General features: G+C 62.1%; 48 protein-coding genes (1 of these 48 running past the window's edge). 35 read left to right on the top strand and 13 right to left on the bottom strand.

The window, feature by feature from the left end; translation table 11 throughout:
- From mexE to HX824_RS00990, 3 genes are all read right to left on the bottom strand, one after another.
- Positions 1 to 1056, bottom strand: partial view of a multidrug efflux RND transporter periplasmic adaptor subunit MexE gene (mexE, locus tag HX824_RS01000; protein WP_003210867.1) — the 5' portion only. The gene continues 186 nt to the left of window position 1, outside the view; only the first 1056 of its 1242 coding nucleotides appear in the window; the start codon lies at positions 1054 to 1056; its stop codon lies beyond the left edge, outside the window.
- Positions 1057 to 1281: 225 nt separating this feature from the next.
- Complete coding sequence (locus tag HX824_RS00995) at positions 1282 to 1692, bottom strand: DUF3757 domain-containing protein (RefSeq protein ID WP_177054036.1); 411 nt, start codon at positions 1690 to 1692, stop codon at positions 1282 to 1284.
- Between the two features lie 68 nt (positions 1693 to 1760).
- Positions 1761 to 2147, bottom strand: coding sequence for a cupin domain-containing protein (locus HX824_RS00990; protein ID WP_134326679.1), 387 nt, complete (start codon positions 2145 to 2147; stop codon positions 1761 to 1763).
- A 265-nt stretch (positions 2148 to 2412) separates the two neighbouring features.
- Here HX824_RS00990 and HX824_RS00985 point away from each other — a divergent pair, with 265 nt between their 5' ends.
- From HX824_RS00985 to HX824_RS00970, 4 genes are read left to right on the top strand one after another with little or no spacing between them, the layout of a single operon-like run.
- Positions 2413 to 3399, top strand: a complete 987-nt coding sequence (locus HX824_RS00985) for a sugar ABC transporter substrate-binding protein (protein WP_102369140.1) — start codon at positions 2413 to 2415, stop codon at positions 3397 to 3399.
- Complete coding sequence (locus HX824_RS00980) at positions 3399 to 4934, top strand: sugar ABC transporter ATP-binding protein (protein WP_177054035.1); 1536 nt, start codon at positions 3399 to 3401, stop codon at positions 4932 to 4934. The genes HX824_RS00985 and HX824_RS00980 overlap by 1 nt, the downstream gene beginning before the upstream one ends.
- Positions 4921 to 5913, top strand: a complete 993-nt coding sequence (locus HX824_RS00975) for an ABC transporter permease (RefSeq protein ID WP_177054034.1) — start codon at positions 4921 to 4923, stop codon at positions 5911 to 5913. Before HX824_RS00980 ends, HX824_RS00975 begins: the two co-directional genes overlap by 14 nt.
- Entirely contained in the window at positions 5910 to 6884 is a 975-nt protein-coding gene (locus HX824_RS00970) for an ABC transporter permease (protein WP_177054033.1), read from the top strand. The genes HX824_RS00975 and HX824_RS00970 overlap by 4 nt, the downstream gene beginning before the upstream one ends.
- Positions 6885 to 6914: 30 nt before the next feature.
- Here the strand turns inward: HX824_RS00970 and HX824_RS00965 are convergent, their stop codons facing one another.
- Genes HX824_RS00965 through HX824_RS00950 form a run of 4 tightly spaced genes read right to left on the bottom strand, consistent with a single transcriptional unit; the run spans position 6915 to position 10834 of the window.
- Complete coding sequence (locus tag HX824_RS00965; RefSeq protein ID WP_102604621.1) at positions 6915 to 7766, bottom strand: DUF1989 domain-containing protein; 852 nt, start codon at positions 7764 to 7766, stop codon at positions 6915 to 6917.
- A 14-nt stretch (positions 7767 to 7780) separates the two neighbouring features.
- On the bottom strand, positions 7781 to 8446 hold the full coding sequence (locus tag HX824_RS00960) for a GntR family transcriptional regulator (protein WP_003210850.1): 666 nt from the start codon (positions 8444 to 8446) through the stop codon (positions 7781 to 7783).
- A gap of 17 nt (positions 8447 to 8463) precedes the next feature.
- Positions 8464 to 9972: an amino acid ABC transporter permease/ATP-binding protein gene (locus tag HX824_RS00955; RefSeq protein WP_177029214.1), complete on the bottom strand. Its 1509-nt coding sequence runs from the start codon at positions 9970 to 9972 to the stop codon at positions 8464 to 8466.
- A 16-nt stretch (positions 9973 to 9988) separates the two neighbouring features.
- Positions 9989 to 10834 carry an ABC transporter substrate-binding protein gene (locus HX824_RS00950; RefSeq protein ID WP_087694529.1) on the bottom strand — a complete coding sequence of 282 codons (846 nt, stop codon included), beginning with the start codon at positions 10832 to 10834 and terminating at the stop codon, positions 9989 to 9991.
- 263 nt (positions 10835 to 11097) lie between these two features.
- On the opposite strand from HX824_RS00950, the gene HX824_RS00945 reads away from it, so the two are divergent.
- The 8 genes from HX824_RS00945 (at position 11098) to HX824_RS00910 (ending at position 19996) form a co-directional block, all read left to right on the top strand.
- Complete coding sequence (locus tag HX824_RS00945; RefSeq protein WP_177054032.1) at positions 11098 to 12498, top strand: DHA2 family efflux MFS transporter permease subunit; 1401 nt, start codon at positions 11098 to 11100, stop codon at positions 12496 to 12498.
- Positions 12499 to 12616: 118 nt separating this feature from the next.
- Positions 12617 to 13576 carry an AraC family transcriptional regulator gene (locus HX824_RS00940; RefSeq protein ID WP_008433834.1) on the top strand — a complete coding sequence of 320 codons (960 nt, stop codon included), beginning with the start codon at positions 12617 to 12619 and terminating at the stop codon, positions 13574 to 13576.
- A gap of 85 nt (positions 13577 to 13661) precedes the next feature.
- Complete coding sequence (locus HX824_RS00935; RefSeq protein ID WP_003210841.1) at positions 13662 to 15038, top strand: Rieske 2Fe-2S domain-containing protein; 1377 nt, start codon at positions 13662 to 13664, stop codon at positions 15036 to 15038.
- Positions 15035 to 15523, top strand: a complete 489-nt coding sequence (gene benB / locus HX824_RS00930; protein ID WP_102604627.1) for a benzoate 1,2-dioxygenase small subunit — start codon at positions 15035 to 15037, stop codon at positions 15521 to 15523. Before HX824_RS00935 ends, benB begins: the two co-directional genes overlap by 4 nt.
- 10 nt (positions 15524 to 15533) lie before the next feature.
- Positions 15534 to 16556, top strand: coding sequence for a benzoate 1,2-dioxygenase electron transfer component BenC (benC, locus tag HX824_RS00925; RefSeq protein WP_177054031.1), 1023 nt, complete (start codon positions 15534 to 15536; stop codon positions 16554 to 16556).
- 10 nt (positions 16557 to 16566) lie between these two features.
- Complete coding sequence (locus tag HX824_RS00920; protein WP_177054030.1) at positions 16567 to 17328, top strand: 1,6-dihydroxycyclohexa-2,4-diene-1-carboxylate dehydrogenase; 762 nt, start codon at positions 16567 to 16569, stop codon at positions 17326 to 17328.
- Positions 17329 to 17383: 55 nt separating this feature from the next.
- Positions 17384 to 18718, top strand: a complete 1335-nt coding sequence (locus tag HX824_RS00915; protein WP_102369133.1) for an MFS transporter — start codon at positions 17384 to 17386, stop codon at positions 18716 to 18718.
- A gap of 30 nt (positions 18719 to 18748) precedes the next feature.
- Positions 18749 to 19996: an OprD family porin gene (locus HX824_RS00910; RefSeq protein ID WP_008433829.1), complete on the top strand. Its 1248-nt coding sequence runs from the start codon at positions 18749 to 18751 to the stop codon at positions 19994 to 19996.
- Here the strand turns inward: HX824_RS00910 and HX824_RS00905 are convergent.
- Positions 19993 to 20211: a DUF2790 domain-containing protein gene (locus HX824_RS00905; RefSeq protein WP_008433828.1), complete on the bottom strand. Its 219-nt coding sequence runs from the start codon at positions 20209 to 20211 to the stop codon at positions 19993 to 19995. The genes HX824_RS00910 and HX824_RS00905 overlap by 4 nt on opposite strands.
- A 110-nt stretch (positions 20212 to 20321) precedes the next feature.
- Here HX824_RS00905 and HX824_RS00900 point away from each other — a divergent pair, with 110 nt between their 5' ends.
- A complete protein-coding gene (locus HX824_RS00900) occupies positions 20322 to 21245 on the top strand; it encodes a LysR family transcriptional regulator (protein ID WP_177021724.1) in 924 nt (307 codons plus the stop codon).
- Here the strand turns inward: HX824_RS00900 and HX824_RS00895 are convergent.
- Positions 21242 to 22036, bottom strand: coding sequence for a helix-turn-helix domain-containing protein (locus HX824_RS00895; RefSeq protein WP_003217152.1), 795 nt, complete (start codon positions 22034 to 22036; stop codon positions 21242 to 21244). The genes HX824_RS00900 and HX824_RS00895 overlap by 4 nt on opposite strands.
- A gap of 127 nt (positions 22037 to 22163) precedes the next feature.
- Here HX824_RS00895 and HX824_RS32845 point away from each other — a divergent pair, with 127 nt between their 5' ends.
- From HX824_RS32845 to HX824_RS00875, 4 genes are read left to right on the top strand one after another with little or no spacing between them, the layout of a single operon-like run.
- A complete protein-coding gene (locus tag HX824_RS32845) occupies positions 22164 to 22352 on the top strand; it encodes a DUF1656 domain-containing protein (protein WP_371319406.1) in 189 nt (62 codons plus the stop codon).
- A gap of 10 nt (positions 22353 to 22362) precedes the next feature.
- Positions 22363 to 23271 (top strand): HlyD family secretion protein, encoded by a 909-nt coding sequence (locus tag HX824_RS00885; protein WP_177020820.1) that lies wholly within the window; start codon positions 22363 to 22365, stop codon positions 23269 to 23271.
- Positions 23271 to 25139: an FUSC family protein gene (locus tag HX824_RS00880; RefSeq protein ID WP_177054028.1), complete on the top strand. Its 1869-nt coding sequence runs from the start codon at positions 23271 to 23273 to the stop codon at positions 25137 to 25139. Before HX824_RS00885 ends, HX824_RS00880 begins: the two co-directional genes overlap by 1 nt.
- 20 nt (positions 25140 to 25159) lie before the next feature.
- Positions 25160 to 25345: a hypothetical protein gene (locus HX824_RS00875; RefSeq protein ID WP_134326668.1), complete on the top strand. Its 186-nt coding sequence runs from the start codon at positions 25160 to 25162 to the stop codon at positions 25343 to 25345.
- 75 nt (positions 25346 to 25420) lie between these two features.
- Here HX824_RS00875 and HX824_RS00870 read toward each other — a convergent pair whose 3' ends face one another.
- Entirely contained in the window at positions 25421 to 26335 is a 915-nt protein-coding gene (locus HX824_RS00870; RefSeq protein ID WP_003217142.1) for a LysR family transcriptional regulator, read from the bottom strand.
- 248 nt (positions 26336 to 26583) lie between these two features.
- Between HX824_RS00870 and HX824_RS00865 the strand changes: the two genes are divergently transcribed.
- The 4 genes from HX824_RS00865 (at position 26584) to pgm (ending at position 32862) form a co-directional block, all read left to right on the top strand.
- On the top strand, positions 26584 to 27606 hold the full coding sequence (locus tag HX824_RS00865; RefSeq protein ID WP_003217140.1) for a zinc-dependent alcohol dehydrogenase family protein: 1023 nt from the start codon (positions 26584 to 26586) through the stop codon (positions 27604 to 27606).
- A 651-nt stretch (positions 27607 to 28257) separates the two neighbouring features.
- Positions 28258 to 29679: a hypothetical protein gene (locus HX824_RS00860; protein ID WP_177054027.1), complete on the top strand. Its 1422-nt coding sequence runs from the start codon at positions 28258 to 28260 to the stop codon at positions 29677 to 29679.
- A gap of 24 nt (positions 29680 to 29703) precedes the next feature.
- Positions 29704 to 31116: a PLP-dependent aminotransferase family protein gene (locus tag HX824_RS00855; protein WP_177054026.1), complete on the top strand. Its 1413-nt coding sequence runs from the start codon at positions 29704 to 29706 to the stop codon at positions 31114 to 31116.
- Positions 31117 to 31215: 99 nt separating this feature from the next.
- Entirely contained in the window at positions 31216 to 32862 is a 1647-nt protein-coding gene (pgm, locus tag HX824_RS00850; protein ID WP_177020824.1) for a phosphoglucomutase (alpha-D-glucose-1,6-bisphosphate-dependent), read from the top strand.
- A 124-nt stretch (positions 32863 to 32986) separates the two neighbouring features.
- Here the strand turns inward: pgm and HX824_RS00845 are convergent, their stop codons facing one another.
- Complete coding sequence (locus HX824_RS00845) at positions 32987 to 33682, bottom strand: pirin family protein (protein ID WP_003217133.1); 696 nt, start codon at positions 33680 to 33682, stop codon at positions 32987 to 32989.
- A 218-nt stretch (positions 33683 to 33900) separates the two neighbouring features.
- On the opposite strand from HX824_RS00845, the gene HX824_RS00840 reads away from it, so the two are divergent.
- Positions 33901 to 36369 (top strand): UvrD-helicase domain-containing protein, encoded by a 2469-nt coding sequence (locus tag HX824_RS00840; protein ID WP_177054025.1) that lies wholly within the window; start codon positions 33901 to 33903, stop codon positions 36367 to 36369.
- 148 nt (positions 36370 to 36517) lie between these two features.
- Here the strand turns inward: HX824_RS00840 and HX824_RS00835 are convergent, their stop codons facing one another.
- Positions 36518 to 36790 (bottom strand): DUF1652 domain-containing protein, encoded by a 273-nt coding sequence (locus HX824_RS00835; protein WP_003217129.1) that lies wholly within the window; start codon positions 36788 to 36790, stop codon positions 36518 to 36520.
- Between the two features lie 261 nt (positions 36791 to 37051).
- Between HX824_RS00835 and HX824_RS00830 the strand changes: the two genes are divergently transcribed.
- From HX824_RS00830 to HX824_RS00815, 4 genes are read left to right on the top strand one after another with little or no spacing between them, the layout of a single operon-like run.
- Positions 37052 to 37867, top strand: coding sequence for an AraC family transcriptional regulator (locus HX824_RS00830; protein WP_003217127.1), 816 nt, complete (start codon positions 37052 to 37054; stop codon positions 37865 to 37867).
- A gap of 49 nt (positions 37868 to 37916) precedes the next feature.
- Positions 37917 to 39323 (top strand): FAD-binding oxidoreductase, encoded by a 1407-nt coding sequence (locus tag HX824_RS00825; protein ID WP_087694414.1) that lies wholly within the window; start codon positions 37917 to 37919, stop codon positions 39321 to 39323.
- Between the two features lie 27 nt (positions 39324 to 39350).
- Positions 39351 to 39692, top strand: coding sequence for a cupin domain-containing protein (locus HX824_RS00820; protein ID WP_177054024.1), 342 nt, complete (start codon positions 39351 to 39353; stop codon positions 39690 to 39692).
- 60 nt (positions 39693 to 39752) lie between these two features.
- Positions 39753 to 40832 carry a polyamine ABC transporter substrate-binding protein gene (locus tag HX824_RS00815; RefSeq protein ID WP_177020827.1) on the top strand — a complete coding sequence of 360 codons (1080 nt, stop codon included), beginning with the start codon at positions 39753 to 39755 and terminating at the stop codon, positions 40830 to 40832.
- 104 nt (positions 40833 to 40936) lie between these two features.
- Here HX824_RS00815 and HX824_RS00810 read toward each other — a convergent pair whose 3' ends face one another.
- Positions 40937 to 41731 carry a helix-turn-helix transcriptional regulator gene (locus HX824_RS00810; RefSeq protein ID WP_008433783.1) on the bottom strand — a complete coding sequence of 265 codons (795 nt, stop codon included), beginning with the start codon at positions 41729 to 41731 and terminating at the stop codon, positions 40937 to 40939.
- 197 nt (positions 41732 to 41928) lie between these two features.
- Here HX824_RS00810 and HX824_RS00805 point away from each other — a divergent pair, with 197 nt between their 5' ends.
- The 9 genes from HX824_RS00805 (at position 41929) to HX824_RS00765 (ending at position 57636) form a co-directional block, all read left to right on the top strand.
- A complete protein-coding gene (locus HX824_RS00805) occupies positions 41929 to 43293 on the top strand; it encodes an APC family permease (protein WP_003217116.1) in 1365 nt (454 codons plus the stop codon).
- Positions 43294 to 43302: 9 nt separating this feature from the next.
- Positions 43303 to 44403: a P1 family peptidase gene (locus HX824_RS00800; RefSeq protein ID WP_003217115.1), complete on the top strand. Its 1101-nt coding sequence runs from the start codon at positions 43303 to 43305 to the stop codon at positions 44401 to 44403.
- Positions 44404 to 44767: 364 nt separating this feature from the next.
- Positions 44768 to 46216: a serralysin family metalloprotease gene (locus HX824_RS00795; RefSeq protein WP_008433780.1), complete on the top strand. Its 1449-nt coding sequence runs from the start codon at positions 44768 to 44770 to the stop codon at positions 46214 to 46216.
- Positions 46217 to 46290: 74 nt separating this feature from the next.
- Positions 46291 to 46662 (top strand): AprI/Inh family metalloprotease inhibitor, encoded by a 372-nt coding sequence (locus tag HX824_RS00790; RefSeq protein WP_166742171.1) that lies wholly within the window; start codon positions 46291 to 46293, stop codon positions 46660 to 46662.
- 101 nt (positions 46663 to 46763) lie between these two features.
- On the top strand, positions 46764 to 48515 hold the full coding sequence (locus HX824_RS00785; protein ID WP_177054023.1) for a type I secretion system permease/ATPase: 1752 nt from the start codon (positions 46764 to 46766) through the stop codon (positions 48513 to 48515).
- On the top strand, positions 48512 to 49846 hold the full coding sequence (locus tag HX824_RS00780) for an HlyD family type I secretion periplasmic adaptor subunit (RefSeq protein WP_008433775.1): 1335 nt from the start codon (positions 48512 to 48514) through the stop codon (positions 49844 to 49846). The genes HX824_RS00785 and HX824_RS00780 overlap by 4 nt, the downstream gene beginning before the upstream one ends.
- Positions 49847 to 49848: 2 nt before the next feature.
- Positions 49849 to 51186, top strand: coding sequence for a TolC family outer membrane protein (locus tag HX824_RS00775; RefSeq protein ID WP_177020829.1), 1338 nt, complete (start codon positions 49849 to 49851; stop codon positions 51184 to 51186).
- Between the two features lie 197 nt (positions 51187 to 51383).
- On the top strand, positions 51384 to 54341 hold the full coding sequence (locus HX824_RS00770; RefSeq protein ID WP_177054022.1) for an autotransporter serine protease: 2958 nt from the start codon (positions 51384 to 51386) through the stop codon (positions 54339 to 54341).
- Between the two features lie 184 nt (positions 54342 to 54525).
- Positions 54526 to 57636: an autotransporter serine protease gene (locus tag HX824_RS00765; RefSeq protein WP_177054021.1), complete on the top strand. Its 3111-nt coding sequence runs from the start codon at positions 54526 to 54528 to the stop codon at positions 57634 to 57636.
- Positions 57637 to 57671 lie beyond the last annotated feature (35 nt).

Raw genomic sequence — 57671 nt, 5'->3', positions numbered from 1 at the left:
GATGATCGTGTCGTCCTTGGTCAGGCCGCTGCGCACGATGCGCAAACCTTCGATCTTCGGACCCAGCTCCACCGCGCGGTAGGCAGGCTTGTCGCCGTCCATCACCAGTACGAACTTCTTGCCCAGGTCGGTGCCCACGGCTTCGTCGCTGATCAGCACGGCGGAGTAGGTGCCACTGCCTACCAGTTTCAGGCGCGCATACAGGCCTGGGGTGTATTCGCCCTTGCTGTTATCAAACACGGCGCGACCACGAATGGTGCCGGTAGCCGGGTTGACCTGGTTGTCGACGAAGTTCATCTGGCCCAGGTGCGGGTTGCCGTCTTCATTGGACAGGCCCAGGTACACCGGGGTAGTCGCGCCACGGCGACCCTGGCGCGCGAGTTCGGTGTACTTGAGGTACACACGTTCATCGGCGTCGAAGTAGGCGTAGACCTTGTCGGTGGACACCACGCTGGTCAGCGCGGTGACATCGGCGGTCACCAGGTTGCCGGCGGTGATCTCGGCACGGCTGACGCGGCCGCTGATGGGCGAGCTGACACGGGTGAAGCTCAGGTTCAGCTTGGCCAGGTCCAACTGCGCCTGGATGCCGGCGACAGTCGCATGGGCTTCCTGGGCGGCGGTGGTGCGCGAGTCGGCCAGCTCGGCGGAGATCGCATTGCTCTGGCGCAGGCGTTCGCCGCGCTGGGCTTCGTTATCGCTGCGGGTGGCGGCGGCCTTGGTTTGTGCGAGTTGTGCTTCGAGGCGGCGCACTTCGGCCTGGAATGGGCGTGGGTCGATCTGGAACAACAGGTCGCCTTTCTTGACCAAGGCACCTTCGGTGAAGGCGACCTGATCGATCTGGCCCGACACGCGCGGACGGATCTGCACGGTTTCCGGCGCTTCGAGCCGGCCGGTGAATTCGTCCCACTCATTGACCGGTTGTTCCAGCACCTTGGCCACGCTGACGTGGCTTGGTGGCATGGCGGCTGCCTGTTCGGGCGCTTTGCCGCAGGCGCTCATCACCATCACGGCCAAAATGGCCAAGGGATAGCGCAAATGTTTGAGTGACTGTTCCATGAGGTGCATCCGCCAATGTATTTAAGATGGGCGGATCATGCTCGGCAGGGTGCTATCTCACGAATCGAATGAAACAAAGGTAACTATCATTCGGAATGATATAAGCGTAAAGCGAGCCCTCTAGCATGGGGCTTTCGTTAGGGAGCTATCAATGCTGTTGATGACAAAGGACTGTTGCGCAAGATGCAAGGAACAGCGCGCCGCATAAATTGTCGGGCGTGTCTGCTATTCAAATGTACAGAGCGCCGGGTTGGTTGCCGTGCATTCGTTGCCTGACCATGCGCTGCCCAGAGGCCTGGCATTGAGCTGGTTTTTCAGGGTCATGCTTACCGGTTCATGGTTCTGATCCAGGTAGTGGCATGCCACAGACGACTGGCCCTGGCTGCTTTGGATCACCGCCTTTTCAAAGTGGACCTGGTGCAGGTCCTTCTGCTCTGTCATCGGGTTTTGCCCGGTCCATTGCCGACCGTCCGGGCCGGACGCGGTGTAGGCGACCACTTCCCCGGTCGGCGTCTTTTTGTACGTATCTTTAAGGGCATCGGTGGGCGGGCAGGCGCCAGTGCCAGCGTAGACGTTGCCCATCAACGCCATCAGGGCAATCACGAGGGCTGAGGTTTTCTTGAGCTGCCTGTTCATCACGCGTGCTCCTGGTCTGGAGTAACTGTGAGGTAAAGACTAGCCCAAACAGGCAACGCCGGAAGGTGCTAAATCCACACGTCGTTGATTGCCGTGCGCTCGCCACCCTCGCTGCCGGTGTTCAGCACGCCGCAGGGTTCGATCAACAGCAACTTCACCTCACCCAATGCGTGCGGCTTGTGCTCGACGCCCTTGGGCACCACGTACATTTCCCCTTGGCTGATGATCACCGCGCCGTCGCGGAAGTCGATGCGCAGGGTGCCTTCGAGGACGATAAAGGTTTCATCGGTGTCGGCATGGTCGTGCCAGATGAAGTCACCTTCGATCTTCACCACCTTGAACTGGTAGTCGTTCATCTGCGCGACGACCTTGGGCGCCCATTGCTCGCTGAACAGGGCGTATTTCTGGGCGAAATTGATCGAGGCGTAATTCGTCGAAGCGTGGGAGGCGGGCATTGTCGGTTCCAGGGTTTCGGGACATTGGAGCCTTAAGGTAGGCCCAACGGCCGGCCGGATATTGAATGATTGTGCAGCGCGCGACGGTCCCGGGTGTGTGCAACTGTTGGCTGGGCAACAGCAGTCGGACAGTTGTGGTTTGCTCGAGACAGCAAGGCCTCGTCCATTGTTTTTATCACGTTGATTTTATTGAAAATAATTTATGGCATGGGCTCTGCAATGCACACAGGTGAACCCTTTCACCCGTTGCTCAGCGGAGCCCTGTATGCCTTGCACCTTTTTCTCGCGTTCACGTTACATCTTGCTCGGCGCAGCGTTGTTGCTGGGCCACGCCGCCGTGTCCCAGGCCGCCGGGGGCGATGACGCGGTGCCGTCCCTGGCCGGCAAGCGCATTGCCGTGAGCATGACCGGCACCAGTCACTACTTCGATATCAAGGCCTTCCAGGCCCAGGTCGACGAGATCAAGCGCCTCGGCGGCACGCCCATCACCCTCGACGCCGGGCGCAATGACAAGAACCTGGTGACCCAACTGCAAACCGTAGTCACCCAGAAACCCGATGCGGTGATCCAGACCCTCGGCACCCTGAGCGTGATCGACCCGTGGCTCAAGCGCATCAGCAAGGCCGGCATCCCGCTGTTCACCATCGACGCACCTTCGCAGTACAGCCTCAACAACACCACCTCGGATAATGTCGCCACCGGCAAGGCCCTGGCCGACCAACTGATCAAGGATGCTGGCGGCAAGGGCAAGATCCTGGTGTTCAACGGCTTCTACGGCGTGCCGGTGTGCGCGATTCGCTACGACCAGTTGAAGCTGGCGCTCAAGGATCACCCGCAACTGGAAATCATCGAGCCGGAGCTGCGGGATGTGATCCCCAACACCGTGCAGGATGCCTATTCCCAGGTGTCCGCGTTGCTCAACAAGTACCCGGCCGGCAGTGTCTCGGCGATCTGGGCGGCGTGGGACATTCCGCAACTGGGGGCAAGCAAGGCGTTGATCGACGCCAAGCGCACCGAGATCAAGACCTACGGCGTGGACGGTACGCCGGAGGTACTGGAGCTGCTCGGCCAGGCCAATTCGCCGGTGGGCGCGGTAGTCGCCCAGCAACCGGCGCTGATCGGCAAGACTGCTGTGCAGAACGTGGCCCGCTACCTGGCCGGGCAGCGTGACCTGCCCAAGGAAACCCATGTGCCGACGCTGCTGACCACCGCCGCCAACCTGGCGCAGGTCCAGCAACTGCGGGGTGATTGATGGCCGCGTTGCACTTGCAGCACCTGCGCAAACGCTTCGGCGCCACCCTGGCGCTGGATGATGCGAGCCTGAAGGTCGAGCGCGGCACCATTCACGGCCTGGTGGGCGAGAACGGTGCCGGCAAGTCGACCTTGATCAAGGTCCTGGCGGGGATCCACAAGGCGGACTCGGGGCAGGTGAGCATTGACGGCCAGCCGTATGCCGCACTGTCGCCGCGCCAGGTGGACGCGCTGGGCGTGCAGTTCATCCATCAGGAGCGGCTGTTGCCGGCGAGTTTTACCGTGGGCGAGGCGTTGTTTTTCGGCCATGAATTACGCCGTGGTCCGTTTGTCGACCGGCGCCGGCAGCAGCGCGAGGCCGAACGTTTGCTGGCGGAATATTTTGAGCTGCAACTGCCCGCCGACGCGTTGGTAGGCGAGCTGAACAGCGCCGAGCGCCAGGTGCTGCAAATCACCCGGGCGTTGATTCGCCAGCCGAAGATCCTGGTGTTCGACGAGCCCAGCGTGGCGCTGGTCAAGCGCGAAGTCGACCAGCTGCTGCGGATCGTCAAGCGCCTGCGGGACCAGGGTTTGTCGATTCTCTACATCTCCCATTACCTGCAGGAAATCGACAGCCTGTGCGATGAAGTGACGGTGTTGCGCAATGGTCGAGATGTGGCCGTGGTTGAGCCACGGCACACCTCCAGCGCGCAGATTGCGCGGTTGATGGTCAACCGCGAGGTCCAGGAGATGTACCCCAAGGCGCAGGTGGAGCTCGGCGAACCATTGCTGCAGGTGCGCGGCCTGAACCTGGCCCGGCGCTACCGGCAGATCGACCTGGAATTGCGTCGGGGCGAGATCGTCGGCCTCACCGGGCTGGTCGGGTCGGGCGCCAAGGACCTGCTCAAGACCCTGTTCGGTGTGGTGCGCGCCGACAGCGGCAGCATTCATCTGGAGGGGCGTTTGTTGCGCCTGCGTTCACCCGGAGAAGCCATTGCCCAAGGGATTGCACTGGTGCCGGAAGAACGCCGCAGCCAGGGGATTTCACCGCTGCTGTCGGTGCTGGAAAACCTCACGCTCGCCGGGCTTGGGCGTTTCAGTCGCTGGGGGTTACTGAGCCAGCGTAAGGAGCAGGCCGAAAGCCTGCGGCTGATCGACGAGTTGGCGATCAAGACGCCGGGCCCGCAGGCTGCCGTCAGCCAGCTCAGCGGCGGCAACCAGCAGAAAGTCGCCCTGGGCAAATGGCTGAGCCGGCGCTCGGCGGTGTACCTGTTGGACGAACCGTGCGTAGGTGTGGACGTCGGCGCGAAGGTCGAGATTTATCGCGTGATCGGGCGGCTGGTGGAAGAGGGCGCAGCGGTGCTGGTGCTGTCTTCGGATTTGCCTGAGCTGCTGGGGATCTGCGACCGCATCCTGGTGTTGCATCGCGGTGAAATAGCCGGGGAGTTCCATGCCGGTGAGGCGGACAGTGATCAACTGTTGGCGTGTGCCACGGGTGCGGTGCAGTCCACAGTGGCTGTGCAGGTGAAACCGGAGGTGGCGCATGTCCCTGCTTGAAGCTGCTACTCCTGGCTTGTCCCAACGGTTATGGGTACTGCTGTTGCGGCGCGGCTCGGTGGGCGTATTCCTCGCGATTTTGCTGAGCTTTGCCGTCGCCGCGCCGAACTTCTTTTCAGTCGGCAATATCGCGAATGTGTTCAGCCAGTCGGCGATCCTCGGCGTACTTGCCTTTGGCCTGACCTGCGTGATTATCGGCGGCGGCTCCAACGTGGTGGCGGGCGGGCTTGATCTGTCGCTGGCGGCCAATTTGGGCTTGTGCGCGGCCGTGTTCAGTCGACTCAACAACGCAGGCCTCGACCTGTGGGCAAGCCTGCTGCTGACCTTGGGTTGCGGCCTGGCGGTGGGCCTGCTCAATGGCCTGGCCGTGGTGGTGCTGCGCTTGCCACCGTTGCTCGCAACGCTGGCAAGCATGAATGTACTGGCCGGGCTGGAGCTGGTCCTCACCGAAAACACCGTGGTCTCGACCGACTCACCGTTGCTCGACCTGCTCAGTGGCGGGACCTGGCTGGGCGTGCCGGCACTCGCCTGGGTGTTGCTGGTGACGGCCTTTGTGTTGACGCTGCTGATCCAACACACCGCCTATGGGCTGCGCCTGCATGCCGTCGGCGAGTACCCGCACGCCGCCGAGGCCGCCGGGATTCCAGTGCCGGCCTACGTACTCTCCAGTTATTTGCTGTCTGGGCTGTGTGCCGCGGTGGCGGCTTTGTGTTCAGCGGCATTTTTCAGCGGCAGCACCACCGGCTCCGGTGACATGCTGTTGTCGGTGGTCGCCATAGCCTTTCTTGGCGTGGTGTTTTCCCGGCGACTGGTGGCAAGCATCCCCGGCACCTTGCTCGCGACGCTGTTGATCGGCTTTTTGATCAACGGGTTTCAGTTGCTCAACGTATCGAGCTTCTGGGTCAACGGTGTCCAGGGCGTGCTGATTCTGCTGGTGGTCGCCGCTTCCAGCGCATTGAACCGGGGAGAACATTCATGAGTCAGGTATCCATCCTGCAAGCCCATGGCGGCTGGCGTTCGCTGTTGCCCCTGACGTTGCCGCTGGTGTTCGTGGCCATCGTGGTGGTGTTTGCCTGGCAGGCCCCGGGGTTTCTCAGTGGCGGCAACCTGAAAAGCCTGGTGCTGAATAACTTCGTGCTGCTGGCGATTGTTGCGATCGGCATGACCTATGCGGTGGCGGCCGATGGCATCGATCTGTCGGTAGGTACCGCGCTGGATTTCGCCAGCTTCAGCTTCGTGGTGTTGCTTAACGCCGGGCACGGGCTGGGTGTGGCGATTGCCGGTGCGTTGGCCGCCGGGCTGCTGGTAGGACTGTTCAATGCCGGCTTGATCGCGGGGCTGCGGATCAGCCCGTTCCTGGCCACCCTCGGCACCTTGTTTATCGGCACCAGTGCCCAGCAACTGCTCTCGGACGGCGGCCAGCCAATTTATATCGCCCAGAGTTTCAAGCCGGAACTGGCGAGCTTCAGCCCTTTGGGCGTGCCCTTGCCGCTGTTGATCGTGCTGGTATTGGCCGTGGTCTACGGCCTGTTGCTGGCCCGTGGACGCCTGGGGCGCGAACTGCTGGCCCAGGGTACCCAGCCGCTGCTGGCGTATTACTCGGGGTTGTCGGTGCGGCGCATCGTCACCACCACGGTGCTGGCGGCGGCGCTGGCGTGCGCGGTGGCGGGGATCCTGCTCAGTTCGACGGTGAGCGCCTACGTGCCGCTGTCGGGCAATGCGTTCCTGCTGAATGCGATTGGTGCGGTGTTTATCGGCACCACATTGAACCGCCAGGGCCGGGCGAATATTCCGGGCACGTTGCTGGGGGTGCTGTTCATCAACGTCATCGCCAATGGCTTGCTGTTGATCGGCTGGAACTTCTACTGGCAGCAGGTGGCAACCGGCGTGCTGATTTTTATCGTGCTGGCCTTCAGTTTTGTCAGCCGCAGGATTGCGCAGAACACCTGAGGCGCGGCGCCCCAGGTGCGGGCCTGCCCTTTACTTTTCCCAGTCGGCCTTGGCAATCAACAGGCCATGGTTGCCGTTATAGGCGGCGCGCTCGGGTTGTTTCCAGCCCTCCAGCAGCGCGTCGTCGAGGCGGTAGATTTCCACCCCCAGCGGACGGCAGACCTTCAACGGGTCTTCCGCATCCGGGCCCCACATCGGCAGCGACAGGTCGCCACCGGGGCAGGTGGAGAGGGCACACAGCAGGTCGATTTCGGCGAAGAACTCCAGATAGTCGCCCTGCTTGGCCGGGCAGGCTTTCATGAAGTACATGTCGTCGTGATTGAGGCCGGTGCACTGGAAAATGTTCAGCACGTCGTGCACGTCGAACTCGGTCAGGCCATGGGGCAGCACGGCGCGGGTCAGGTTGGAGTGGCAGTGGTGGTGGAAGTCTTCGCCCGTGAGCATCTTGTTCACGTAAGGGTCGCAGCGCGTGCCCAGCAAGTCATGCAGGCGCCCGCCGTGTTCGTCGATGCCATAGCCGGCCAGGCTGTCATCGGTGATGGTGACCATCGGCCGCAAAAACGGCAGGTTCGACCACAGGCGGTCGTAGGTGGTGACGTGCGCGCCTTGCAGCTGGCGGGTGCGTGCCGCCCACATGCGTTCGCGGGGGTCGTTGGCGCTCCACACGTTGAAGTCGCCGACCTGCGGGCCAACCGGCGTGGTCACGCGGAACACATGGCCTGCCGGTACTTTCCAGGCGCGGCCGGTGCGGATCGGCACTTCGAATTGCTCGATCAGGGTGCGGCCGTCCCGGGACTCGCGCACGCGGTCATAGAAGGCTTTGTCGACCTGCAAGGCAGCGCCTTTGCTGACTTGGTAGGCCGCTGGGTAGTCCTTGTACATGGTGGGTCCTCGCTTCAGGGTTTTGGAATGCTGCTCAGGATGTCCAGCAGCAGCGATTCGGAGTCATTGAGGTAGCTGGCCAGGGCTTCGCCGGCGGCTTGCTTGTGGCCGTCAACCAGCAAGTCGTGAATCTGCCGGTCGCGCTCCAGCCAGGGCTTCTGGAAGGTTTCCTCGCTGGGCGCGTTGGAAAACACCAGGCGCATCTGGGCTGCAATATGGGTAAAAAACTCGTCCAGCAACGGGCTGCGCATCAGCCCGACAATATGTTGGTGAAAGCGCAGGCTGTGGGTGCCGAAGGCTTGCCAGTTCTCGCGGTCCTGGGCCAGCTGCGCGGCCTCGATGGACTCCAGCATCAGGTCGGACTGGTATTCGCGCAGCGGCTTGCTGGCGGCGATGGCCTGCAGCTCCAGGGTGCGTCGCACCTTGAAGATGTCACGCACTTCCTCCACCCCCAGGCGGCGCACGATCACGCCTTTGTTGCGCACGTAGCTGGTCAGGCCTTCGCGGCCCAGGTGGTGCAAGGCTTCACGCACCGTGTTGCGCGAGGCGTTGTAGGCGTTCACCAGTTCGCTTTCCACCAGCGGCATGCCGGGCAGCAGGCGGCCGCCGATGATGTCTTCGCGCAGTTCGATGGCAACCTGGTCGGCCAGCGACAGGCTGGGTTCCTTGGCTTGGCTCACGTCGGGGCTCCTTGGGCTCACGCCAGTTGGACGTCTTTGAGGAACTTGGTCATGCGTTCGCTGCGTTGCTCGAGCATGTCACGCGGTGCGGCGTCCTGGATAATCTCGCCGCCTTCCATGAACACCACACGATCGGAAAGCTTGAACGCGAAGTTCATTTCATGGGTGACGATGACCATGGTCATGCCCTCGCGAGCCAATTCCTCGATTACCCCCAGTACGTCGCCCACCAGTTCCGGGTCGAGGGCCGAGGTGGGTTCATCGAACAGCATCACCGAAGGCCGCATCGCCAGGGCGCGGGCAATCGCCACCCGTTGCTGTTGCCCGCCGGATAGCTGGTGCGGGTATTTGCCGGCGTGCTCCAGCATGCCGACCTTGCGCAACAGGGCCAGGCTCAACAGGCGCAGTTCTTCGCCGCTACCATGGGCATGGTAGACCGGCGCGAGCATCACGTTCTCAAGGGCGGTTTTATGCGGGAACAGGTTGAACCCCTGGAACACCATGCCGACATGCACGATGCCGCGCATATGCACCTTGTGCCCCAGCGCGCCTTGCGGCTCCTGGCTGCCACGCAGGAACGGCTGGCCTTGCAGGGTGATTTCGCCACGGTCGAGGCTTTCGAGGCCGTTCATGGTACGAATCAGCGTGGTCTTGCCAGAGCCTGACGGGCCGATGATCGACACCACCTCGCCCCAGCGCACATTCAGTTCGACGCCCTTGAGCACTTCCAGCTCGCCATAGGCCTTGCGCACCCCGCGGGCCTGCAAGGCAAACTCGCCGGGCTCGGCCTGGCCGGGGGCACGACGCGTGGCCACCTGGTCGAGCACGGCGGGGGCGATGGCCTTGGGTTTGCGCCGGGTCACGTCCAGGTGGTTCTCCAGCACCCGCAACAGCCAACTGAACACCGTCACGATGAACACGTAATAGAACGCCACGGCCAGCATGGTCTCCATCACCAGGAAGTTCTGGGTGTAGAGCTGTTGGCCCACCAGCAGGATTTCCGAAAGCGAAATCACCGACACCAGCGAGGTGAGCTTGACGATGGTGATGTATTCGTTGGCCAGTGTCGGCAACGCAACCCGCAGCGCCTGCGGCACCACAATCAACCGCTGCACGCCGCGATAACCCACGCCCAGCGCCTTGCCGGCTTCGCGCTGCCCCTTGACCACCGCCAGCAGGCCGCCCCGATGGATCTCGGCGATGTAGGCCGCCTCACTCAGCACCAGGGCGATCAGGCCCGCGGAGTAGGGGTTGGACAACACCACGCTGGTGGACGGAAACACCTGCGGCAGGTTGTAGACGAAGATCAACAGCACCAGCAACGGCAGGCTGCGGAAGAACCAGATGTAGACGCCGGCGGAGTCCCGCAGCCAGCGGCGCTCCGACTGCCGCGCCAGGGCCAGGAAAAACCCCAGCACAATGCCCAGCAGCCAGGTTTCCAGGCTCAGTTCGACCACGGTGCCGACGGCTCGCCAGAAGTCGCCGTTCCATAACAAACCCAGGGTGTAGTGCCAATCGAATTGCATAAAGGTGCTCCGCGTTTCAGTTACCCAGTGCCGCACTGATCTCGGCGGCGTTCGGCTCGGCCAGGTTGTAGCGCGCCAGCAGCTTGCCGTAGCTGCCGTCCTGCTTGATCTGGCTCAGGGCACCGGTCAGCGCCTGGAGCAGTGCCGGGTTTTCCTTGCGCACGGCCAGGCCGACCACCACCGGGTAGATCAACTCGCTGGAGCTGATCACGGTTTTGCCTTGCAGTTTTTCCACGGTGATCTTGGCGACCGCCGCGTCTTCCATCTGCACGTCCACCGCCTGGGCGAGCAGGGCCTGGGCGGCCTCCGGGGACGTCGGGAACTCACGCGACTCGATCGCCGGCTTGCCCGCAGGGAGGCAGTAGTCCGCCGAAACCTTGTTCAGCTTTGGCACCCACGACGCGCCCTTGATCGACCCGACGCGCTTGCCGCACAGGTCTTCCGGGCGCTGGGGCTTGAAGTCGCCGGCACTGAGCACCATCAGCGAAGAACCGGTCTTCAAGTAGCTGAGGAAATCCACCTGTTTGGCGCGCTCGGGGGTGACGTACAGCGCCGAGGCCACCACGTCGAAACGCCGGGCGTTGACGCCGAGGATCAGGTTGGCGAAACGGGTGTCGAGAAAACGTGGTTTGAGCCCCAGTTGCTTGCCCATCAGTTGCATGAACTCCGGGTCGAAACCGGCCGGGGTCTTTTGCTCAAGGTAGGTGTAAGGCGGGTAGGTGAGGTCGGAGCCGATGGACAGCTCGCCCGGTTTCAGGGTGCCCTTGATTTCGGCAGCCGACAGCAGCGGCGTCACGCACGCCAGGGTGATCGCTAGCCCCAATGTGCGCAGGGTGTTCTTGCCCGTCAGACCTTTTTGCATGTTCGTCGCCTCGGTTGCTGGATGCAGGGAGATTCGGATTGTTCAACAATCCTGTATTAGCTAGTATGCGGTTATCGTGCCAACCAATGACTTTTTCAGTTTTTTGATGGGTTTTGACGCGTGAGACAGCCGTTTTTTGCAAGCGCGCACCCCAATTCGGGGCAATTCGTTACCGGGCGCCACGTTGTGAGGCAGGCATTTCGCGGACCATAAAGGACGCACTTATTGATAAAGTGCCGATTCGAAACCATGAGTGAACAGCAATGACGTCGACCTCCCAACGCCGCTCAACCCTGATTGCCTTGTTGGTCGCCGTCACCTTCTTCATGGAGAACCTCGATGCCACCGTGATCGCGACCGCGTTGCCGGACATCGCCAAAACCTTCGGCGTGGGCGCGGTGGACGTGAACATCGGCATGAGCGCCTACATGCTCGCCGTCGCGGTGTTCATTCCCATCAGCGGCTGGCTGGCCGACCGCTTTGGCTCGCGGCGGGTATTCGGTTGGGCAATCGTGCTGTTCAGCCTGTCGTCACTGCTGTGCGGGTGGAGCGACAGCCTGCAGACCTTCGTCGCCGCGCGCGTGTTGCAGGGCATCAGCGGCGCGATGATGGTGCCGGTGGGGCGCCTGGCGGTGCTGCGGGCTACCGAGAAAAAAGACCTGGTGCGGGCGATTTCATTCATCACCTGGCCCGGCCTGGTGGCGCCGATACTCGGGCCGCCGGTGGGCGGGTTTATCGTTACCCACGCGTCCTGGCCGTGGATTTTCTACCTCAACCTGCCGCTGGGCCTGCTGGCGCTGATTGCCACGCTGGTACTGATCCCCAAACACGACGAGGTCACGTCCCGCTCATTCGATTTCAGCGGCTTCCTGCTGGTGGGTGTCGCCAGCGCGGCGCTGTTGTACGGCGTGGAACTGCTCGGGCAAAGCCGTGGCAGCTTGTTGCAGGGCCTGTTACTCAGCGCTGCAGGCGTAATGCTCGGCGCCTTTGCCTGGCGCCATATGCGCCGGCATGCCCAACCATTGCTGGCGCTGGGTGTGGTGAGTGTGCGCACGTTCAGTGTGTGCCTGTGCGGCGGGTCGATTTTCCGGGTGGCCATCAGCACCTTGCCGTTCCTGCTGCCGCTGATGTTTCAACTGGCGTTCGGCCTTTCTGCATTCGATGCGGGGTTGCTGGTGCTCGCGGTATTTGCCGGCAACCTGGCGATGAAGCCGTTCACCACGGCGGTGATGCAGCGCTGGGGCTTTCGTCCGGTGCTGATGATCAACGGCATCCTTGGCGTGCTCGCGATTGCGGCCTGTGCGCTGCTGGACGAGCGCATGAGCTGGGCGCTGATCCTGTTCATTCTGTTCGTGGGTGGCCTGTCACGCTCCATGCAGTTCACCTTGTTCAACACCCTGGGGTTCGCTGATATACCCAAGGCGCAGATGAGCGACGCCTCAACCTTGTTCAGCATGTTCTTCCAGCTGAGCATGGCCATGGGCGTGGCGATTGGCGCGCTGTTGTTACGTTTTGCCATGAATTTTCACGGCAATACCGGGCAGGCCGCCACCGCCGATTTCCAGCTGACGTTTCTTCTAGTGGCGGTGATCGCCGGCGTGGCGCTGCTGGATAACCTGCGGCTGCCGCCCCAGGCCGGTGAGTCGGTTTTGCAGCGAAAGTGAACCCACGATACCTTCGGGGTATGACGCAACACCTATTGAATATTGGACGGCTTGCGTCCCCCGCATCACTCTGCGGTGAAGTACATACGCAGGGCCCATAACAATAAAAGGCGCAACCATGACCGTGCTATTGAGTGAGCGCAGCCAGATTTTCGACCGTGCAGATGCCTATGCCGTGTCCGACTACGTCAACCAGCATGTCGGCAGCCACTGCATCCGCCTGCCGCCCAAGGGCCGCCCGCAGGCGAGCATCAGCCACCGGACCTTTTCCAGCCTGGACCTGTGCCGCATCAGCTACGGCGCGCCGGTGCGGGTGACCTCGGTGGCGCTGGAAACCATCTACCACCTGCAGATCCTGCTGCACGGCCACTGCCGCTCGAGCTCCCGTGGCGAAGAACAGGTGTTGGGCCCCGGCGAAGTGCTGCTGATCAACCCGGATGACCCGGTAGACCTGACCTATTCCGCCGACTGCGAAAAATTCATCGTCAAGGTGCCCGTGCGCCTGCTGGAAAACGCCTGCCTTGAGCAGCACTGGACGTTGCCGCAGCCGGGCATCCGTTTTGCGGCGCCGCGCCACGCACTTGCCGAAATGGGTGGGTTCCTGCAATTGCTGGGGCTGATCTGCCATGAGGCCGAAAACGCCGCCGAACCCGAAGTGCAGGGCCTGTACGAGCGCATTGTGGCGAACAAGCTGTTGGCGCTGCTGGCCAGCAACGTCCTGCGGGTGATTCCGCGACCGGATCAGGGTGGGGGCTTTGAAGCCGTGCGTCAGTTCATCGAGGAGCACCTGGCCGACGACATCAGCGTCGAACAACTGATGGCCATCGCCAGGGTCAGCGAGCGTTCGTTGTATACCTTGTTTGAACGCCAGGTCGGCCTGTCACCCCGTGACTACATGCGCCAGCGCAAGCTGGAGCGGGTGCACGCCATGCTGCAACTGGCCACGGCGCGCAGCGTGACGGAGGTGGCGCTGGATCATGGGTTTGTGCATTTGGGGCGGTTCTCCGAGGCCTATCGCAAACGCTTTGGCGAGCTGCCTTCGCAAACCTGGAAGCGCCGGCTCGCGCCAGGCGGATAACGAATTGCAGTCAGCGGATATTGAGGGGTAGGGCAAGCACATAAGGTGGGGGGGCCTGATACAAGAACAACCGAGGGCCTACCCCATGATCAGCACATTCGACCGACTCGCCCGACAATTGCGCGACTCCGTCCAGGAAGATCCCGCCACTGGGGTGTTCCGCTGCCGCCGCGACATCTTTACCGACCCCGACCTGTTTGCCCTGGAAATGAAGCACATTTTCGAAGGCGGTTGGGTCTACCTGGCACACGAAAGCCAGGTGCCGGAGATCAACGACTACTTCACCACCTGGATCGGCCGCCAGCCCGTGGTCATCACCCGTGACAAACACGGCACGCTGCACGGCCTGGTCAACGCCTGCGCCCACCGTGGCGCGATGCTCTGCCGCCGTAAACAAGGCAACAAAGGCTCGTTTACCTGCCCGTTCCACGGCTGGACCTTCAGCAACGCCGGCAAGCTGCTCAAAGTGAAGGACGCCAAGACCGGCGCCTACCCCGACAGCTTCGACTGTGACGGCTCCCACGACTTGAAACGCCTTGGTCGCTTCGAAAACTATCGCGGCTTCCTGTTCGGCAGCCTCAGCGAGACGGTGCCGGAGCTGAGCGACTACCTGGGTGAGACCCGGGTGATCATCGACCAGATGGTCGACCAGGCCCCGCTGGGGCTGGAGGTGCTGCGGGGCAGTTCGTCATATGTGTATGACGGCAACTGGAAGCTGCAGATCGAAAACGGCGCCGACGGTTATCACGTCAGCTCCGTGCACTGGAACTACTCGGCGACCATGGGCCGGCGCAATTACGAAGCCGAAGGCACGCGCACCGTGGATGCCAATGGCTGGTCGAAAAGCCTGGGCGGCGTGTACGCCTACGAGCATGGCCATATCCTGCTGTGGACGCGCCTGCTCAACCCCGAAGTGCGTCCGGTGCATGCCCATCGCGAGGCGCTGGCCGAGCGCCTGGGCCAGGAACGCGCCGATTTTATCGTCGACCAAACCCGCAACCTGTGCCTCTACCCGAATGTGTACCTGATGGACCAGTTCTCCACGCAGATCCGCGTGGTACGGCCAATCGCGGTCGACAAGACCGAAGTCACGATCTATTGCATGGCGCCCAAGGGCGAAAGTGCCGAGGAACGCACCACGCGCATCCGCCAGTACGAAGATTTCTTCAACGTCAGCGGCATGGGTACACCGGACGATCTGGAAGAGTTCCGCGCCTGCCAGACCGGCTACCAGGGTGCGACCACCTTGTGGAATGACCTCAGCCGCGGCGCCAAACAGTGGGTCGAAGGCCCTGACGAAAACGCCCGGGCCATGGGCATGAATCCGCAGCTCAGTGGCGTCAAGACCGAGGACGAAGGCCTGTTCGTGCGCCAGCACGCCCACTGGGCCCAGAGCCTGCAACGCGCTATCGAACGGGAGCAGCAAGGCTTGATCGCGACGGACAAGGAGGTGCTGGCATGAGTGCTTCCCGTGACCGCCTGCTGGACTTTCTGTACCGCGAAGCCCGCCTGCTGGATGACCGCCAGTGGGATGAGTGGCTCGAATGCTATTCACCCAAGGTCGAGTACTGGATGCCGGCCTGGGACGACCACGACACGCTAACCGAAGACCCCCAGAGAGAAATCTCGCTGATCTATTACCCCAGCCGCGACGGCCTGGAAGACCGGGTGTTCCGGATCAAGACCGAGCGCTCCAGCGCCAGCACCCCGGAGCCGCGCACCGCGCACCTGATCACCAACCTCGAAGTGCTGGCCGACGACGGGCAGCACGTGGAGTTGCGTTTCAACTGGCAAACCCTCAGCCATCGCTACAAGACCACGGATACGTACTTCGGTACCTCGTTCTATCGCCTCGACATCCGCGCCGAACAGCCGCTGATCACGCGCAAGAAGGTGGTGCTGAAAAACGACTACATCCATCAGGTCATCGATATCTACCACATCTGAGGACACGCCCATGACGTACTCCATTGCCCTGAACTTCGAGGACGGGGTAACCCGTTTCATCGACTGCAAGGTGGGTGAAAAGGTCCTCGATGCGGCCTTTCGCCAACGTATCAACCTGCCCATGGACTGCTCCGACGGTGTGTGCGGCACCTGCAAATGCCGCTGTGAAACCGGCGTTTATGACTTGGGCGACGACTACATCGAAGACGCCCTGAGCGAGGATGAAGCCGGCGAACGCCAGGTGCTCACCTGCCAGATGGTGCCGCAGTCGGACTGCGTGATTGCCGTGCCGGTGCCTTCCGGTGCCTGCAAGACCGGCACCGCGCAATTTGCCGCGACGGTGGCGAGTATTACCCGGCATGCCGATGCAGCGTTGGAAGTCAGCTTCGAACTGGATCAGGCGCCGGTGTTCCTGCCGGGGCAATACGTGAATATCGGCGTGCCCGACAGTGGGCAGACCCGCGCGTATTCCTTCAGCAGTCGCCCCGGCGACAAACGCGCGAGCTTCCTGATCAAGCATGTGCCTGGCGGGTTGATGAGTGGCTGGCTGGAGCGTGCCCAGCCGGGCGACGCGGTGCCGATGACCGGGCCGCTGGGCAGTTTCTACCTGCGCGAAGTGGCGCGGCCACTGCTGTTGCTGGCAGGTGGTACGGGGCTGGCGCCGTTCCTGTCGATGCTTGAAGTGTTGGCCGAGCGCGAGGAAACCCGGCCGGTCACGCTGATCTACGGCGTGACGCGGGACCAGGACCTGGTGATGGTCGAGGCGCTGGAGGCGTTCGCCCAACGCCTGCCCAACTTCGGTTTTGTCACCTGCGTGGCCGACCCCCAGACCGCGCACCCCCGGCAGGGGTATGTCACCCAGCACATGGCCGCTGACGTGCTGAACGATGGCGACGTGGATGTGTACCTGTGCGGGCCGCCACCGATGGTCGACGCGGTACGCCAGCACTTCAAGAACCAGGGCGTCACCCCCGCCAGCTTCCACTACGAGAAGTTCACCCCCAACACCATCGTCACCGGCGACGCCGCCTGAGGAATCCCCCATGACTCCACGTTTCAACACCCAGGTTGCGCTGGTGACCGGCGCCGCCCAGGGCATCGGTCGGCGGGTTGCCGAGCGTTTGCTGGAAGAGGGCGCCTGGCTGGTGGCCGTCGATCGCTCGGAACTCGTGCATGAATTGCAGCATGAGCGGGCGCTGATCCTCACCGCCGACCTGGAGCAGCATGCCGAATGTGCCCGTGTGATGGCCGCTGCCAAGGCACGGTTCGGGCGTATCGATATCCTGGTCAACAACGTCGGCGGGACCATCTGGGCCAAGCCCTTCGAGCACTACGCCGAGAACGAAATCGAAGCCGAGGTGCGCCGCTCGCTGTTCCCGACCCTGTGGTGCTGCCATTGCGTGTTGCCCTACATGCTGGAGCAGGGCAGCGGTGCCATCGTCAATGTCTCGTCCGTGGCCACGCGCGGAGTGAACCGTGTGCCGTATGGCGCGGCCAAGGGCGGCGTCAACGCCGTGACCGCGTGCCTGGCCCTGGAGACCGCCGGCAGCGGCATTCGGGTCAACGCCACCGCACCCGGTGGCACCGAGGCGCCACCGCGGCGGATCCCGCGCAACAGCCAGCCCCAGAGCGACCAGGAGCGCGTCTGGTACCAGCAGATCGTCGACCAGACCCTCGACAGCAGCCCGATGAAGCGCTACGGCAGCATCGACGAACAAGCCGGCGCGATTCTGTTTCTCGCCTCTGATGAGGCCTCCTACATCACGGGCGTCACCTTGCCGGTAGGAGGCGGCGACCTCGGCTGACCCAGCGCCGTACCTGCAGACACTGACTCACAACAACAATAATGAGAGCACTGCCATGCGTACCCATGACGTCAATTCGATTATCGATAATGCCCATTTCAATCGTTTCCACTGGCTGGTGGTCAGCCTGTGTGCTGTGCTGTTGATCTTTGACGGTTATGACTTGTTCATCTACGGCGTGGTCTTGCCGTCGATCATGAAGGAATGGGGACTATCGCCCCTGCAGGCCGGCGCTCTGGGCAGTTATGCGCTGTTCGGGATGATGTTCGGCGCGCTGGTCTTCGGCAGCCTGGCCGACAAGTTCGGTCGCCGCAAAGGCATCGCCATCTGCTTTGCCTTGTTCAGCGTCGCCACGGTGATTAACGGTTTTGCCAGCAACCCGACTGAGTTCGGAATCTGCCGGTTTATTGCCGGGCTCGGCTGTGGCGGCCTGATGCCCAATGCGGCCGCACTGATTACCGAATACGCACCGAAGAAAATGCGCAGCATCCTGATGGCGGTGATGTTTGGCGGGTACTCGCTGGGCGGCATGCTGTCGGCCGGCGTGGGGATTTTCATGCTGCCGCGTTTTGGCTGGTCGTCCATGTTCTTCGCCGCGGCGATCCCGCTGCTGCTGATGCCGTTGATTGTGTACTGGCTGCCTGAGTCCATCGGGTTCCTGATTCGCCAGGGCCGCAATGAACAGGCGCGTGAGCTGCTCAAGCGCCTGTCGCCGCAGACCCGGATCGACCCGCAAGACCAACTGCTCGTCAGCGCCGGTAAAGGCAAGGGCGCTTCGGTGCTGGAGTTGTTCCGCCACGGCCTGGCCTTGAGGACGGCGGCGATCTGGATCGCGTTTTTCTGCTGCCTGTTGATGGTCTACGCCCTGAGTTCCTGGCTGCCCAAACTGATGGCGGGTGCCGGTTACAGCCTGGGATCGAGCCTGTCGTTCCTGCTGGCGCTGAATTTTGGCGGCATCGCCGGGGCGCTTGTCGGTGGCTGGCTGTGTGACCGGCTTAACCTGGTGAAGGTGGTGATCGGTTTCTTTATCGCCGCGCTGCTCTCCATCAGCCTGCTGGGTATCAAGAGCCCGATGCCGGTCCTGTACCTGCTGATCTTTTTTGCCGGCGCCACCACCATCGGCACGCAAATCCTGCTGTACGCCGGCGCCGCACAACTCTATGGCTTGAACATTCGAGCCACCGGCCTGGGCTGGGCTTCCGGTATCGGTCGTACCGGCGCCATCGTCGGCCCGCTGCTGGGCGGCGCGCTGATGGGGATTGAACTGCCGCTGCACCTGAACTTCATGGCCTTTGCCATCCCCGGGGCCATCGCCGTGCTGGCAATGACGGCGTATGCGCTGAATGAACGTCGGGGCCGGCAGGAGGTGATCGCCGCCCCGGCGCAGTAACTGTCGATAACAATAACTAAGAGCAACGACATGAACACACAACGTATCTGGCTATCCCTGTTGGGCGTGCCCCTTGCGGCGACGGCGGCCGAGGGCGGGTTTTTCGAGGACTCCACCGCCACCTTGCAGGCGCGCAACTATTACTTCAGCCGCGATTTCTCGGACATCGTCGGCGCCAACAAGCAATCAAAGGCAGAGGAGTGGGGCCAGGGTTTTATCCTGACCTATAAATCCGGCTACACCCCGGGGCCCGTGGGCTTTGGCCTGGATGCCCTGGGCACCCTCGGCCTCAAGCTCGACAGCAGCCCGGACCGCACCAATACCGGCCTGCTCCCGGTCAAGGGCGACGGCAGCGCCCCGCATGATTACAGCCGTTTGGGCCTGACCTTCAAAGCCAGGTTTTCCAGGACCGAATTGAAGGTCGGCGAACTGCAACCGAACCTGCCGGTGCTGGCCTTCAGCGATATCCGTTTGCTGCCGCCGAGCTATCAGGGCGTGAGTGTCAGCTCCGGCGAAATCGCCGGCCTTGCGCTACAGGCCGGGCACTTGACCACCACCAGCCTGCGCAACGAAGCCGGCGACGAGAAAATGATCGCCATGCTCGGCCATGTGCCGCAACGCGGCGCTGAAGGTGATGGGTTCAACTACGTCGGCGGCGACTACGCCTTCAACACCAACCGCACCAGCGTCAGCTACTGGCATGGCCAACTCAAGGACATCTACCGCCAGGACTTTGTCGGCCTCAAGCACAGCCAGCCAATGGGTGAGTGGACGCTCGGCGCCAACCTCGGCTACTACGATGCCCGGGAAGACGGCGACAAACTGCTCGGCAAGATCGACAACCAGGCGTTTTTCTCGCTGCTGTCGGCCAAGCATGGCGGCCATATCTTCTACGTCGGTTATCAAGCCATGTATGGCGACAGTGCCTTCCCGCGGGTCTTCGCCAACATCACGCCGCTGGGCAACGAAGTACCCACCTACGAGTTTGCCTACACCGACGAGCGCTCCTGGCAAGTGCGGTACGACTATGACTTCGTGGCGCTGGGCATTCCGGGGCTGACCACCACCGTGCGTTATATCACCGGTAACAACGTGACCACCGGCGCGGGTTATGAAGGCAAGGATCGCGAGCGCGACCTGGATATCGGCTATGTGGTGCAAAGCGGCACATTGAGCGGCCTGGGCATCCGAGTGCGTAACGTCATGGCTCGTTCAAACTACCGCAGCGACATCGACGAGAACCGGCTGATCCTCAGTTACACCTGGAAGCTGCTTTAAACCCCGCCCTGGCACGTGCCCATGACCTGGTAGTTGAGGGTGTGGCTGACGCCCTGGCTGTCGAGATACACCATGGTCGCCGGTTCTACCTGGCAACTGCCCGGCACGGGCGTGATTGAAACAACGTGTTGGATATCCAGCGCTTCATTGCTGCCGGCCGCCATGGCGCCGGCGGCGGTGAAAAACAGGAGCAGGCTGAGCCATTTGATATTCATGATGAGTTCCTCTGTGAGTAGGGTTCATTTTAGTGATTGCCGCAGCGGGATAAAGACAGGAACAGGTGAATGACTCGTACGTATCACGTAGCAATCGAGGGGCAATGTTGATGGATTTGCTCAATGGCATGCGGGTGTTTGCCCGGGTTGTCGACACTGGCAGCTTTGCCGCAGCGGCCGAGGCGCTGGACCTGTCCGGGGCACACGTATCACGGTTGATCTGCGAGCTGGAAAAACACCTGCAGACCCGCCTGTTGCAACGCACCACCCGACGCCTGGGCCTTACCGATTCGGGCGAGCGCTTTCTGTTGCGCTGTCGCGACATTCTTGAAGACGTCAGGGAGGCCACGGCAGAAGCCAGCGGCGCGCACCTCAACCCGCGCGGGCGATTGCGGGTGCATTGCATGAGCGGGTTGGGGGTGCTGATCACGCCGCTGATTGCCCGCTACAGCGAGCAATACCCGGACGTGTCCATCGAGTTGACCCTGTCCCAGCACAACCCGGACCCGCTTGAAGAGGGTCACGACGTGGTGATCTCCATCGCCCATTCGTTGCCGGATTCGGCGCTGGTCAGCCAGACGATCGGGCAGTTGTTCAGTGTGCCCTGTGCGGCACCGGGGTATCTGGCCCGGTACGGCGTGCCCGAGCATCCGCAGCAGTTGATGCAGCATCGACGGTTGCATCTGCAGGATTTCCAGGAGGATGCGTGGTTGTTCAAGGGGCAAGAGGGCGAGATTGCGATTTCGCCGGGTGACACCTTCAGGACCAATGTCGCGGATGCGATGGTCAAGGCGACGCAGGAAGGCATGGGCATCAGTCTGTTGCCGTTTTTCAGTGCAAGCGCGGCACTGCGGGAAGGTTCGCTGGTACGGCTGTTGCCCGACTATCGGCTAAGGGAGCGCAGCATTTTCGCGGTGTATCCGTCGAGGCGTTTTTTGGATGCCAAGGTGCGCACGTGGGTCGCGTTTTTGCAGGTGCAATTGCCGGTGTTGCTGGCGGAGCAGGTGAACGTGATTGAGGCTCCCCGAGGCTAGCGCGTTGCAGTACGACGGATATAACGCGCCGGCGACGAGCCCAGCGTCTTGCGAAACATGCTGATGAACGAACTGACCGACTCATACCCCAGCGCCTCGGCGGTCCGTTGCACCGATTCGCCCTCGGCCAGGCTCTGCAAGGCCACGATGATTTGCCATTGTTTGCGCCATTGGCCAAAAGTCAGGCCTGTTTCGCTCTTGACCAGGCGGGCCAGGGAGCGCTCGCTCATGGCCACCTGGCGTGCCCACTGGGCCATGGTGCAACGGTTTGACGGGTCCTGGGCCAGGCCGCGGGCGATGAAGCGCAACTGCGTAGCAGCGGGGAGCGGCAGGTACAACTGCTCCGAGGGAGCCAGTTCCAGTTGTTCAAGGAGCACGCTCGCCACGCGCGAATTGGCAGAGGCAGGCGGATAATCCTGGGGCTGGGCGCTCAGGTGCAGGATCAACGCCAGGACCAGCGGCGAAAGCACCAGCGTGCAGCATTTCTCCGGTAGCGCGGCGGCGCCGGGCTCGACAAACAGATAGCCGATCCTGCCGTTGGCGGTCACCCGGTTGCTGTGGGCGATACCGCCCGGAATCCACACGCCGAAGCCCGACGGCACCATCCACACGCCATCCTCTACGGTACACACGATACCGCCGTGATATGCCACCACCAGTTGGCCTTTGCGGTGGCTGTGCACGGGGAATTCGGTGTCGTTGCGCTGGCTGCCGAGCATCAACGCGACGGCGGGCTGATCAAAACTGTCCAGTTCGAATTGATCAACGCCCTGGAGCTTCATCTCGCCCATGTTGCACCGCCTCGATTGTCTGAAATTGATTATATCCTGGCAGCATACTCAATATCGGCACGACCTTGCAGTCCCTACCATCTTCATCAAGGCGATCAAGGTGATTGCCGACTGCGAGATTCAACCGATGCTCAGCGAAATCACGATTGCCCACCTCTACATTCCTCCGTTCTTGCTCTACGTCGGCGTTGCAGCCCTGGTGTACGGGCTACTGGAGCGGGCCCTGCGGCGCGGGCTGGATTGGGCCTGGCACCCCAGCCTGGCGCGTTTCTTTGTGTCGCTGATCGTGCTCTCGACCTTGGTTCTGAGCTTTTGAGGGCAGCGCGATGATCATCAAACACATCCTCAAGACCCTCGTCACCCTGGTGCTCGGGCTGGCCGCATTGCTGTTCTGCACGCAACTGTGGCGTGCCTATGAGTTGGCCCCCTGGACGCGGGACGGGCGTGTCAGCGCGCAAGTTATCCGTATTGCCCCCGAGGTGTCCGGCCAGGTCGAACACCTGCTGGTGGGTGACAACCAGTGGGTCGCCAAGGGCGCGTTGCTGTACCAGATCGATCGCAGCAGCTACTTGCTTGCCCAGCAACAGCGCACGGCCGAGCTTGCCGAGGCGCGCAGTGTTTTCGAGCAGCGCAGTGCACAGCTCAAACGCCGCAACCAGCTCGGCGATGCGATTGCGCGGGAGGAAACCGACAACGCAGCCCGGGACCTGGCGGTGGCCAGGGCGCGCCTGGATGCGGCCCGCAGCCAACTGGCCCATGCGCGGCTGGATCTGGACCGCACGACGATTCGTTCGCCGGTCGACGGCTATGTGACCCAGTTGCGGCTGCAGCCGGGTGATTACGCGGCAGCGGGCGAGACCAATATCTTTGTGGTCGATAGCCATAGCTTCTGGGTCACCGGTTACTTCGAGGAGACCAAGCTGGCCGGTGTTCGGGTGGGGGCTGTGACGTCCATCAAGCTGATGGGTTTTTCACCGCTGCTCGAAGGGCATGTGGCGAGCATTGGTCGGGGCATTGCCGACGGCAACGAGCTGCGCAGTAACAGTGGTTTGCCCCAGGTGGCGCCTACGTTCAGCTGGATACGCCTGGCCCAGCGCGTGCCCGTACGGATTGAACTGGACAAGGTGCCGCCCGGTGTGGAACTGGCGGCGGGGATGACCGCCAGCATCGAGGTTGCCGAGGAGGGCACGGCGCCGCGCTGGAGGCTGGTGCAATGGCTTCAGGCGTTCATGTGATGCTCCGTGCACTGCGCATGCTGGGGGCATGGGAAGCTGCTACCTCGGGCTATGTGCTGCGTAGTCTTTTGGCGGCCTCATTGGCCCTGTGGCTGGGGTTCCAATTACACCTGGATTCGCCATTCTCGGCCGCCTCAACCGTGTTGTTGCTGATCCATCCGCTGCAGGGGGCAGTGGTTGGCAAGGGCTTCCACCGGGCACTGGGTACCCTCGTGGGGTTGGCTGTGGCATTGGTCCTGACCAGCCTGTTCGCCCAGCAAATGCTGCTGTTTATCCTCGGGATCGGGGTATGGCTGGGCCTTTGTGTCGGCGCCATGACCGTGCTTCGGCACTACCAGGCCACGGCGGCGGTGGTCGCCGGCTACACCGTTTGCCTGGCCCTGGGGCCCGCCATCGTCGCGCCGCAGCAAGGTTTCGAACATATCGTCGGACGGGGCACGGCCGTTGTTCTGGGGGTGTTGAGCCTGAGCCTGGTGGCCACGTTATTCAGCCGCAAGACCGTCGAGCGCACACTGACCATGGCACTTCGCGACGTCTCGTCGCGCACCCTGCGGTTATTGGCCGTGCGGTTTGACGGCGGGCCGGCGCGTGCGCAGGACCCGCTGGCCATCGATATCAGCAAAGTGGACGACCTTCTCGGGATTGGTCGGGGCGAGTCGGTGCTGATCCGCGCCAGGCTGGCGACCCTGCAGGCAGGACTTGCGTATCTGCATGCCGTGGTGCTCGACGAATGTGCGATACCTTCGCACGCTGGAATCGGCGCACAGTTGCGCCAGCTGGCTGAAGCCATGCCCGGGTTTTGCGTGGCGGCCGATCGTGTCCGGGAGCTGCAAGCCAGCCTTGAACCAGGCGCGAGCCAGCGGCGTCTGAATGAACCATTGGCCGAACTGGCCAGCGCCTTGTCGAGTTTTGCCTGCCTTGAGCGCGCGCCCCTGCCGCCGGCCCGCGCCGTGGGGTTTCACCGACACTACGGCGCTGCACTGCGTAACGGTGTGCGAGCGTTGCTGGCCACGCTGGCGACCGGTGCTGTCTGGTACCTCACCGGCTGGGACCAGGGGCCAACCTTGCTGGCCGTACTGGGTCCGTTCTGCACCTTGCTGGCCACCAGCGCGGCGCCCGAGCAAGGCATTGCGAGCCTTGCCAGGGGAACCTTCTACGCAATCCTGGCAGCGGCGGGGTGTAAGTTCCTGCTGTTGCCGCACATCAGCGGGTTCGGGTTGCTCACGGTGGTGCTGGCTGCGTTCTGGGCGGTCGGGATTCATGCCACGACCCGGCCGCGCCATGCCCTGCAAGGCGTCGCCTACCTGATTACGTTCAACACCCTGGTCGGCACCGCCGGGACCGCCCAATACGACTTCGCTGACTTCGTGAATCAAGCCCTGGCCTGGATGGTGACGCTCGCTATCTGCCTGCTGGCCTTCCAGTTGCTGCCGGGGAAACCCGCCAGCCACGCCGACGTCCTGAGGACCGCGCTGCACAAAGACACGCGCCAGTTACTGCGTCGCTGGCACCGCATGGATCTTCTGAAGTGGCAGGCCACGCAACAGCACCGGATGGTTGCCCTGCAAGCGCTGTCGGGCGCCGATGAGGCCGGTGCCGTCTCGCTTCAACTGGGTCGACAGTTAAGGTTGCTGCACCGCAAGACACGCGACCTGGAGCCTGATTCATCAATCGCCAGGTGTGTGCAAGCGGGCGACCGGCGTATTGCCAGATATGCCTTCGATTCAGCGATCAGCGCGGCCCAGGCCCGGCGTACGTCGAGATCACTGATCCGCCTTGGTGCCCGCGACCTGGCTGCTTGTTACCGGGATTTGGCGGGGTTGCTCGACCAATACCAGCGTGCCGATATCCGAACCAGTTTCAGCTAAAACAACGAAGGTGAGATGAAATGAAGCAACTCCTTATCTGGACGCTTTTCGGGATGATCGTGTCTGTGCCAATGGCGGTGCAGGCATCGGACGGGGCTGAGGCGCTGGCCCGCTGGCAACAGCAATTCAAACAAGAGCAAAAAAAGCTCGCTGAGCACCGGGCGGCTGGCCGCGATTCAAGGCCCAAGGCCGATCGCCAGCGATGAGCCGGTTCCCGGGGAATTGCAATCTATTCGGAGCGAAGTGACGAGTTCGGTGTGATGCCCGGCGGTGCTGTTGCTTTATAGGCTGTCCGGGTCGCCGAAGAACATCTGAATCCGCGACCTTAACCACCGTTCCCCCGGATCATTGTCCTGTGACCCACGCCACGCCATGTGCAATTCAAATGTGCGCACCGGCAGTGGCGGCTCCTCAGCCCGCAAGCCACCCGCTGAAGTCAACGCTTCAGCGGCATAGTCCGGCACGGTCGCGACAATATCGGTGCCCGCCAGCAATGTCCCCAGCCCATTGAACTGCGGCACAGCCAGCACGACATGGCGCTTGCGGCCCAGTTTTTCCAGTTCTTCATCCAGAAACCCGCTCAAATCCCCGGCGAATGACACCAGGGCATGGGGCCGCGCGCAGAAGTCATCCAGGCTCATGGAGCCCGGCATGCTGTCGGCCCGCAACAGCATCGGCTTGCTGCGGCGCAATACCTTGCGCTTGGCGTTGGCCGGCAAATCGGTGGTGTAGCTCACGCCGATGGAGATTTCGCCGGAGGCCAGCAGGCCGGGCATCAGGATGTAGTTGACGCGGCGCACTACCAGCACGATGCCGGGGGCTTCGGCCCGCAGGCGCTTGAGCAGCAGCGGCAGCAGGGCGAATTCGACGTCGTCCGACAGGCCGATGCGGAATACCGCGGTGCTGGTGGCCGGGTCGAATTCGGAGGCGCGGCTGACGGCCGTGGAAATCGAGTCCAGGGCCGGGGAGAGCAGGGCGAAGATTTCTACCGCACGGGCCGAGGGCTCCATGCTGCGTCCGGTACGCACGAACAACGGGTCGTCGAACAGGCCGCGCAGGCGTGACAGGGCTGCGCTGATGGCCGGCTGGCCAAGGAACAGTTTCTCGGCAGCGCGGGTCACACTGCGCTCATGCATCAAGGTTTCGAATACGATCAACAGGTTGAGGTCGACACGACGCAGGTCGTTACGGTTCATCTTGTGTCCCAGGCGGCGTCAGTAAACTTGACGGGAGCGGTCATATAAGAACAATGACCGGCATGAATCTTACGGGGAAAGGCTGGTACTCTGCACCGGCTAATTCAGTTTTCCTACATGGCTTGGCACCTTTTCCGTATGTGCGGAATCAATGACAGGCATGTCGACTATTAACGGCGACCGGTGGTCTTGCCCCGAAAGCCCAGATAGAGTTCATGGCAATAGAGGTTACTTTGACGAGGTTTGCGATGTCCCGCACGATCCGTTTTCACAAGTTTGGTCCGGCCGAGGTGCTCAAATGCGAAGAGCATGCAGCCGCTAAGCCCGCACCGGGCGAAGTGCAGGTGCGCGTCGAGGCGATTGGCATCAGCTGGTACGACATTCTGTGGCGCCAGAACCTGGCGTCGTCCCATGCCCGCTTGCCTTCCGGCCTTGGCCATGAAATGGCCGGCGTGGTTGTGGCCGTTGGCGAGGGTGTCGACGACCTGGCGGTGGGTGACAAGGTCGCCAGCTTCCCGGCCGAGAGCCCGAATGACTACCCGGTGTACGGCGAACAGATCGTCCTGCCGCGCTCGGCCCTGACCCGCTACCCGGATGTCCTGAGCCCGATCGAAGCCAGCGTGCACTACACGCCGCTGCTGATTGCCTACTTTGCGTACATGGACCTGGCGCGGGTCAAACCCGGGCAATTCGCCCTGGTAACGGACGCCAGCCACTGTGCCGGCCCATCGTTCGTGCAACTGGGCAAAGCCCTGGGTGTGCGGGTGATTGCTGCGACCAAGACCAGTGATGAGCGCGAATACCTGCTGTCCCTCGGGGCCGAGAAGGTCATCGTCACCGAAGAGCAGGACCTGCTGATGCAAGTCAACAAGTTCACCGACAACCGCGGCGTAGACGTGGTGTTCGATGGCTTGGGTGGCCCGCAGATGTCGTTGCTGGGTGATGTGCTGGCGCCGCGTGGCAGCCTGGTGCTGTACGGCCTGCAAGGTGGCAACCAGACGCCATTCCCGGCCTGCGCGGCGTTCCAGAAGAACATTCAGTTCTTTGTGCACTGCATCGGCAACTTCACCGGCAAACCGGAACTGGGCATCATCCAGGACCAGGTGGCCTTGCAGCGAGCCCTGCGTGACATCAACCAACTGACCGCCGACAAGGTGCTGGTACCGCTGAAAACCACGGTATTTCCGTTCAGCCAGTTCGTTGAAGCGCACCGCTATATGGACGAATGTCCGTGCCGTGAACGGGTTGCCTTGCAGGTAGAAACTGTTTGATCTGTGGGAATATTCTCAAGCGAGTATTCCTGCCCCCGGGCGCATGGGGCAAATGCGCCATTTGACAGGACTTAACCTGCCCACCGCTTGAATCGGGATTTCAGCACTTCAGCCCGATAAACCAGATGTATGCCCCTGACGCCGCCCTGAATCCCAGCGCGGCGTTGTCGTGTCTGCACACTCGATACCCCATGCAAGCCCCCATCTGAACCGGTTTTAGCCGGCGTTCTGTATCTGTTAATCATTATTCAAGTGCCGATAATTGCCCCGTCACTTTTATCTCAAGGATTGAGCAATGATTGAATATATGAAATCACCCCGTACATCCGTCAAGCCCAATAATGTTTCCCATGGCTGTTTTGCCGGAACATCAATATTGAAGTGGGTTATGTCGGATGCTTCTCTAGTTTGTAAGTTAAAGCAGCGTAGGAAGTTGTCAGAGCGTTCCTAAGACTTTCGGTTTGGGCTGCGTGCCCCTTGGCTTGGCGCCTTTTCGGGACTGGAAGCCCCCAAAGGCAGGCTTGGCAGGTAGGGCCCGGTGCTAATCTCCATTGAATGTCACATGTTGTAACGCCCCTACAGAAACAACAGGTCAGGCAAATGCCGTCAACGATTGCCCGAAACTGATATTTCAACTCAGGTAGTAGAACTATGAGCGCTATTCACGAACAAGCCATGAACTATGTCTATCAACAAGTATTGCAACGCTTGATAGGGCATTTCTCTCGAACAGAACGTACCTCGCTCCAGTTATTGATTCAACGAATCGTGGTAGCGGCAGGCGGCATGGAGCGGATCGGTGAATACAAGGTGCTGGTAGCTCACGGCGCAGGCGCCGGCAGCAGCTATGTCCTGGCGTTGTTGCGGGCAGCCCAGCTGACGCTTGCAGGCCGGGCGCCGCGGACGTTTCAACTGCGGGTCGCGACCTTGCGCCATGCCGGCATGTCGCAAAATGCCCTGGACACGCTGCATCGCGGCTACAGCGCGCTGTTCCTGCATGACGATGCGCGTGTCGAATTGCTGATGGTCGAGAATCAGGAAGTCTTGCCGTTCAACCACCTGCGGCCGGCCTCCAGTGCGGCGCGCGACACCAGCCGGCGCAATATGCTGATGGTGGGGCACCTGACTTCGGGAGATCTTCGCCAAACCCTGTGCAACGACGCCTACCTGGCCCTCGGTGACTTTTACCAGCGCGTCACCACTTGCAATGGCGGCGTGCACGCGCTGGTCAGCGGTGACTCCGCGCGCAAGCAGCGGGAGTACCTGGCGTGGCTGAAGAAGGCCGCGCTGGCGAGCGGTGCAGAGATCCCGCCGCGCCAGCCCCTGGTGCTCAGCGGGCTGTTCGCGCGCATGGACGAGTGGAGCAACGCCTATTACTGCGACCTTTACGGCGAGCGCTACGCCGTCGCCGATAAGTCCGACACGGACAACCATCGCCACTTGGCCTATATCGGCGCTGCCGACCTTAAGGACGCGGCCGAATACACCTCCGGGCCGCTGTTGCGTCAGTTCATGGGCTATGAACCGGACGAGTTTGGCTTTCATTTCAGCCACGCGAGCTATGCGAACCCGTTGCTGATGGCCCATCTGCGGGGCCTGCAGGCCGAGTGCCTGCGGGAACTGGATTACGAGGAGGGCGCACAGGGCTTCATGCAGCAGGCCGCGCTGTTCATGCGGCGCAAGCAGATTCCCGAACACCTGATTGCACAGGCAGCGACCCAGGATGGTCGAGCGCTGGCGGCCGACTACGCCCAGGCGCTGTTCGGATTGGATGAAAGCCAACTGAACTGCCTGATGTTTTCGCCGTTTATCCGTCACGGCGAGCGCCTCGAAAGCTTTTTGCGCCAATGCCACCCCGGCATGCTGGTGGCACTTCCCGAGCTGCACAAGGCGCTGCAAGGCAAGCCGGTGGCCGAGATGCTGGTGCAATGGGCCATCGACATCAGCGGGTTGCCGATCGACCTGCTGCAACATCTCTATCGCAAGCGGCCAGCCACCGGCGTGCCGGGCATGGCCGAGACGCCACAGCAAGATGCTCCCGCCCTGGCAGCCTACCAACTGGCGGGGCGTTAAGCGGGTGGCGGCGGGTGACCAGCGATGAACCTCAGGGACGACCGGCAAACCGACTTCGCCTACCAGGCGGTGTATCGCTACATGATCAACCTCATCGGCGAGGTGGGCACGGATGCCCGGGTAAAACTGCCATCATTGCGGCAGCTGGCGGAGCGCCTGAATGTGTCGATCTCGACCATTCAATACGCTTATTCGTTGCTCGAGAAGGAGGGCCGGGTGTACTCGGTGCCCAAGTCGGGCTACTACGCCTGGCCGGTGTTGAATAAACCGCCAGGCAGCAGCGGTGGCGACCTGCTGGAGCGCCTCTATGCCAGTGCGCGACGTCCGGGAATGCGCGTGCTCAGCGCCGATGAGCCGGCACTTGCGGCGTCACTGGACGCAGCGCTGTTGCTGCTCGAGCGCGAACTGTTGCGGCATTACCCGCATCATCTGCAGCCATGGTCGCAGCCCTGTGGCGTGTGGGAACTGCGGGCGACGCTCGCGGCGCGCTATACCTCGTCGCCGACCCGTTGCTGGCAGGCGGACGAGGTATACATCGGCGCCGACTTGCGCGGGGTACTGGAAATCCTGATCGAGGTGCTGGGTCTCAAGGGCGCTGCGATCATCGTCGAATCCCCGTGTGACTGGCTGATCCTGCGGTTGTTGCAGGGGGCAGGCGTGAGGGTTCTCGAATTGCCATTCACGGCGGACGACGGCCTGGACCTGGCGTTGTTCGAGCAATTGCTCAGCACCGAGCCGGTGCAGCTGGCGTTGCTGTCATCCGGTGTCAGCCTGCCGTCCGGCGTAGTCCTGTCCACCCATGACCGCCTGCAGCTAGTGCGATTGCTGGACCAGCATGGCTGTTGGTTGTTAGAAAATGACAGCCATGGTGACCTCGGCTTCGGGCAGCCAATCACCGCGTTACGGGACCTGGCCAATCCCGAGCGGCTGATGGTGTTTTCCACGTTCGAGAAGATGCTCGGGCCGGAAGCGCCGTTTGGCTATTTGCTGTCGCGCCACCTCAGCGGCGAGCTGCAGCGCCAGTTCCTGTTGCGCGCATTCCGGTTGTCCTCTATCCGCCAGCGCGCGATTGCGCGGCTCTATCAAAGCGGGCGCATCGACCAGCATCTGCGGGAGTTGCGACCGCAACTCAAAGAGCAGGCCCGGCTCATGGGCCTGCGGCTGGACACGCATCTGGGCAACCAGGTGAGCTACCGAATGCCCGTCGCTGGCGCGACCTTCTGGTTGCGCTCAGAGGCCCCGGTGGATATGCGCCAGGTGTTCCAGCGCCTGCTCACCCGGCAGGTGGTGATTGCGCCGGGGGAGTTGTTCAGCCTCAGTGGCCTGCACTGCCAGCATCTGCGGCTGAGCCATGCCGTTGACGGCGCCCATAACCTGGAGAATGCCCTGGATGAGCTGGCTCTGGCGCTCAGGCAGGCACAGACCGGCACTGAATGAAATTTCGCTGATTGCTGTAGGATTTATAACGTCGCGGAGCAGTCCAAGTCCCAGTAAACTGCACTTTTTTCCGAATCCTTCTCTTTCCGAGGTTTATGCATGACTCTCAGTCCTTTTGCGGGCAAGCCGGCACCAGCTCAATTGCTGGTAGACATCCCGCGACTGGTAACGGCCTATTACACCGGCCAGCCTGATGCAGCGATCTCCACCCAGCGCGTCGCCTTTGGTACCTCCGGACACCGCGGCAGCTCGTTCGACCTCAGCTTCAATGAATGGCACGTGCTTGCCATCAGCCAGGCCATTTGCCTGTACCGTGAAGCCCAGGGCATCAACGGCCCGCTGTTTGTCGGCCTCGACACCCACGCGTTGTCCACCCCGGCCGGCGCCAGTGCGCTGGAAGTGCTGGCCGCCAATGGCGTGCACGTGATGCTCGCCGAAGGCGATGAGTACACCCCGACACCGGCGATTTCCCACGCCATCATTTGCTACAACCGCGGCCGCACCAGTGGTTTGGCCGACGGCATCGTGATCACGCCGTCCCACAACCCGCCACAAAGCGGCGGCTACAAGTACAACCCGCCCAACGGCGGCCCGGCCGACACCCACATCACCAAGTGGATCGAAGCCAAGGCTAACGAACTGCTGGCCAATAAGCTGGCCGGGGTCAAGCGCATCACCCATGCCCAGGCGCTGAAGGCCGACACCACTCATCGCCACGACTACCTCAACACCTACGTGGCCGATCTGGTCAACGTCATCGACTTCGATGCCATCCGCAACGCTGGCTTGCGCCTGGGCGTCGATCCGCTGGGCGGAGCAGGGGTGCGCTACTGGTCGGCCATCGCCGAGCATCACCGCCTGAACCTCGACGTGGTGAACACCGAAGTGGATTCGACCTTCCGCTTCATGAGCGTCGACTGGGACGGCCAGATCCGCATGGACCCGTCCTCCAGCTACGCCATGCAGGGGTTGATCGGCCTCAAGGACCGTTATGACGTGGCCTTCGCCTGCGACCCGGACCACGACCGCCATGGCATCGTGACGCCGTCCGGTGGCTTGCTGGCGCCGAACAACTACTTGGCCGTGTCCATCGACTACCTGTTCCAGAACCGCCCCGAATGGCGCGCTGATGCTGCGGTGGGCAAGACCGTGGTCAGCAGCGGCTTGATTGATCGCGTGGCCAGGCGCATTGGCCGTCGCCTGTACGAAGTGCCGGTGGGCTTCAAGTGGTTTGCCGATGGCCTGTTCGACGGTTCGCTGGGTTTTGGTGGCGAAGAAAGTGCCGGCGCCTCGTTCCTGCGCAAGGACGGCAGCGTGTGGAGCACTGACAAGGACGGCTTGATCCCGGCGCTGCTGGCGGCGGAAATGACCTCGCGCAAAGGCCAGGACCCAAGCCAGATCTATCGCGGGCTGACCGATGCACTGGGCGAGCCGTTCGCCATTCGGGTGGATGCCAAGGCGACTCCGGCGCAGAAGGCCTTGTTGGGCAAGCTGTCGCCAGACCAGGTGACGTCCACGCAGTTGGCGGGGGAAAGCATCCAGCAGATCCTCAGCCACGCGCCGGGCAATGACCAGGCGATCGGCGGGCTGAAAGTCATGACTGAAAACGGCTGGTTCGCCGCACGGCCATCGGGCACCGAGGACATCTACAAGATCTACGCCGAGAGCTTTATCGGCGAAGATCACCTCAAGCAACTGGTGGAAGAGGCCCAGGTGTTGGTGGACGGGGCGATCTCGGCTAACTGATACCAAAGTGACTGATTAACCTGTGGCGAGGGAGCTTGCTCCCGCCGGACTGCGCAGCAGTCCCATTTTTGGGCGCGCTTCGCACCCCAGCGGGAGCAAGCTCCCTCACCACATTCAAGCTCGGTCAGGCGAGGTCGACCAAGACGATCTCGCTGTCCTCAACCGCTGTCACCCGCAGTACCTGCTCATCCTCAACTGCCACACCGTCTCGAGCTTGTGCACGCAAGCCATTGACTTCAATCACCCCGGTGGCCGGTACCAGGTACGCCCGGCGTCCGTTGTCCAGCCGATACTCGGCACTTTCACCGGCTTTCAGGTTTGCCGCTACCAAGCGTGCATCGGCCCGAATCCGCAGGCTTTCGCTGTCTCCGGCCTTGCCACTGGCCAGGGTCACAAACCCTTCGCGGTCACCCTTCGGAAACGGCTTAGCGCCCCACGACGGCGGCAAGCCGGCCTCATTGGGAATGATCCAGATCTGGAAAATCTTGGTCGGCGTAGCTTCCAGGTTGTACTCGCTGTGGGCGATCCCGGTGCCGGCGCTCATTACCTGGACGTCGCCGGCCTCGGTGCGGCCCTGGTTGCCCAGGTTGTCGGCATGGCTGATGGCGCCTTCACGCACATAGGTGATGATTTCCATGTCCCGGTGCGGGTGCTGCGGGAAGCCGGTGCCCGGTGCGATGAGGTCATCGTTCCACACCCGCAGGTTGCCCCAGTGCATGCGCTTGGGGTCATGGTATTCGGCAAACGAGAAGTGGTGGTGAGCGTCCAGCCAACCGTGATTGGCGCCGCCCAGGGTGTTGAAAGGTCGAAGTTCAAGCATGATCGTCTCCTGTGGATGGGAGCCATCATCCAGCAGCGCCAGATCGATAAAAAGCGTAAAAAATGCTGGATTCCTATCGAATGCTTCGATGCCGATGCTCAGGACTTGTCTTCACTTCATCGCCTAACTGCATGAGCGCAAAGCAATTGGCTGGAACTGTGGGGCATTTGCGGCGACCATAGGGCTCTTGTCCGAGTTAAAGCATCGCAGGAGTCCGCGTGCCGCAACACACCCCCGATCTGCCTCCCGAACTGCGGCCACTGGCCGAAATGCCCCTGTTGAAACGGCTCGCCGCCCGATTATTCGGTCACGGCCTGACGCGCCTGCGGGCACAGCACCGTTTCTCATGGCTGCATGGCCAGGCCGACGGCTTTCGCAGTGGCCACACGGCCGGCGTGGAGTATGGCTATAAGGAAGGCAAGGCGGATGGTATCGAAGAAGGCCGCCAGGTCCTGCTGATTCGTGACTTCCGGCCGGATGAGCACACTGCGCCGGGTGTTGACGACAACCTGTTCGATGATTGGCGCCTGCCGCTGACCGCCGAGTTGAAAAAACGCATCAAGGCTGATGTGGCGCGCCTGCTGCCGGCCCATGCCCAGCCGAGTGCGGCGCAATGGAAGATGATTTTCAGCGATACGCCGTCCACCTCGGTGATCGCCGGCGCCGGCGCGGGTAAATCCACCTCGCTGGTGCTGCGTATCCTGCTGCTGACCCATTACCTGGGCTTCGAGCTGAGCTCGATGACGGTGGTGACCTTCACCCGTGAGTCGCGCAAGGACTTCATCAACAAGCTCATGGAAATTCTCGCCTTGTGGGGCCAACCCCTTGGTATGAAAGAAGCGCAAGCGGTGGTGCGGACCTTTCACTCACGCATCCTGCCAATGGTGCGCAGCCTGCCGGGCCTTGAACGGCTGCAGGCGTTCGAGAACCTCAATGCGCGGACCGAAGCGGGCTTTGATGAGGCCGACAGCAACCCCTTCGAATTGCGGATCAACGACGCCCAGCGCCAGCAACTGAATGCCTGCTATCACCGGCTGCATGGCCGCCATGAACGCTTCCGCGAACTGATCGCCCCGCTGGCGCGCCATGCCCTGCAACTCAAGGAGCTGGAGCGGGATCACCCGGACGTGCAAAAACGCGTGGCGGTGACCGAACTGGCGGCCAAGCGCGATGAAGAACTCTGCGATGTGATCGAAGACCTGTGGTTTCGTGCCGGCGCCTGGCCGATCAAGGGCATCGAGCCCAATCGCCAGACGTTCGATATCAACGGCGCGAAGTTTCACTGCCATGGTTACATTGCCGAACTGGGTGCCTGGGTCGTACTGGGCTTCGACCCGCGGGAAAATGCCCAGGTCAGTCGACCCGGGTCCAAGCTGTCAGTACGTGCCGAATGGGCGGTAAAGCGAACCCTATTTCAAGCTTTCTGCCGTAAGCCATTGATATGGCTAGAAAGCTACGAGTCTTCCAAGCGGCTTTTAAGCAGCCTGGCAGGTGACGCAACAGCGGGCCCGGGCTTCGATTACAAGGTCAAGGGCGAGCTGGGTTCGGCACCGTTGCTGGACAGCTTTGTTGCCGCCGCCGGGTTCATCGAGAACCTCGGGCTGGATGTGCCCACCGCCGTGGGCAAGATGAGTTTTGCCAAGGATGATCCAGACCGTTTTTACTTCGAGGCACTGAGCATTTTCTGGAAGGCCCTCGAAGATCACTTGCTGGACCAGTCGCCACCGGTCATGACCTACAACCGGATGTTCTCGCTGTTTGGCGAAAACACCCCGGAGAACCTGAAGTTGCTCAGCGACCCGCTGCTACGGCCGATGTCGCACCTGATGATCGACGAATTCCAGGACGTATCGCCGCAGATCGTCTCGTGGATCCGGGCCAGCTTGCGGGAGATCCGCAGCCGCGGGCCGGCCATGCACGTGGGGCGCGGGGCCCAGCGCTCTTCGCTGTTGTGCGTGGGCGATGACTGGCAGTCGATCTATGGCTGGCGTGGCAGTTCGCCCAAGTATTTCATGGAGTTCAACAAGGAGTTCCCGTCACCCACGACCACCCGGGTGATGCTGGGCGAGAACTACCGCAGCCATCAGCACGTGATCGATGCTGCCGAGCACATTGTGCGGGCGGCCCCGGCCATCAGCGGCAAGAAAGCCAAGGCCAGTGGAACCGCGAAGGAGTTGGTGCCGGTCACGGTGCGTGACCGTGACGATGCGGCGCTGGGCCAACAACTGCTGGCGCACTATCAAAAGGGTGACTCGGTGTTAATGCTGTATCGAAAAAGCAGCGATAAGTCATTGATGCAAGAGCATATTCAGTCGGTAGTTAATGTGGATTCTAGTTTGCCGTACGGCAGCCGCCGGCTCAAGCAACTGACTTATCACAGCGCCAAGGGCTTGCAGGCGGATGCGGTATTCCTGCTGGGCGACTGCCTGCACTTGACCAGTTCGCCGTACAAGAACCAGGTCTACCGCATGGCAGGATTGGGCAAGGACGGCGATACCGAAGCTTACGACAGCGCGCAGAAAGACGAAGTGCTGCGCCTGGCCTATGTGGGCATTACCCGGGCGGTGAGCCATTGCTATTGGTATGTCGACGGCCAGGATGGCCAAGGGGTGAATGTGCCAAAGGCTTCGGACCGGGTTGCCGGGGACAAACCGTTTTTTGACGACCAGCGCATCAGCAAATCATAAGGGGTGACGTTGAATCCTGTGGCGAGGGAGCTTGCTGTGGCGAGGGAGCTTGCTCCCGCTGGAGTGCGCAGCGCTCCCAGGATTTTGGGGCTGCTACGCAACCCAGCGGGAGCAAGCTCCCTCGCCACAGGATACCTGCGTTGCCAGATCAAGCCCTTAGCGACAGCGGCGGCACAAACGACTCCAGTTCATCCTCAACCGCCTCGATGATCCGTTCCACGTCAGCAGCGTTCATCACCGTGGCGCAAGGGATACCGGCAATTGCAATCAGGGTTTCCCCGCTGGCGCGGTCGAACAGGCGGGCGATCATACTGCCGGGAGCATCCATGCTCGCCTCAAAGCCCATAGGATGAAAGTGCCAGCGCATCAACTGGCAGGCATTGGGGAATGTCACTTTGTTCATGTTGCCCACCTTGTTCATTGAGCGCTTCCTTTAGCTCGCTGCAGGGGCGCCATGACCGTCACTGGTCCTGGCCGTCGTGAGCATTAAAAATAGCATTCGTTCGCATCGGGCATGGGAGTTTTTTCGTCCCGTCCGGCAGTTGTTTTCAATAACGTTGATATGGGTCACGTGCTGCGTGGTATTAAGCGAAAGGCCATTAGTCGGAAATATCAAATGGCCGTTGAGCGGGTACGGGCAGTTGGGCAAGCTGCCTCTTTTTTCACCGGCGTAGAGCGCTCAATGCAAGACATCATTCCGGATGACTCCCAGAAAACCCAAGCTACGGCCAAGCTGGTACTGCGTCACCATCTGTGCTGGCGGGATCGGGACCTGGATGGAGTGATGTCGTACTACCATCCGGACATCCAGTACCACGATTTCTTCCAGAACCGCGTGGTGGGTGCCGGCGAGCTGCGCGAATACCTGCAAGCCAGCATGCCCCGTGGCGCCGACGAAGCGATCGAACACACCGACCGCATCCGCGCCGACGGCGACACCGCGTTCATCCAATACCGCATCACCTTGCGTGGCGGCCAGGGCCTGGTGTCGTTTCGCACCAGCGAAGCGATTACCGTGCGCGATGGCTTGATCTGGCGGGTCAACGAGTACGCCTCCCTGGTCCACGAGCAGTCTGCCAGCCGCCGCGAGACCACACGCCCGACCGTCAGCCGCCTGGGCCTGTCGCCGCAGCAACTGAGCTACATGGCCAACGACCTGCAACAGTACTTCGAGCGCCAGCAACCCTATCTGGACCCCGAGCTGGACCTGCAACGGGTGGCGAAGGAGTGCGGGTACAGCCGCAATCAGATTTCCTACCTGTTGAACCAGGTGCTGGGGCAAAGTTTTTATCGCTACGTCAACCAGGCACGCCTCCAGCATTTGCTGGCTGCACTGGAAATGGCCGCGCCGCCGATCCGCATCGACGAACTGGCGTTTGCCGCCGGCTTCAATTCGACGTCGGCGTTCTACAGCAGCTTCCGCCAGCACACCGGCCAGTCGCCCAAGGCCTACGTCAAACAAATTTCCCTGCGTGCACGCGCGCAAGACAGCCCCTGAGGCCAGGCTCTAGGATCACTGCCATCGAAGTGTGGTGGTGGAGCTTGGCATGCCTGCATGGCGCAATATCAGTTTATGGATGGACCAGCTGGACGAGCCGCTGCTGGCACGCGCGTCCCTGGAGCAGGACCTGGACGTCAACGTGGCCATCATCGGCGCCGGCTACACCGGGCTCTGGACCGCGTATTACCTGAAGCGCCAGGCGCCCGAGCTGAAAATCGCAATCATCGAGGCGCAAACCGCCGGGTTCGGTGCCTCGGGCCGTAACGGCGGCTGGCTGATGGGCAATCTGCTGGGAGAGGACCGCCTGTTGGCCGGCCTGACCCCGGAACAGCGCCGGGCCTCGTTCGACCTGCTGCACGCCATCCCCGACGAAGTCGCGCAAGTGATCGAGCGCGAAGGCATTGACTGCGACTACCGCAAGGGTGGTGTGCTGTATTGCGCCGCGCGCTACCCCGAACAGGAAGCCACCCTGCGTGCGTACCTGGCCAAACTTCACAGCCAGGGCCTGACCGACGACGATTACCGTTGGCTTGGCCCGCAACAACTGGCCGAGCAGATCCGTATCGCCAAGCCTTATGGCGGCATCTATGCACCCCACGTTGCCACGATTCACCCGGCCAAGCTGGTGCGCGGCCTGGCGCGGTTGGTGGAGCGGATGGGCGTCAAGATCTACGAAAACAGTCCCGTCACTCATTGGCAGTCCGGCAGCCTGCGCACGGACAAAGCCTCGGTGCGCGCCTCCTGGGTGGTGCCGGCAGTGGAAGGGTATGCCACCACGCTGGCTCCGCTGGGGCGCTATCAGTTGCCGGTGCAAAGCCTGATCGTTGCCACCGAGCCGTTGCCGGCCAGCACTTGGGACGAGATCGGCCTGAATCGTGGCCAGGCGTTCGGCGAGAGCAGCCGGCAAGTGACTTACGGCCAGCGTTCGGCGGACAACCGCCTGGTGTTCGGCGCTCGCGGGGGTTATCAGTTTGCCGGCAAGTTGCGACACAACTTCGATCTCACCGACAGCGAAGTCGAACTGCGTCGCTACCTGTTCGGCGAACTGTTCCCGCAGCTCAAGAAAGTCCGGATCACCCACGCCTGGGGCGGCAACCTGGGCATGTCCCGGCGCTTCAAGCCGCACATGCTCTGCGATCACGCGGCAGGCATCGCCCTGGCCGGTGGTTACGGCGGCGAGGGCGTAGGCGCCAGCAACCTCGGTGGCCGCACCCTGGCGGACTTGATCCTGGGGCTCGATACGCCGTTGGTTCGCCAGCCATGGGTGATTCAGCCGGGCCGGCTGGACGGGCTCAAGGCCTGGGAACCGGAACCCTGCCGCTGGCTGGGCTACAACGCGATCATCCGCAGTTTTGTGCATGAGGACCAGGTGTTGGCCAACCCCAATACCGCCCCGTGGCGCCGCAAACTGGCCAGCGGGGTTGCCGGGTTCATGGAAGGTTTCATGCACTAAGTCGTTTCAATCACCACAGGTATGAACATGAGCATTACCCAGTTCAAAGACACACTCAGCGCCCATTTGCCGGACTCCTCGCCCGTCGCCATGCCACTGGGCACACCGGTCGCGGTGGCCTCGACCTTGAGCGTGGAACGTAGCGACGGCGTCGAAACCGGCATCTGGGAATGCACGCCCGGGCGCTGGCGCCGGCAGATCAAAGCCCAGGAGTTTTGCCACTTTATCCAGGGACGCTGCACCTTTACCCCCGACAACGGGGAAATGCTCCACATAGAAGCCGGCGACGCACTGATGTTGCCGGCCAACAGCACCGGTATCTGGGACATCCAGGAAACCGTGCGCAAGACCTATGTATTGATCCTCTGATTCTTTGATCTTTGATCGCCTGCCATAAAAACAGCCCTAAAACCGCCAGGAAATCGAACCATGAGACCCATTGCCCTGTTGCCGCTGGTATTCGTCGCCACCCTCAGCCAAGCCGCCGAGACGGTGAAGATCTACAACTGGTCGGACTATATCGCCCCCGACACCACCAGGAACTTCCAGAAAGAAACCGGCATCGGTTTCACCTACGACGTGTACGACAGCAACGAAACCCTCGACGGCAAGTTGATGACCGGCAAATCCGGCTATGACGTGGTGTTCCCCTCCAACCACTTCATGGCCCGGCAGATCCAGGGCGGGGCGCTGAAGAAACTCGACAAGAGCCAGTTGCCCAACTGGAAAAACCTCAACCCGGTGCTGCTCAAGGCCCTGGAAAACAACGACCCGGGCAACGCCCACGGCTTCCCGTACCTGTGGGGCAGCACTGGTATCGGCTACAACATCGACAAGGTCAAGGCGGTACTCGGCGACAACGCACCAGTGGATTCCTGGGACCTGATCTTCAAGCCCGAGAACATGCAAAAACTGCAGAAGTGTGGCGTCGCCATCCTCGACAACGGCCCGGAACTGCTGCCCGCGGCCCTCAACTACTTGGGCCTGCCGCACCACAGCAAAAAGGCGGAAGACTACAAAAAGGCCGAGGACCTGCTGATGAAAGTGCGGCCGTACGTGGCGTATTTCCACTCCTCGAAATACACCGCCGACCTGGCCAACGGCGACATCTGCGTGGCCGTCGGCTTCTCCGGCGACATCCTCCAGGCCGAAAGCCGCGCCAAGGAAGCCAGGAATGGCGTGAATATCGGCTACAACATTCCCAAGGAAGGCGCCGCCATCTGGTTCGACATGGTCGCCATGCCCGCCGATGCCCCGGATGAAAAAGCCGGCTATGCCTTCATGAACTACCTGCTGCGCCCGGAAGTGATGGCCAGCATCACCAACTACGTGCACTACGCCAACGGCAATGCCGCGGCGGACAGCCTGGTGGACCCGGCGATCAAGAGCGACACCAAGGTGTACCCAAGTCCGGAAATGATGGGCAAGTTGTTTGCACTGGAAGCGATGCCACTGAACATCGACCGGATTCGTACGCGGGTGTGGAACACCATTCGTACCGGGCGTTGATGATCGTTCCCACGCTCCGCGTGGGAATGCATCCTGTGACGCTCCGCGTCACGACTTCAAAAGCGCATGCGGAGCGTCCAGGGCGGCGTTCCCACGCCGCGGAATCAAGGATTCTCCAAGTCATGCCCCAACGACTGGATAAACAACGAAAACAGCTCCGGCTGCGACGAGATATCCAGCTTGGCATACAGGTGCCGGCGGTGAACCTTGACCGTATCCGGCGAGATATTCAGCCGTTCGGCCATGGCTTTTGACGAAAACCCGCGCAACACCAATCGCGCTATTTCCAGCTCCCGTTCCGACAACACGCCACAGCCGAAATGACTCAACGCGTCCCGTATCTGGCTGGCCATTTCCGCCGGCGCGGCCACTCGCTGGGTGCTTTGCTGCCAATGCTGCTGCATCAACGGCAACACCCAGGCCGCGAGCATGGTCATCAACCCCGTTTCCTCGCCGGTAAACAACCGCTGCATTCCCAACGACAGCGATAACGTCCCCGCACCCGGCAATTGCAGGATGAATTGCACCTCGTCTTCCAGCACGTTGTCGTGGAAGTAATTGAGGAAGTATTCACTCTGGCGAAAATGATCCGGCGCCACTTCCTCAAGGCGGTACACGCCACTGGCATACCCCTCGCGACACGCCTGGAAAAACGGGTCCAACAGGTACAAGCCATTCAGATAAACCAGCATCGACGCCGGTTTGCTGCTCGGTTGTGCGTCGTATTCTTCCAGCGCTTCGGGCGGGCCATCGGCGGGGTAGAAGATCGCCAGGGCATTGTCGAAGGGCAGGCATTGGTGCAGCAACAGCACCAGTTGCTTCCAGAAACGCCCGGTGCCGATCTGTGCGACGGTACGCCCCAGGCCCGCGTGCATGCCGACTTCCCTGAACAGGCTCATGTGCAGCTCCACGCTAAGGATTCAGGCCGCAAGGGTTCGACTTTTGCCCGGCGGCGTCAAGGGGAGTACTCCAATAGGGGAATTGGCCGATCTACACAGAGTGTTTAAGTTGGCCGTCAGTCAGTGGGGAACATACCCTGCGCCGCTTCACCTTTTCGTTTCTGCCTCAAACCAAGAACAATCAAGAGGATAACGATATGAGTGCTCCTTCCACGCCCGACGGCGTGCTGAAACCCACCCTGAGCGTATTCGATGTAGTGGCCATCACCGTCTCGGCGGTCACCCCGGCCAGTTCAGTGTTCGTGATTGCGCCGTTTGCCATCCAGCAGGCCGGCAGCGGGGTGTTCCTGGCCTTTGTGATGGCCGCCTTGCTCGCGCTGATGTTCGCCTTTTGCTACGCCGAACTCGGGCGTGCCCACAACAGCGCCGGCGGCGAATACGTGTATGCCAAGCGGGTGTTCGGCGGCATGGCCGGCTACGCGACGTTCCTCACGGTACTGGTGATGCTGCTGTTTATCCCGCCGGTACTGGCCACCGGGGCGGCGACTTACCTGAATAACGCCCTCGGCACCCAATTCGATTCGCAAACCGTGGCCCTGGTGATTGTGGTGTGCAGCTACGCCCTGGGTATCCTCAATATCAAGCTGAATGCCTGGATCACCGGCACCTGCCTGCTGCTGGAAGTGGCGGCGTTGCTGGTGATCGTGTTTATCGGCTTCGGCAACCCGGTGCAGCCGGTCAGCGTGCTGTTGCAACCGCAAATCGTCGAGAACGGCGTGCTGCACCTGGCGCCCTGGGCGCTGGTCATCGGCGCGGTGGGCATCGGCCTGTTCTCGTTCAATGGCTACGGTCCCGCCGTATTGCTGGCCGAAGACATGAAGTGCGGCGGCAGGGGCGTGCACAAGGCGGTGTTGTGGTCCCTGGGCCTGGTGGTGGTCATCGAGCTGGTGCCGATCACCGCCTTGCTGATCGGTGCGCCATCCCTCAGCGCGATGATCAGCAGTCCCGACCCGATCGGCTACCTGCTGACCAGCCACGGTAACGAAACCCTGTCGCGGCTGGTCAGCGCCGGGATCTTCCTGTCGGTATTCAACGCCATCGTCGCCATCGTCATCCAGATTGGCCGGGTGGTGTTCAGCAGCGGCCGCGATGCGCTGTGGACACCCACCATCAACAAACTCTTCACCCGGATTCATCCACGCTGGGATTCCCCGTGGTTGGCTACGCTGTTCCTGGCGGTCCCTTCGGCATTGCTCAGCTTCAGCTCCAACCTGGCGGACCTGACGTCTTTCAGCGTACTGCTGATCATGCTGGTGTACCTGATCGTGGCGTTGAGCGCGTTGATGAGCCGGGTGTTGCTGCGTGACCGCGAGCACCCGTATCGCATGCCGTTGTGGCCGGTGCCGGCCTTGCTGGCGGTGCTGGGCGCCGGCTACCTGTTGGTGACCCTGGCGATTGCCGCCTCGGTTCGCGACATCATGATTATCATCGGCCTGTTGGCACTGTCGGTGATCCTGTATTGCATCAGTGGCCGGTTGAGTCCGGCGTTTCAGAAATTGTAAGGAGTGGTTATGCGTGCACGTCAATTGGGCATCACCTTGGGACTGGGTACGCCCGGTGAGTTGAATGCCATCACCGACGTTCCAGGGGTTCGGGTCGGCCACAGTACGATCAAGACCCGCATCGACGGCAAACAGGTACGTACCGGCGTGACGGCGATCCAGCCCCGGGCCGGTGCCGCGCGGTATCAGCCATGTTTTGCCGGCTACCACGTGCTCAACGGCAATGGCGACGCCACGGGCCTTGAATGGATCAGCGAATCAGGGTTGCTGACCACGCCGCTGGCGATCACCAACACCCACAGCATCGGGATTGTGCGCGACACGCTGATCGCCCTGGAGCGCGAAAGCCTCGAAGACCCCGCCGTGTACTGGTGCATGCCGGTGGTGATGGAAACCTACGACGGCTTGCTCAACGATATCTGGGGCCAGCACGTCGGCCCGGAGCATGTGCGCGAGGCGCTGGCCAACGCCGAATCCGGGCCGGTGGCGGAGGGCGCCGTGGGCGGCGGCACCGGGATGATCTGCCATGAGTTCAAGGGGGGCATCGGTACCGCGTCACGGCGCTTGCCGGCGGAGCAGGGTGGCTGGACCGTCGGTGTGCTGGTGCAGGCCAACCATGGCAAGCGCCAGGAACTGCGCGTGGATGGTTACCCGGTAGGCCGGCAATTGATGGACATCCCGTCACCCTTTGCCGATCGCGGCACACCCGGCATGGGCTCCATCGTGGTGATCATCGCCACCGATGCGCCGTTGCTGCCCCATCAATGCCAGCGCCTGGCACAACGCGCGTCCATCGGGATTGCGCGCACGGGTGGCGGTACCGAGGACTCCAGCGGGGACCTGTTCCTGGCGTTCGCCACCGGCAATCAGGATTTGCCGGTGGCCGACTACGGGCGCAAGGGCTCGCCCCTCAGCACAGCCCTGCAAATGGTCAATAACGACCACATTTCACCGCTGTTCAGCGCGGCGGCGGAGGCCGTGGAAGAGGCGATCATTAATGCCATAGTGGCCGGCGAAGACATGACCACCGACCAGGGTGTGCGGGTGCCCGCGCTGGATGCCCACACGCTCCTGCAGGCATTGCGCCAAACCGGCTGGCGCGGCCAGTAAGTAAACTAAGTCTTGTCCCGGTAATACGGGACAAACACTTAAATAGTGGCTATTCAATACTAACAATGACACGGTGACACTTTCTTAGTGCACCTCAGTCAATACTTTGGATCCATTCGTGGCTAAATGTCTTTAGGAGTATTTAATATTTAAATAGCTGGATTTTAATAACGCGCTATTTACCAGTGTTTGCAGGTTTTGTTCACCGGCCCAACTTTATCCTTGGATAAAAACCGCTGGACGAATGATTTCAGGTTGTGTCAGTTTTCTTTCGCCTTCAAAAGGGGCGAGTGATCGGACTTACTCGCCAGAGTGGGTCCGGTCGGACAAAAACTGTTCCACTTGCAAACAAGGAAGTACGTTTATGTCAAAAGTAAAAGACAAAGCTATTGTGTCGGCGGCTCAAGCAAGTACCGCTTACACCCAGATCGATAGCTTTAGCCATCAATACGACCGCGGTGGCAACCTCACGGTCAATGGCAAACCGTCGTTCACCGTTGACCAGGCCGCCGACCACCTGCTGCGTGAGAACGCCGCGTACCGGGACGTGGATGGCAACGGCAAGATCGATCTCACCTACACCTTCCTGACTTCGGCTTCGAACGCGACCATGAACAAGCATGGGATCACCGGGTTCAGCCAGTTCAACACCCAGCAGAAAGCACAGGCCGTACTGGCCATGCAATCCTGGGCCGATGTGGCCAATGTCACCTTCACCGAGAAAGCCTCGGGCGGTGACTTCCACATGACCTTCGGCAACTACAGCGGCGGCCAGGACGGCGCAGCGGCCTTTGCCTACCTGCCAGGCACCAACGCCAAGTACAACGAAAGCGGCCTTGACGGCACTTCCTGGTACCTGACGAACAACAGCTACACGCCGAACAAGACCCCGGACCTGAACAACTATGGCCGGCAGACCCTGACCCACGAAATCGGCCACACCCTGGGCCTGGACCACCCTGGCGACTACAACGCCGGGACCGGCAACCCTTCGTACAAAGACGCGGACTATGGACAGGACACGCGTGGCTACAGCGTCATGAGTTACTGGAGCGAGAGCAACACCAACCAGAACTTCAGCAAAGGCGGGGTAGAAGCCTACTCGTCCGGCCCGCTGATCGACGACATCGCCGCGATCCAGAAGCTCTACGGCGCCAACTACAACACCCGTGCCGGTGACACCACCTACGGCTTCAACTCCAACACCGGGCGTGATTTCCTCAGCGCCACTTCATCGGCCGACAAGCTGGTGTTCTCGGTGTGGGACGGTGGCGGCAACGACACCCTGGACTTCTCCGGTTTTACCCAGAACCAGAAGATCAACCTCAATGAAACCTCGTTCTCCGACGTTGGCGGCCTGGTGGGCAACGTTTCCATCGCCAAGGGTGTGACCGTGGAGAACGCCATCGGCGGTTCGGGCAACGACCTGCTGATCGGTAACGCAGCCGCCAACGTCCTCAAGGGCGGTGCCGGCAACGACATCATCTTCGGCGGCGGCGGTGCAGACCAGCTGTGGGGCGGCTCAGGCAACGACACCTTCGTGTTCGGCGCCAGCTCCGACTCCAAGCCGGGTGCGGCCGACAAGATCTTCGACTTCACCTCGGGTTCGGACAAGATCGACCTCACCGGCATCACCAAAGGTGCAGGCCTGACCTTCGTCAACGCGTTTACCGGTCATGCCGGCGACGCGGTGCTGTCCTACGCTTCGGGTACCAACCTGGGCACATTGGCCGTGGACTTCTCCGGGCACGGCGTGGCGGATTTCCTCGTCACCACCGTTGGCCAGGCAGCCGTCACCGACATCGTGGCCTGATACACGCGTAAAGGAGGGTGGCGCACACGCGCCGCCCTCTGCCCTTGCATCCACCCCATGAACGGGCGAAGGTGATGACGCTATTTCGCAGTACCGTGGCCTGGAGTTTCCAGGTGTTGCTTATGTCGGCAGGAGCCACAGCAATGGCAAGCAGTCTGGTTTTACCTACTTCCGCGCAGTTGGCCGGGCATTGGGCGCTGCATCAGCAAGAGCAGGTGTGCGCACTGGACTTGATTGAGCAGGCTAACGCGTTAGGGGGCGATGTGGAGTGCGCCGGACAATGGCTGGGGGAAGCCCCCGTTAGTTGGACGCCTACTCCCGATGGTATTTGGCTGATGAATGCCGAAGGCACCGGCATAACCCATTTGAATCGCCAGAAAGAAGGCGAATATGAAGGTCGCGCAAAAACCGGCGCGGTATTGATATTACAGCGCGCACCGGAATAGTTCGTTATATAGATATAACCCGATTTTAATGTTTGCCCGCCCCTTTATGGGGCGCTCGGTAAACTATTGCGCGTCATTCGGCTCAGGGAAGATCAGGCAACATGGCGAAGACCACTCCCGTTGCACCATTGTTCAAGGCACTCGGCGACTACAAAAGTATTCTGATCAGTATTGGCTGTTTCACGGCATTGATTAACGTATTGATGTTGGTGCCGTCGATTTATATGTTGCAAGTCTACGACCGCGTACTGTCTTCACAGAACGAAACCACCCTGGTGATGTTGACGCTGATGGTGGTGGGGTTCTTCGCCTTTATCGGTGTGCTGGAGGTGATCCGCAGCTTTATCGTGATTCGCATCGGCAGCCAGCTGGAGCGGCGTTTCAACCTGCGGGTCTACAAGGCCGCTTTCGAGCGCAACCTGCAACGGGGCGAAGGCCATGGCGGGCAATCCCTGGGGGACCTGACCCACATCCGCCAATTCATCACCGGGCCTGCGCTGTTCGCGTTTTTCGACGCGCCGTGGTTTCCGATCTACCTGTTTGTGATCTTCCTGTTCAACGTCTGGCTGGGTGTCCTGGCCAGCGCGGGTGCAGTGCTGCTGATTGCCCTGGCGTGCCTTAACGAATACCTGACCAAAAAGCCCCTGGGTGAAGCCAGCGGGTTTTCCCAGCAATCCACCCAGTTGGCCACCAGCCATCTGCACAACGCCGAAACCATCCAGGCCATGGGCATGCTCGGTGCATTGCGCAAGCGCTGGTTCAAGGTGCATTCGCAGTTCCTGGGCCTGCAGAACAAGGCCAGCGACACCGGCTCGATCATCAGTTCCCTGAGTAAATCCCTGCGCCTGTGCCTGCAATCGTTGGTGCTGGGCCTGGGTGCGCTATTGGTGATCAAGGGCGACATGACCGCCGGGATGATGATCGCAGGCTCCATTTTGATGGGCCGGGTGTTGAGCCCCATCGACCAGTTGATCGCCGTGTGGAAGCAATGGAGTTCGGCCAAGCTGGCCTACCAGCGCCTGGACAACCTGATGCGCGAGTTTCCGCCCCAGGGCGAGCAGATGGCCTTGCCGGCGCCCAAGGGCAATGTGAGTTTCGAGCAAGTCAGCGCAGGCCCGCCGGGGCGACGTGTGCCGACCTTGCATCAAGTCAGCTTCAACCTGACTGCGGGCGAAGTGCTCGGCGTGCTGGGTGCTTCCGGCTCCGGCAAATCAACCCTGGCCCGCGTGCTGGTGGGCGTATGGCCAACCCTGGCAGGCACCGTGCGCCTGGACGGAGCCGACATTCATCGCTGGGACCGCGACGACCTCGGACCGCATATCGGTTATCTGCCCCAGGACATCGAATTGTTCAGCGGCAGCATCGCCGACAACATCGCACGCTTTCGCGAAGCCGACCCGGATTTGGTGGTGCAGGCCGCCCAACAGGCTGGTGTGCACGAATTGATCCTGCGCTTGCCCCACGGCTACGACACCGTGCTCGGCGACGAGGGCAGCGGCCTGTCCGGTGGGCAGAAGCAACGGGTCGCCCTGGCCCGCGCGCTGTACGGCGGGCCACGCCTGATCGTGCTCGACGAGCCCAACTCCAACCTCGACACCGTGGGTGAAGCCGCCCTGGCCAGCGCGATCATGCAGATGAAAGCCCAGGGCAGCACGGTGGTACTGGTGACTCACCGTTCCTCGGCGTTGGCCCAGGCCGACAAGCTGCTGGTGCTGAACGAAGGTCGTTTGCAGGCATTTGGTCCGAGCCAGGACGTGCTGCGCGCACTGTCCGGCCAGCAGGAAGCACCACGAGAAAAGGCCGGGGTCAGCCTCAGCCGTCAGTATCAAGCCGGAAGGAATCCAGGCGCATGAGCAGCGACAGCAGCATTCAAATCAACCGCGATTACGAACAGACCCATCCCGAGCACGACGCGCGTTTCTTCGCCCGCATGGGCTGGCTGCTGACAGTGGTCGGCGCCGGCGGGTTTTTCCTCTGGGCCAGTCTGGCGCCGCTGGACCAGGGGATCCCGGTACAAGGCACGGTGGTGGTATCGGGCAAGCGCAAGGCGGTGCAAACCCTGAGCCCCGGCGTGGTCAGCCGGATCCTGGTGCGTGAGGGCGAGGCGGTGAAGCAGGGCCAGCCACTGTTCCGGCTCGACCAGACGCAGAACCAGGCCGACGTGCACTCCCTGCAAGCCCAGTACCGCATGGCCTGGGCCAGCGTGGCACGGTGGCAGAGCGAGCGGGATAACCAGTCGACGATCACCTTTCCGGCGCAATTGAGCGGCAACCCGGACCAAGCCCTGGCACTGGTCCTCGAAGGCCAGCGTCAACTGTTCAGCAGCCGCCGCGAAGCCTTTGCCCGGGAACAGGCCGGGATTCGCGCCAGTATCGAAGGCGCTACGGCGCAACTGAACGGCATGCGCCGCGCCCGCAGTGACCTGACGGCCCAGGCGCAATCCCTGCGAGACCAGTTGAACAACCTGCAACCCCTGGCCGACAACGGCTACATCCCGCGCAACCGGCTGATGGAATACCAGCGGCAACTGTCCCAGGTGCAACAGGACCTGGCGCAGAACACCGGCGAAAGCGGGCGGGTGGAGCAGGGCATCCTCGAATCGCGCCTCAAGTTGCAGCAGCACAGCGAGGAGTACCAGAAGGAAGTGCGCAGCCAACTGGCCGACGCGCAGTTGCGCAGCCTGACCCTGGAGCAACAATTGACCTCCGCCGGTTTCGACCTGCAGCACAGCGAGATCAACGCGCCCGCCGATGGCATCGCGGTCAACCTGGGCGTGCACACCGAAGGCGCCGTGGTGCGTGCCGGTGAAACCCTGCTGGAAATCGTGCCCCAGGACACCCGCCTGGAAGTCGAAGGGCGCCTGCCGGTGCACCTGGTGGACAAGGTCGGTGCGCACTTGCCGGTGGACATTCTCTTCACCGCCTTCAATCAGAGCCGCACGCCGCGGGTGCCGGGGGAGGTGAGCCTGATCTCCGCCGACCAGATGCTCGACGAAAAAACCGGCATGCCTTACTACGTGCTGCGCACCACCGTCAGCAGCAGCGCCCTGGAGAAACTCCATGGCCTGGTGATCAAGCCGGGGATGCCCGCCGAGATGTTCATCCGCACCGGCGAGCGCTCCTTGCTCAATTACCTGTTCAAGCCGCTGCTGGACCGCGCTGGCTCGGCGTTGACCGAGGAATGAGCATGAAGCCGATGTTCATCGCCTTGCTGCTCGCCTGCGGCAGCGCCCAGGCCGCCATGGGCCCGTTCGATGTCTACGAACAGGCCCTGCGCAACGATCCGGTATTCCTTGGTGCCATCAAGGAGCGCGACGCCGGCCTGGAAAACCGCACCATCGGCCGCGCCGGCCTGCTGCCCAAGCTCTCGTACAACTACAACAAGGGCCGCAACAACTCCCAGGCCACCTTGCCCGACGGGCGCGGCGGCAATTATCACGATGACCGCAACTACAACAGCTATGGCTCCACGTTCACCCTGCAACAGCCGCTGTTCGACTACGAAGCCTATGCCAACTACCGCAAGGGCGTGGCCCAGGCACTGTTTGCCGACGAGAGCTTCCGCGACAAGAGCCAGGCGCTGCTGGTGCGGGTGCTGACCTATTACACCCAGGCGTTGTTTGCCCAGGACCAGATCGACATTGCCCGCGCCAAGAAAAAGGCCTACGAGCAGCAGTTCCAGCAGAACCAGCATCTGTTCCAGCAGGGTGAGGGCACCCGCACCGACATCCTGGAAGCCGAGTCGCGCTATGAGCTGGCGACTGCCGAGGAAATCCAGGCGCTGGATGAACAGGACGCCTCGCTGCGCGAACTCGGGGCGCTGATTGGCGTGCAGAGCGTCAACATCAACGACCTGGCGCCGCTGAACCCGGGGTTTGCCGCCTTCACCCTGACCCCGGCCAATTACGACACCTGGCACGAACTGGCGCTGACCAACAACCCCAACCTGGCCTCGCAACGCCAGTCCGTGGAAGTGGCGCGTTATGAAGTGGAGCGCAACCGTTCGGGGCACCTGCCGCGCATCACGGCGTATGCCAGCTCGCGCCAGCAGGAATCCGACAGCGGCAACACCTACAACCAGCGCTACGACACCAACACCATCGGCATCGAAGTCAGCATGCCGTTGTATGCCGGTGGCGGCGTCTCGGCTTCCACCCGCCAGGCCAGCCGCGCCATGGAGCAGGCCGAGTACGAACTGGAAGGCAAGACCCGCGAAACCCTGATCGAACTGCGACGCCAGTTCAGTGCTTGCCTGTCGGGCGTCAGCAAGTTGCGGGCGTATGAAAAGGCGCTGACTTCGGCTGAAGCGCTGGTGGTCTCGACCAAGCAAAGCATCCTCGGCGGCGAGCGGGTCAACCTCGATGCGCTGAACGCCGAGCAGCAGCTGTACAGCACCCGTCGCGACCTGGCCCAGGCACGGTACGACTACCTGATGGCCTGGACCAAATTGCATTACTACGCGGGCAACTTGCGTGACACCGACCTGGCCAAGGTGGACGAGGCGTTTGGTCCTGAGAGCCGCTGATGCCTGGACGAGTGGTACTTGGTGCAAGGGAGCTTTGGTGGCATGGGCGTTTGTTTTGGCAAGGGCGCTTGTTGTGGCGAGGGAGCTTGCTCCCGCTGGGCTGCGTAGCGGCCCCAAGATCTTGGGAGCGCTGCGCACTCCAGCGGGAGCAAGCTCCCTCGCCACAGGTATTTCAACAATAAGAAAAAGGACTCTTCATGATTACTGGTTCACCTCGCTTCAAACCCTTCACCGCAGGCTCCTTGCTGCTGCTGTCAGTGGCGGCCCACGGGCAGTACATCGAAGCCGGCAAAGTCGGCGACCCCGGCAGTTGGCGTTCCGCCGAGTTCCAGAGCGACTGGGGCCTGGAGCGGATGAAAGCCAACGAGGCCTATGCGAGCGGCATCACCGGCAGTGGCGTGAAGATCGGCGCCCTGGATTCGGGTTTCGACCCCAACCATCCTGAAGCCTCAAAAGACCGCTATCACGCGGTCACCGCCAGCGGCACCTACGTCGATGGCAGCCCCTTCACGACCACCGGCGCGCTCAACCCAAACAATGACTCCCACGGCACCCACGTGACCGGCACCATGGGCGCGGCCCGCGATGGCGTGGGCATGCACGGCGTGGCGTACAACGCGCAGATCTACGTCGGCAACACCAACGCCAGCGACAGCTTCCTGTTCGGCCCCACGCCAGACCCCAAGTACTTCAAGGCGGTGTACAGCGCGCTGGTGGATTCCGGCGTGCGCGCGATCAATAACAGTTGGGGCAGCCAACCCAAGGATGTCAGCTACCAGACCATTGGCGACCTGCACGCTGCCTATGCCCAGCACTACAACCAGAACACCTGGCTGGATGCCGCTGCGGAGGTGGCCAAGGCCGGGGTGATCAACGTGTTCAGTGCTGGCAACAGCGGCTACGCCAACGCCAGCGTGCGTTCGGCCTTGCCTTATTTCCAGCCGGAGCTGGAAGGCCACTGGCTGGCGGTATCGGGCCTGGACAAGGCGAACAACCAGAAATACAACCAGTGCGGCATCGCCAAGTACTGGTGCATTTCCACCCCCGGGGCGTTGATCAACAGCACCATTCCCGATGGCGGTTATGGGGTGAAATCCGGCACCTCGATGTCGGCGCCCCATGCCACCGGCGCACTGGCGCTGGTAATGGAACGCTATCCGTACCTGAACAACGAACAGGCCTTGCAGGTGCTGTTGACCACGGCCACCCAGCTCAATGGCGCGGTCACCGACGCACCGACCACCCAGGTGGGCTGGGGCGTGCCGGACCTTGGCCGAGCAATGCACGGGCCCGGGCAATTGCTCGGGCCGATGAATGTCACGTTGGCGGCCGGGCAGGGCGATGTGTGGAGCAATGCGATCTCCGACAAGGCGCTGATCCAGCGTCAGGCCGAAGACAGGGCCGAAACCCTGGCCTGGCAGCAAACCCTGCGCGACAAGGGCTGGGAGAACGGCGTGGGCGCCGGCGCGAGTCAGCAGGACCAGACGGACTATGCCGTTGGCACTGCCCGTGCGGCAGCCGCGGCCCAGCGTATCTACGAAGGCAGCCTGACCAAATCCGGTGCGGGCAGCCTGATCCTGGCGGGCGACAACACCTACCGTGGCCCGACCACCGTGAATGGCGGCCGGTTGGCGGTGAGTGGCTCGCTGACGTCCGCGGTGACGGTCAATGACAGCGGCACGTTGGGCGGCTCCGGTCGCATCGCGGCGTTACAGGTCAATAGCGGCGGCACCGTGGCGCCGGGCAATTCCGTGGGCACCTTGCAGGTGGCCGGGGATGTAAACCTCGCCGCCGGCTCGACCTATGCGGTCGAACTCACCCCCACCACCAGCGACCGGATTGTCGCCACGGGCAAGGCAATCCTCGGCGGCGGCACCGTGACCCTGGCCCTGGAAAACAGCCCGACCCTGCTCAGCCTGCAACAGGCGGAAAGCCTGGTGGGGCGCCAGTACAACATCCTCCAGGCGGCTGGCGGGATCCAGGGCCAGTTCGGTGCCGTGTTGCCCAACTACCTGTTCCTCGGCGGCACCCTCGACTATGCCGCCAACGGTGTGCAACTGGGCATTGCCCGCAGTGATGCGAGTTTCGCCAGTGTCGGTGCCACTCGTAACCAGCGTTCGGTGGCGGCGGCCGCCGAGCAGTTGGGCGCCGGTAATCCGGTGTACGAAAGCATCCTGCGGTCAGACTCGGCAGCCACGGCGCAGTCGGGTTTCCAGCAGCTGTCGGGAGAAATCTACCCGGCCATCGGCACAATGCTGATCAATGACAGCCGCCAGGTACGCGATGCCGTGGGCGAGCGCCTGCGCCATACGCCGGTTACCGGTGAGAGCAACGTGTGGGTCAAGGCGCTCGGCAGTTGGGGCAAGACCGACAGCCGCAGCGACACGGCAGGCTACACCAGCTCACTGGGCGGGATGCTGGCCGGTGTCGACGGCGCGCTGGACGAGCAGACCCGTGCCGGTCTCGTGGCCGGTTACAGCGACAGCTCGCTGAACATGGGCAGCGGCACGCATTCATCGGCGTCCATCGACAGCTACCACCTCGGCGCCTACGCCGGGCATGAGCTGGGCAATTGGCGCTTGAGCGTCGGCGGTGCCTACAGCTGGCATCGCGGCGACGTGAAACGCGACTTGCAGTACGGCGAAGTCAGCGGCAAGCAGAAGACCAAGCTGGATGCGCGCAGTGCCCAGGTATTTACCGAAGCGGCCTACCGTTTGAACGTGTCCTCGGTGGCGCTGGAGCCGTTCGCCAACCTGGCTTACGTGCATCTGGACAACGAACGCTTTCACGAGAAAGGCGACGCCGCCGCGCTGGAGCGTGGCAGTGACAGCCGCGATGCGGTGCTGAGCACCCTGGGCCTGCGGGCGGCAAAAACCTTCCCCCTCAATGACCGCCAGCAACTGGACGTTTCCGGCTCGCTGGGCTGGCAGCACAGCCTGAGTGCCGTTGAATCCGAAGAGCACCTGGCGTTTGTCGCCGGAGGGCCGTCGTTTGCGGTGCAAAGCTCGCCGTTGATGCGCGACGCGGCATTGGTGGGCGTGCAGGCGAGCCTGGCGTTGAGCAAAAGCACACGGGTCAACCTCGACTACACCGGCCAATTGGCTGGCCGGGAAAAAATCCAGGGTGTGGGGTTGAGCCTGAACTGGCAGTTCTGAGCAAGATCCTGAGGCCGAAAGAGGTCAACTGTGGGAGCGGGCTTGCTCGCGAATGCGGTGTGTCAGTCGACGCACCTGTAACTGAGCCACCGCATTCGCGAGCAAGCCCGCTCCCACATGGGGTCGGCGACGCTTGGGAGAAACGTGATTTATACAAGTGCAATAAAAACTAAGGAAGGTCACCGTGAAAAAAACAAAACGAGGGTTTCAATCCGCCATCCCAACAGGCCCGGGCTACCCGCTCAAGGCCCTGAGCTGCGTGCCATACGGCGCGTTGCTGTGTTGCCTGGCCAGCCTGGGTACCGCCCAGGCCGCACCCTACGTGGAAACCGGAAAACTGGGAGATGCTGCCAGTTGGCGCAGTAATGAATTCAAGGCCGACTGGGGCCTGGGCGCCGTGCATGCAGACGCCGCCTACGCCGCCGGCTACACCGGCAAGGGCGTGAAGCTGGGGATCTTCGACCAGCCGGTGTATGCCCAGCATCCGGAATTCGCCAGCCCCGGCAAAGTGGTCACGCTCGTGACCGAAGGCATTCGCCAATACACCGACCCGTACATCCCGGTGAAGGCCGGGGACGCGTTTCGCTACGACGGCACGCCTTCCCTGGGTTCCAACGGCAAGCTCGGCAATCACGGCACGCACGTAGGCGGGATCGCCGCGGGTAACCGCGACGGCGGGCCAATGCACGGCGTGGCGTTCGATGCGCAGATCATCAGCGCCGAAAATGGTGACCCGGGCCCCGAAGACGGGATCATCCTGGGCAACGACGGTGCGGTCTACAAAGCCGGTTGGGACGCGCTGGTGGCCAGCGGCGCGCGCATTATCAACAACAGCTGGGGCATCGGCATCGGTGACCAGTACGCCAAGGGCGGCCGAGATCCGGCATTCCCCAACTTCACGGTCAATGAAGCCCAGGCGCAGTTCAATAACATTCGGCCGATCCTTGGGACGATCGCAGGTGGCGCTTATCAGGGCGCCATTGATGCGGCCCGCAGCGGCGTGCTGACGATCTTTGCCGCCGGCAACGACTACAACCGCAACAACCCGGATGCGATCTCGGGCCTGGCGTACTTCGTGCCGGAGATTGCACCCAACTGGCTGTCGGTGGCGGCCTTGCAACAGAATCCCGACACCGCCAGTTCCGATCCTTACGTGATCAGTACCTTTTCCTCGCGCTGCGGGTATGCCGCCAGCTTCTGCGTCGCGGCGCCCGGCACCAAGATCTACAGCTCGGTGATCAACGGCACCTCCCTGGAAAACCTGACCACCGACTACGCCAATTTCAACGGCACCTCCATGGCCGCGCCGCATGTGGCCGGCAGTGCAGCGGTGTTGATGGAGCGCTTCCCGTACATGAGCGGCGACCAGATCTCCACGCTGCTGAAAACCACCGCGACCGACCTCGGCGCACCGGGCATCGACTCCCTGTACGGTTGGGGCATGATCAACCTGGGCAAGGCCATCAACGGCCCGGGGATGTTTGTGACGGCTGAGGATATCCCGGCGGAGTTTCGTATCGACGGCGCCTACGGCTCCGGCCAGTTTGTCGCGGACCTGCCAGGGATTGGCGCCGTGGTGGATGCCGGCAAACCGACCCAGCGCACGTGCACCGATGTGCATTGCGGGCTGGATGTGTGGAGCAACGATATCTCCGGGCATGGCGGCTTGACCAAGCAGGGCATTGGCGCGCTGGTACTGACCGGCACCAATACCTACAGCGGCCCGACCCTGGTCAACCAAGGGTTGCTGGCGATCAATGGCTCGATCACCTCCGACGTTACCGTCAGCAGCAGCGGCGTAGTGGGTGGTTCCGGGCGCATTGGTTCGCTGACAGCGAACAGCGGCGGTACCGTGGCGCCGGGCAACTCCATCGGCACCCTGAACGTGGCCGGGGATGTGAACTTCGCAGCGGGCTCTACTTATGCTGTGGAGTTGTCGGCCACCAACAGTGATCGCATCGTCGCCGGTGGCAAGGCCACCCTCAGCGGCGGCACGGTGACCCTGGCCCTGGAAAACAGCCCGACGCTGCTGACCCAGACCCAGGCCGAAAGCCTGATCGGTCGCCAGTACAACATCCTGCAGGCTGCGGGCGGGATTACCGGCAGCTTCGGTTCGGTGCTGCCCAACTATCTGTTTATCGGCGGTACCCTGAACTACGCCGCCAACGGCGTGCAACTGGATGTGGGGCGCAATGCCAACACCTTTGCCAGTGTGGCCGCCACCCCGAACCAACGTTCGGTGGCCGCTGCTGCCGAGCAGTTGGGCGCGGGCAACGCCGTGTACGAAAGCCTGTTGCTGGCGCCGAATGCGGCCTCGGCCCAGGGTGCATTCCAGCAGCTGTCCGGGGAAATCTACCCGGCGCTGGAAACCGCGTTGGTGAATGACAACCGCTACCTGCGCGAAGCCGTGGGCGAGCGTTTGCAGCAAGGGGCAATGGGCGCATCGAGCCAGACCGTCGATAGCCGTGGCAACGTCTGGGTCAAGGCGTTGGGCGCCTGGGGCAAGACCAACAGCGGCAGCGATACGGCGGGCTACACCACCTCCATCGGCGGCATGCTGGCGGGTGTGGACGGCGCGCTGGATGAAGACACCCGTGTAGGCCTGGTGGCGGGGTACAGCGATACATCGCTGAACATGGGCAGCGACACCCATTCCCGGGCATCGGTGGACAGCTATCACCTGGGTGCGTATGCCGGGCATGAAATCGGTGCCTTGCGCTTGAGCGGTGGTGCGACCTACAGCTGGCACCGCGCCGATGTGAAGCGCGAGCTGCAATACGGTGAAGTCGCCGGCAAGCAGAAAGCCAAGGTGGATGCCCGCAGTACCCAGGTATTTACCGAGGCGGCGTATCGCCTGAACCTGCAACCCCTGGCCCTGGAACCGTTCGCCAACCTGGCGTACGTGCATCTGGATGCCGATGGGTTTACCGAGAAGGGTGATGCGGCGGCCTTGAAGGGCCGGGATGACAGCCGCGATGTGGTGTTGAGTACCCTGGGTGCTCGAGCGCTGAAAACCTTGAATATCAATGACCATCAGCAACTGGAGCTTTCCGGCACCCTGGGTTGGCAGCACAACCTGAGCAGCGTCGATTCCGAGCGGCACCTGGCGTTTGCCTCGGGCGGCCCTTCGTTCACTGTGGAGAGTTCGTCGATGGTGCGTGATGCGGCATTGGTGGGGGCACGGGTCAGCCTGGCGTTGAGCAAGGAGGCGAAGGTGAATCTGGATTACAACGGCCTGCTGGCCAGCAAGGAGAAAGTCCATGGGGTGGGTTTGAGCCTGGACTGGGCTTTCTAAACACTGCGGTTCGAAATGTGGGAGATTCTATGGTT

Origin of the sequence: Pseudomonas sp. D4002, assembly GCF_013385665.1 — a bacterium.
Taxonomy (GTDB): domain Bacteria; phylum Pseudomonadota; class Gammaproteobacteria; order Pseudomonadales; family Pseudomonadaceae; genus Aquipseudomonas.
The sequence above is the reverse complement of the archived record's forward strand: the minus strand, read 5'-3'. Positions and strand labels throughout refer to the sequence as shown.

Excerpts from the sequence above, each read along its gene's own strand:
- HX824_RS00805 (WP_003217116.1), top strand. The coding sequence starts at position 41,929 with ATGAGTGCTCCTTCCACGCCCGACGGCGTGCTGAAACCCACCCTGAGC.
- HX824_RS00835 (WP_003217129.1), bottom strand. The coding sequence starts at position 36,790 with ATGAACAAGGTGGGCAACATGAACAAAGTGACATTCCCCAATGCCTGC.
- HX824_RS00935 (WP_003210841.1), top strand. The coding sequence starts at position 13,662 with ATGATCAGCACATTCGACCGACTCGCCCGACAATTGCGCGACTCCGTC.
- HX824_RS00955 (WP_177029214.1), bottom strand. The coding sequence starts at position 9,972 with ATGCAATTCGATTGGCACTACACCCTGGGTTTGTTATGGAACGGCGAC.
- HX824_RS00865 (WP_003217140.1), top strand. The coding sequence starts at position 26,584 with ATGTCCCGCACGATCCGTTTTCACAAGTTTGGTCCGGCCGAGGTGCTC.
- HX824_RS00785 (WP_177054023.1), top strand. The coding sequence starts at position 46,764 with ATGGCGAAGACCACTCCCGTTGCACCATTGTTCAAGGCACTCGGCGAC.
- HX824_RS00800 (WP_003217115.1), top strand. The coding sequence starts at position 43,303 with ATGCGTGCACGTCAATTGGGCATCACCTTGGGACTGGGTACGCCCGGT.
- HX824_RS00870 (WP_003217142.1), bottom strand. The coding sequence starts at position 26,335 with ATGAACCGTAACGACCTGCGTCGTGTCGACCTCAACCTGTTGATCGTA.
- HX824_RS00880 (WP_177054028.1), top strand. The coding sequence starts at position 23,271 with ATGCTCCGTGCACTGCGCATGCTGGGGGCATGGGAAGCTGCTACCTCG.
- HX824_RS00905 (WP_008433828.1), bottom strand. The coding sequence starts at position 20,211 with ATGAATATCAAATGGCTCAGCCTGCTCCTGTTTTTCACCGCCGCCGGC.
- HX824_RS00940 (WP_008433834.1), top strand. The coding sequence starts at position 12,617 with ATGACCGTGCTATTGAGTGAGCGCAGCCAGATTTTCGACCGTGCAGAT.
- HX824_RS00815 (WP_177020827.1), top strand. The coding sequence starts at position 39,753 with ATGAGACCCATTGCCCTGTTGCCGCTGGTATTCGTCGCCACCCTCAGC.
- HX824_RS00980 (WP_177054035.1), top strand. The coding sequence starts at position 3,399 with ATGGCCGCGTTGCACTTGCAGCACCTGCGCAAACGCTTCGGCGCCACC.
- HX824_RS00845 (WP_003217133.1), bottom strand. The coding sequence starts at position 33,682 with ATGCTTGAACTTCGACCTTTCAACACCCTGGGCGGCGCCAATCACGGT.
- HX824_RS00910 (WP_008433829.1), top strand. The coding sequence starts at position 18,749 with ATGAACACACAACGTATCTGGCTATCCCTGTTGGGCGTGCCCCTTGCG.
- HX824_RS00770 (WP_177054022.1), top strand. The coding sequence starts at position 51,384 with ATGATTACTGGTTCACCTCGCTTCAAACCCTTCACCGCAGGCTCCTTG.
- HX824_RS00795 (WP_008433780.1), top strand. The coding sequence starts at position 44,768 with ATGTCAAAAGTAAAAGACAAAGCTATTGTGTCGGCGGCTCAAGCAAGT.
- HX824_RS00965 (WP_102604621.1), bottom strand. The coding sequence starts at position 7,766 with ATGTACAAGGACTACCCAGCGGCCTACCAAGTCAGCAAAGGCGCTGCC.
- HX824_RS00790 (WP_166742171.1), top strand. The coding sequence starts at position 46,291 with ATGACGCTATTTCGCAGTACCGTGGCCTGGAGTTTCCAGGTGTTGCTT.
- HX824_RS00855 (WP_177054026.1), top strand. The coding sequence starts at position 29,704 with ATGAACCTCAGGGACGACCGGCAAACCGACTTCGCCTACCAGGCGGTG.
- HX824_RS00860 (WP_177054027.1), top strand. The coding sequence starts at position 28,258 with ATGAGCGCTATTCACGAACAAGCCATGAACTATGTCTATCAACAAGTA.
- HX824_RS00885 (WP_177020820.1), top strand. The coding sequence starts at position 22,363 with ATGATCATCAAACACATCCTCAAGACCCTCGTCACCCTGGTGCTCGGG.
- HX824_RS00825 (WP_087694414.1), top strand. The coding sequence starts at position 37,917 with ATGCCTGCATGGCGCAATATCAGTTTATGGATGGACCAGCTGGACGAG.
- HX824_RS00775 (WP_177020829.1), top strand. The coding sequence starts at position 49,849 with ATGAAGCCGATGTTCATCGCCTTGCTGCTCGCCTGCGGCAGCGCCCAG.
- HX824_RS00780 (WP_008433775.1), top strand. The coding sequence starts at position 48,512 with ATGAGCAGCGACAGCAGCATTCAAATCAACCGCGATTACGAACAGACC.
- HX824_RS00900 (WP_177021724.1), top strand. The coding sequence starts at position 20,322 with ATGGATTTGCTCAATGGCATGCGGGTGTTTGCCCGGGTTGTCGACACT.
- HX824_RS00970 (WP_177054033.1), top strand. The coding sequence starts at position 5,910 with ATGAGTCAGGTATCCATCCTGCAAGCCCATGGCGGCTGGCGTTCGCTG.
- benC (WP_177054031.1), top strand. The coding sequence starts at position 15,534 with ATGACGTACTCCATTGCCCTGAACTTCGAGGACGGGGTAACCCGTTTC.
- HX824_RS32845 (WP_371319406.1), top strand. The coding sequence starts at position 22,164 with ATGCTCAGCGAAATCACGATTGCCCACCTCTACATTCCTCCGTTCTTG.
- HX824_RS00810 (WP_008433783.1), bottom strand. The coding sequence starts at position 41,731 with ATGAGCCTGTTCAGGGAAGTCGGCATGCACGCGGGCCTGGGGCGTACC.
- HX824_RS00875 (WP_134326668.1), top strand. The coding sequence starts at position 25,160 with ATGAAGCAACTCCTTATCTGGACGCTTTTCGGGATGATCGTGTCTGTG.
- HX824_RS00945 (WP_177054032.1), top strand. The coding sequence starts at position 11,098 with ATGACGTCGACCTCCCAACGCCGCTCAACCCTGATTGCCTTGTTGGTC.
- HX824_RS00950 (WP_087694529.1), bottom strand. The coding sequence starts at position 10,834 with ATGCAAAAAGGTCTGACGGGCAAGAACACCCTGCGCACATTGGGGCTA.
- HX824_RS00975 (WP_177054034.1), top strand. The coding sequence starts at position 4,921 with ATGTCCCTGCTTGAAGCTGCTACTCCTGGCTTGTCCCAACGGTTATGG.
- benB (WP_102604627.1), top strand. The coding sequence starts at position 15,035 with ATGAGTGCTTCCCGTGACCGCCTGCTGGACTTTCTGTACCGCGAAGCC.
- HX824_RS00820 (WP_177054024.1), top strand. The coding sequence starts at position 39,351 with ATGAGCATTACCCAGTTCAAAGACACACTCAGCGCCCATTTGCCGGAC.
- HX824_RS00830 (WP_003217127.1), top strand. The coding sequence starts at position 37,052 with ATGCAAGACATCATTCCGGATGACTCCCAGAAAACCCAAGCTACGGCC.
- HX824_RS00985 (WP_102369140.1), top strand. The coding sequence starts at position 2,413 with ATGCCTTGCACCTTTTTCTCGCGTTCACGTTACATCTTGCTCGGCGCA.
- HX824_RS00990 (WP_134326679.1), bottom strand. The coding sequence starts at position 2,147 with ATGCCCGCCTCCCACGCTTCGACGAATTACGCCTCGATCAATTTCGCC.
- HX824_RS00895 (WP_003217152.1), bottom strand. The coding sequence starts at position 22,036 with ATGGGCGAGATGAAGCTCCAGGGCGTTGATCAATTCGAACTGGACAGT.
- HX824_RS00915 (WP_102369133.1), top strand. The coding sequence starts at position 17,384 with ATGCGTACCCATGACGTCAATTCGATTATCGATAATGCCCATTTCAAT.
- pgm (WP_177020824.1), top strand. The coding sequence starts at position 31,216 with ATGACTCTCAGTCCTTTTGCGGGCAAGCCGGCACCAGCTCAATTGCTG.
- HX824_RS00995 (WP_177054036.1), bottom strand. The coding sequence starts at position 1,692 with ATGAACAGGCAGCTCAAGAAAACCTCAGCCCTCGTGATTGCCCTGATG.
- HX824_RS00920 (WP_177054030.1), top strand. The coding sequence starts at position 16,567 with ATGACTCCACGTTTCAACACCCAGGTTGCGCTGGTGACCGGCGCCGCC.